Annotated in this window: 56 protein-coding genes and 2 riboswitches (1 of these 58 cut by a window edge); of the genes, 18 read left to right on the plus strand and 38 right to left on the minus strand. The window is 62.3% G+C overall.

The annotated features are described in order from the left end of the window. From nrdE to P0Y65_09610, 4 genes are all read right to left on the minus strand, one after another. A protein-coding gene (gene nrdE / locus P0Y65_09595) for a class 1b ribonucleoside-diphosphate reductase subunit alpha (GenBank protein WEK06773.1) crosses the window boundary here: on the minus strand, nt 1–1315 show its 5' portion. 791 nt of this gene lie to the left of the window's left edge; the window shows 1315 of its 2106 coding nt (coding positions 1–1315); its start codon is at nt 1313–1315; its stop codon lies beyond the left edge, outside the window. Between the two features lie 50 nt (nt 1316–1365). Next, complete coding sequence (nrdI, locus tag P0Y65_09600; protein ID WEK06472.1) at nt 1366–1770, minus strand: class Ib ribonucleoside-diphosphate reductase assembly flavoprotein NrdI; 405 nt, start codon at nt 1768–1770, stop codon at nt 1366–1368. 18 nt (nt 1771–1788) lie between these two features. Next, on the minus strand, nt 1789–2010 hold the full coding sequence (gene nrdH, locus P0Y65_09605; protein WEK06473.1) for a glutaredoxin-like protein NrdH: 222 nt from the start codon (nt 2008–2010) through the stop codon (nt 1789–1791). Nucleotides 2011–2622: 612 nt separating this feature from the next. Beyond that, nucleotides 2623–3540 (minus strand): helix-turn-helix domain-containing protein, encoded by a 918-nt coding sequence (locus tag P0Y65_09610; GenBank protein ID WEK06474.1) that lies wholly within the window; start codon nt 3538–3540, stop codon nt 2623–2625. A 105-nt stretch (nt 3541–3645) separates the two neighbouring features. Here P0Y65_09610 and P0Y65_09615 point away from each other — a divergent pair, with 105 nt between their 5' ends. The 5 genes from P0Y65_09615 (at nt 3646) to P0Y65_09635 (ending at nt 9856) form a co-directional block, all read left to right on the plus strand. Then, entirely contained in the window at nt 3646–4914 is a 1269-nt protein-coding gene (locus P0Y65_09615; GenBank protein WEK06475.1) for an extracellular solute-binding protein, read from the plus strand. 72 nt (nt 4915–4986) lie between these two features. Continuing rightward, a complete protein-coding gene (locus P0Y65_09620) occupies nt 4987–5874 on the plus strand; it encodes a sugar ABC transporter permease (GenBank protein ID WEK06476.1) in 888 nt (295 codons plus the stop codon). After that, entirely contained in the window at nt 5871–6683 is an 813-nt protein-coding gene (locus P0Y65_09625; protein WEK06477.1) for a carbohydrate ABC transporter permease, read from the plus strand. Before P0Y65_09620 ends, P0Y65_09625 begins: the two co-directional genes overlap by 4 nt. 20 nt (nt 6684–6703) lie before the next feature. Then, nucleotides 6704–7780: a sn-glycerol-3-phosphate ABC transporter ATP-binding protein UgpC gene (gene ugpC, locus P0Y65_09630; GenBank protein ID WEK06478.1), complete on the plus strand. Its 1077-nt coding sequence runs from the start codon at nt 6704–6706 to the stop codon at nt 7778–7780. 72 nt (nt 7781–7852) lie between these two features. Beyond that, nucleotides 7853–9856, plus strand: a complete 2004-nt coding sequence (locus P0Y65_09635; GenBank protein WEK06479.1) for an aldo/keto reductase — start codon at nt 7853–7855, stop codon at nt 9854–9856. A gap of 36 nt (nt 9857–9892) precedes the next feature. On the opposite strand, the gene P0Y65_09640 is transcribed toward P0Y65_09635, so the two are convergent. After that, complete coding sequence (locus P0Y65_09640; GenBank protein ID WEK06480.1) at nt 9893–10903, minus strand: P1 family peptidase; 1011 nt, start codon at nt 10901–10903, stop codon at nt 9893–9895. Between the two features lie 213 nt (nt 10904–11116). Beyond that, nucleotides 11117–11269, plus strand: a riboswitch (FMN riboswitch). A gap of 99 nt (nt 11270–11368) precedes the next feature. Here P0Y65_09640 and P0Y65_09645 point away from each other — a divergent pair. After that, on the plus strand, nt 11369–12346 hold the full coding sequence (locus P0Y65_09645; protein WEK06481.1) for a DMT family transporter: 978 nt from the start codon (nt 11369–11371) through the stop codon (nt 12344–12346). A gap of 1051 nt (nt 12347–13397) precedes the next feature. Here P0Y65_09645 and P0Y65_09650 read toward each other — a convergent pair. The 6 genes from P0Y65_09650 to P0Y65_09675 form a co-directional block, all read right to left on the minus strand. Next, the gene (locus P0Y65_09650) at nt 13398–13853 is read right to left on the minus strand and encodes a MerR family transcriptional regulator (protein ID WEK06482.1); all 456 of its coding nucleotides are present in this window, start codon (nt 13851–13853) and stop codon (nt 13398–13400) included. 24 nt (nt 13854–13877) lie between these two features. Next, nucleotides 13878–14189: an integration host factor subunit alpha gene (locus tag P0Y65_09655; GenBank protein ID WEK06483.1), complete on the minus strand. Its 312-nt coding sequence runs from the start codon at nt 14187–14189 to the stop codon at nt 13878–13880. Nucleotides 14190–14427: 238 nt separating this feature from the next. Continuing rightward, nucleotides 14428–15405 (minus strand): ketoacyl-ACP synthase III, encoded by a 978-nt coding sequence (locus tag P0Y65_09660; GenBank protein ID WEK06484.1) that lies wholly within the window; start codon nt 15403–15405, stop codon nt 14428–14430. Next, a complete protein-coding gene (gene plsX / locus P0Y65_09665; protein ID WEK06485.1) occupies nt 15402–16475 on the minus strand; it encodes a phosphate acyltransferase PlsX in 1074 nt (357 codons plus the stop codon). Before plsX ends, P0Y65_09660 begins: the two co-directional genes overlap by 4 nt. Nucleotides 16476–16653: 178 nt before the next feature. Then, nucleotides 16654–17202, minus strand: a complete 549-nt coding sequence (locus tag P0Y65_09670; GenBank protein WEK06486.1) for a DUF177 domain-containing protein — start codon at nt 17200–17202, stop codon at nt 16654–16656. Further along, nucleotides 17199–17726, minus strand: coding sequence for a ubiquinol-cytochrome C chaperone family protein (locus P0Y65_09675; GenBank protein ID WEK06487.1), 528 nt, complete (start codon nt 17724–17726; stop codon nt 17199–17201). The genes P0Y65_09670 and P0Y65_09675 overlap by 4 nt, the downstream gene beginning before the upstream one ends. A gap of 168 nt (nt 17727–17894) precedes the next feature. Between P0Y65_09675 and bamE the strand changes: the two genes are divergently transcribed. Continuing rightward, nucleotides 17895–18344 (plus strand): outer membrane protein assembly factor BamE, encoded by a 450-nt coding sequence (gene bamE / locus P0Y65_09680; protein WEK06488.1) that lies wholly within the window; start codon nt 17895–17897, stop codon nt 18342–18344. Nucleotides 18345–18404: 60 nt separating this feature from the next. On the opposite strand, the gene nusB is transcribed toward bamE, so the two are convergent. From nusB to P0Y65_09700, 4 genes are all read right to left on the minus strand, one after another. Further along, nucleotides 18405–18899 (minus strand): transcription antitermination factor NusB, encoded by a 495-nt coding sequence (gene nusB / locus P0Y65_09685; protein WEK06489.1) that lies wholly within the window; start codon nt 18897–18899, stop codon nt 18405–18407. An 89-nt stretch (nt 18900–18988) separates the two neighbouring features. Then, nucleotides 18989–20065, minus strand: a complete 1077-nt coding sequence (ribD, locus tag P0Y65_09690) for a bifunctional diaminohydroxyphosphoribosylaminopyrimidine deaminase/5-amino-6-(5-phosphoribosylamino)uracil reductase RibD (protein WEK06490.1) — start codon at nt 20063–20065, stop codon at nt 18989–18991. After that, nucleotides 20062–20538 (minus strand): transcriptional regulator NrdR, encoded by a 477-nt coding sequence (gene nrdR, locus P0Y65_09695; protein WEK06491.1) that lies wholly within the window; start codon nt 20536–20538, stop codon nt 20062–20064. Before nrdR ends, ribD begins: the two co-directional genes overlap by 4 nt. Nucleotides 20539–20547: 9 nt before the next feature. Continuing rightward, nucleotides 20548–21849 (minus strand): serine hydroxymethyltransferase, encoded by a 1302-nt coding sequence (locus P0Y65_09700; GenBank protein WEK06492.1) that lies wholly within the window; start codon nt 21847–21849, stop codon nt 20548–20550. Between the two features lie 113 nt (nt 21850–21962). Next, nucleotides 21963–22046, minus strand: a riboswitch (ZMP/ZTP riboswitch). Between the two features lie 124 nt (nt 22047–22170). On the opposite strand from P0Y65_09700, the gene P0Y65_09705 reads away from it, so the two are divergent. After that, complete coding sequence (locus P0Y65_09705; GenBank protein WEK06493.1) at nt 22171–22629, plus strand: BA14K family protein; 459 nt, start codon at nt 22171–22173, stop codon at nt 22627–22629. Nucleotides 22630–22693: 64 nt separating this feature from the next. On the opposite strand, the gene P0Y65_09710 is transcribed toward P0Y65_09705, so the two are convergent. The 4 genes from P0Y65_09710 to P0Y65_09725 form a co-directional block, all read right to left on the minus strand. Further along, nucleotides 22694–22897, minus strand: a complete 204-nt coding sequence (locus P0Y65_09710; protein ID WEK06494.1) for a serine hydroxymethyltransferase — start codon at nt 22895–22897, stop codon at nt 22694–22696. Nucleotides 22898–23071: 174 nt separating this feature from the next. Beyond that, nucleotides 23072–24310 (minus strand): L,D-transpeptidase family protein, encoded by a 1239-nt coding sequence (locus P0Y65_09715; GenBank protein WEK06495.1) that lies wholly within the window; start codon nt 24308–24310, stop codon nt 23072–23074. Between the two features lie 274 nt (nt 24311–24584). After that, on the minus strand, nt 24585–25094 hold the full coding sequence (locus P0Y65_09720) for a MarR family winged helix-turn-helix transcriptional regulator (GenBank protein WEK06496.1): 510 nt from the start codon (nt 25092–25094) through the stop codon (nt 24585–24587). 200 nt (nt 25095–25294) lie between these two features. Next, nucleotides 25295–25684, minus strand: coding sequence for a hypothetical protein (locus P0Y65_09725; GenBank protein ID WEK06497.1), 390 nt, complete (start codon nt 25682–25684; stop codon nt 25295–25297). A 94-nt stretch (nt 25685–25778) separates the two neighbouring features. On the opposite strand from P0Y65_09725, the gene hemB reads away from it, so the two are divergent. The 4 genes from hemB (at nt 25779) to P0Y65_09745 (ending at nt 29233) form a co-directional block, all read left to right on the plus strand. Continuing rightward, the gene (gene hemB, locus P0Y65_09730; protein WEK06498.1) at nt 25779–26792 is read left to right on the plus strand and encodes a porphobilinogen synthase; all 1014 of its coding nucleotides are present in this window, start codon (nt 25779–25781) and stop codon (nt 26790–26792) included. A gap of 63 nt (nt 26793–26855) precedes the next feature. Beyond that, nucleotides 26856–27365, plus strand: coding sequence for an RDD family protein (locus P0Y65_09735; protein WEK06499.1), 510 nt, complete (start codon nt 26856–26858; stop codon nt 27363–27365). A gap of 60 nt (nt 27366–27425) precedes the next feature. Next, nucleotides 27426–28163, plus strand: a complete 738-nt coding sequence (locus P0Y65_09740) for an arginyltransferase (GenBank protein ID WEK06500.1) — start codon at nt 27426–27428, stop codon at nt 28161–28163. An 80-nt stretch (nt 28164–28243) separates the two neighbouring features. Further along, on the plus strand, nt 28244–29233 hold the full coding sequence (locus P0Y65_09745; protein ID WEK06501.1) for an endonuclease/exonuclease/phosphatase family protein: 990 nt from the start codon (nt 28244–28246) through the stop codon (nt 29231–29233). Between the two features lie 136 nt (nt 29234–29369). Here the strand turns inward: P0Y65_09745 and P0Y65_09750 are convergent, their stop codons facing one another. From P0Y65_09750 to rpoZ, 10 genes are all read right to left on the minus strand, one after another. Beyond that, a complete protein-coding gene (locus tag P0Y65_09750; protein ID WEK06502.1) occupies nt 29370–29684 on the minus strand; it encodes a Dabb family protein in 315 nt (104 codons plus the stop codon). Between the two features lie 23 nt (nt 29685–29707). Then, a complete protein-coding gene (parC, locus tag P0Y65_09755; GenBank protein ID WEK06503.1) occupies nt 29708–32026 on the minus strand; it encodes a DNA topoisomerase IV subunit A in 2319 nt (772 codons plus the stop codon). A gap of 228 nt (nt 32027–32254) precedes the next feature. Further along, nucleotides 32255–32968: a DNA repair protein RecO gene (recO, locus tag P0Y65_09760; protein WEK06504.1), complete on the minus strand. Its 714-nt coding sequence runs from the start codon at nt 32966–32968 to the stop codon at nt 32255–32257. A gap of 150 nt (nt 32969–33118) precedes the next feature. Beyond that, nucleotides 33119–34042: a GTPase Era gene (gene era / locus P0Y65_09765; protein ID WEK06505.1), complete on the minus strand. Its 924-nt coding sequence runs from the start codon at nt 34040–34042 to the stop codon at nt 33119–33121. After that, entirely contained in the window at nt 34039–34758 is a 720-nt protein-coding gene (gene rnc, locus P0Y65_09770) for a ribonuclease III (protein ID WEK06506.1), read from the minus strand. Before rnc ends, era begins: the two co-directional genes overlap by 4 nt. Then, entirely contained in the window at nt 34755–35561 is an 807-nt protein-coding gene (gene lepB / locus P0Y65_09775) for a signal peptidase I (GenBank protein WEK06507.1), read from the minus strand. The genes rnc and lepB overlap by 4 nt, the downstream gene beginning before the upstream one ends. Before the next feature lie 52 nt (nt 35562–35613). Further along, a complete protein-coding gene (gene acpS, locus P0Y65_09780; protein ID WEK06508.1) occupies nt 35614–36021 on the minus strand; it encodes a holo-ACP synthase in 408 nt (135 codons plus the stop codon). Beyond that, entirely contained in the window at nt 36018–36608 is a 591-nt protein-coding gene (gene pyrE / locus P0Y65_09785) for an orotate phosphoribosyltransferase (GenBank protein WEK06509.1), read from the minus strand. The genes acpS and pyrE overlap by 4 nt, the downstream gene beginning before the upstream one ends. After that, on the minus strand, nt 36595–38883 hold the full coding sequence (locus tag P0Y65_09790; protein WEK06510.1) for a bifunctional (p)ppGpp synthetase/guanosine-3',5'-bis(diphosphate) 3'-pyrophosphohydrolase: 2289 nt from the start codon (nt 38881–38883) through the stop codon (nt 36595–36597). Before P0Y65_09790 ends, pyrE begins: the two co-directional genes overlap by 14 nt. 134 nt (nt 38884–39017) lie before the next feature. Beyond that, nucleotides 39018–39386 (minus strand): DNA-directed RNA polymerase subunit omega, encoded by a 369-nt coding sequence (gene rpoZ / locus P0Y65_09795; GenBank protein ID WEK06511.1) that lies wholly within the window; start codon nt 39384–39386, stop codon nt 39018–39020. Nucleotides 39387–39634: 248 nt separating this feature from the next. Between rpoZ and P0Y65_09800 the strand changes: the two genes are divergently transcribed. Then, nucleotides 39635–40213, plus strand: coding sequence for an NYN domain-containing protein (locus P0Y65_09800; protein ID WEK06512.1), 579 nt, complete (start codon nt 39635–39637; stop codon nt 40211–40213). 37 nt (nt 40214–40250) lie between these two features. On the opposite strand, the gene smpB is transcribed toward P0Y65_09800, so the two are convergent. Both smpB and dapA read right to left on the minus strand, forming a co-directional pair. Then, complete coding sequence (gene smpB, locus P0Y65_09805) at nt 40251–40748, minus strand: SsrA-binding protein SmpB (GenBank protein ID WEK06513.1); 498 nt, start codon at nt 40746–40748, stop codon at nt 40251–40253. Between the two features lie 62 nt (nt 40749–40810). Then, nucleotides 40811–41686 carry a 4-hydroxy-tetrahydrodipicolinate synthase gene (gene dapA / locus P0Y65_09810; protein WEK06514.1) on the minus strand — a complete coding sequence of 292 codons (876 nt, stop codon included), beginning with the start codon at nt 41684–41686 and terminating at the stop codon, nt 40811–40813. Nucleotides 41687–41948: 262 nt separating this feature from the next. Here dapA and P0Y65_09815 point away from each other — a divergent pair, with 262 nt between their 5' ends. Together P0Y65_09815 and P0Y65_09820 are read left to right on the plus strand one after the other, a co-directional pair. Then, nucleotides 41949–43979, plus strand: coding sequence for a lytic transglycosylase domain-containing protein (locus tag P0Y65_09815; protein WEK06515.1), 2031 nt, complete (start codon nt 41949–41951; stop codon nt 43977–43979). A gap of 41 nt (nt 43980–44020) precedes the next feature. After that, entirely contained in the window at nt 44021–44959 is a 939-nt protein-coding gene (locus P0Y65_09820) for an alpha/beta hydrolase (GenBank protein ID WEK06516.1), read from the plus strand. Here P0Y65_09820 and P0Y65_09825 read toward each other — a convergent pair. The 3 genes from P0Y65_09825 to P0Y65_09835 all read right to left on the minus strand — a co-directional run bounded on the left by P0Y65_09825 (nt 44956) and on the right by P0Y65_09835 (nt 49708). Further along, a complete protein-coding gene (locus tag P0Y65_09825) occupies nt 44956–45465 on the minus strand; it encodes a hypothetical protein (protein WEK06517.1) in 510 nt (169 codons plus the stop codon). The genes P0Y65_09820 and P0Y65_09825 overlap by 4 nt on opposite strands. 178 nt (nt 45466–45643) lie before the next feature. Further along, complete coding sequence (locus tag P0Y65_09830; protein ID WEK06518.1) at nt 45644–48037, minus strand: OmpA family protein; 2394 nt, start codon at nt 48035–48037, stop codon at nt 45644–45646. Between the two features lie 219 nt (nt 48038–48256). Then, complete coding sequence (locus tag P0Y65_09835) at nt 48257–49708, minus strand: hypothetical protein (protein ID WEK06519.1); 1452 nt, start codon at nt 49706–49708, stop codon at nt 48257–48259. 448 nt (nt 49709–50156) lie between these two features. Between P0Y65_09835 and P0Y65_09840 the strand changes: the two genes are divergently transcribed. Beyond that, nucleotides 50157–50900, plus strand: a complete 744-nt coding sequence (locus P0Y65_09840) for an SDR family NAD(P)-dependent oxidoreductase (protein WEK06520.1) — start codon at nt 50157–50159, stop codon at nt 50898–50900. Here P0Y65_09840 and nagA read toward each other — a convergent pair. The 3 genes from nagA to P0Y65_09855 are packed head-to-tail and all read right to left on the minus strand — an operon-like array spanning nt 50897 to nt 53861. Continuing rightward, complete coding sequence (gene nagA, locus P0Y65_09845; protein WEK06521.1) at nt 50897–52057, minus strand: N-acetylglucosamine-6-phosphate deacetylase; 1161 nt, start codon at nt 52055–52057, stop codon at nt 50897–50899. The two genes, P0Y65_09840 and nagA, sit on opposite strands and share 4 nt — an antisense overlap. After that, nucleotides 52054–53085 (minus strand): SIS domain-containing protein, encoded by a 1032-nt coding sequence (locus tag P0Y65_09850; protein ID WEK06522.1) that lies wholly within the window; start codon nt 53083–53085, stop codon nt 52054–52056. Before P0Y65_09850 ends, nagA begins: the two co-directional genes overlap by 4 nt. Further along, complete coding sequence (locus P0Y65_09855) at nt 53082–53861, minus strand: GntR family transcriptional regulator (GenBank protein WEK06523.1); 780 nt, start codon at nt 53859–53861, stop codon at nt 53082–53084. The genes P0Y65_09850 and P0Y65_09855 overlap by 4 nt, the downstream gene beginning before the upstream one ends. 250 nt (nt 53862–54111) lie before the next feature. Between P0Y65_09855 and P0Y65_09860 the strand changes: the two genes are divergently transcribed. After that, nucleotides 54112–55017 carry an N-acetylmuramic acid 6-phosphate etherase gene (locus tag P0Y65_09860; protein WEK06524.1) on the plus strand — a complete coding sequence of 302 codons (906 nt, stop codon included), beginning with the start codon at nt 54112–54114 and terminating at the stop codon, nt 55015–55017. 146 nt (nt 55018–55163) lie between these two features. Here the strand turns inward: P0Y65_09860 and P0Y65_09865 are convergent, their stop codons facing one another. Further along, nucleotides 55164–55532: a hypothetical protein gene (locus P0Y65_09865; GenBank protein ID WEK06525.1), complete on the minus strand. Its 369-nt coding sequence runs from the start codon at nt 55530–55532 to the stop codon at nt 55164–55166. A gap of 329 nt (nt 55533–55861) precedes the next feature. Here P0Y65_09865 and P0Y65_09870 point away from each other — a divergent pair, with 329 nt between their 5' ends. Then, complete coding sequence (locus P0Y65_09870) at nt 55862–56341, plus strand: SRPBCC family protein (protein WEK06526.1); 480 nt, start codon at nt 55862–55864, stop codon at nt 56339–56341. The last annotated feature ends 198 nt before the right edge of the window (nt 56342–56539 follow it).

A 56539-nucleotide genomic window follows, 5' to 3' on the forward strand; every position in this document is an offset into this window, starting at 1 on the left:
AGATATTGCTCATGTCCGCCACGGCGGTCAGCGCACGAATGGAAGTCTCGATGGTCTTGCCGAAATCTTCGGAGTCCATCGCATTGGCGATGTTCAGCGACCCGAGATTACAGGAAATGTCCTTGCCCATGTGGTCATAGGACAGGTCCTCGTTGAAGGTCGAGGCATCGCTGACCTGCAGGATTTCCGAGCACAGGTTGGACATGGTGATGCGGCCGGCGATCGGGTTGGCCTTGTTCACCGTGTCCTCGAACATGATGTAGGGATAGCCGCTCTCGAACTGGATCTCGGCGATGATCTGGAAGAATTCGCGCGCCTTGATCTTCTTCTTCTTGATGCGGCCGTCCTCGACCATCTCGCGGTACTTCTCGGTGACCGAAATCTCGGTCATCGGCACGCCATAGACCTTCTGCACGTCATAGGGCGAGAAGAGGTACATATCCTCGTTGTTCTTGGCGAGTTCGAAGGTGATGTCGGGGATCACCACGCCCAGCGACAGCGTCTTGATGCGGACCTTTTCGTCGGCATTTTCGCGCTTGGTGTCGAGGAAGCGCATGATGTCAGGGTGATGGGCATGCAGATAGACTGCGCCCGCGCCCTGACGGGCGCCGAGCTGGTTGGCGTAGGAGAAGCTGTCTTCGAGCAGCTTCATCACCGGCAGCACGCCCGAGGACTGGTTCTCGATCTGCTTGATCGGGGCGCCCATCTCGCGAACATTGGTGAGGCTCAGGGCCACACCGCCACCGCGCTTTGAGAGCTGCAGGGCCGAATTGATCGAGCGGCCGATCGATTCCATATTGTCTTCGACACGCAGCAGGAAGCAGGAAACGAGCTCGCCGCGCTGCGCCTTGCCGGCATTGAGGAAGGTGGGCGTCGCCGGCTGGAAACGGCCGGCCATGATCTCGTCGACGAGATTGCGGGCCAAGACTTCGTCGCCCCGGGCCAATGCCATCGCCACCATGCAGACGCGGTCTTCATAGCGCTCGAGATAGCGCTTACCGTCGAAGGTCTTGAGCGTATAGCTGGTGTAGTATTTGAACGCGCCGAGGAAGGTCGGGAAGCGGAATTTCTTGTCGAAGGCGTGGTCGAACAGGTCGCGCACGAAATTGAACGTGTACTGATCCAGCACAGCGCGCTCGTAATAGCCCTCGGTGGTCAGGTAATCGAGCTTTTCGCGCAGATTGTGGAAGAACACGGTGTTCTGGTTCACATGCTGCAGGAAATACTGCTTGGCCGCCTGCTTGTCCTTGTCGAACTGAATATTGCCGGCCTCGTCATAGAGGTTCAGCATGGCGTTCAGCGCGTGGAAGTCCAGGCTTTGATCCTGGCCCTGACCCTTGGCGGCAGGGCGTTCTTCGGTGCGGTCTAGTGTGAGCGTGTCCAAAACTCTTCGAGTCCCTGTCTGACATTGGCGACGTCCTCAGCCGTTCCGAGCAGTTCGAAGCGGTAGAGAAGCGGCACGGCGCATTTTTGCGAGACGATGTCGCCCGCTATGCAATAGGTCGTGCCGAAATTGGTATTACCCCCGGCGATGACGCCGCGGATCAGGTTGCGGTTGGCGGCTACATTGAGAAACTGGATGACCGGCTTGGGCACCGCACCCTTGTTTCCCAAACCACCATAGGTGGGGACGACAAGCACATAGGGCTCATCGACCAGGGGGGCAGCGGAGGCGGCGTCGACCGGCAGACGAAGGTTGGAAAACCCGAGCTTTTGTACAAAGCGGTGGGTGTTGTCCGACCTGCTGGAATAATAGACGAGCGTCACCATGCCCCTGCCCCTGGGAAATCAGGCAAGGCCGCCGATCATGTCCGGGCGGAAGCCGGCCCAGTGCTGCTCGCCGGCAACGACCACGGGGACCTGACGATAGCCCAGGCCTTCGACCATGGCGTAGGCGTCTGCATCTTCGGAGATATCGACGACCGTATATTCAATGCCCTTGCGATCGAGCGCCCGGGTGGTGGCGGTGCACTGGACGCAGGCGGGCTTGCTGTAAACGGTGATGGTCATCAATCTATCCTCAAGAGAATTTCTGAATGCGAGGCGTCAACGGACAACGCACTACCTGTAGTGGCAGCAAGTTCCCCATTGGCCACCTCGCCCGGTGGCATGTGTTCGCGGTCGGCCCCGTGGGGTCGTCCGAAAGCAATCCGGGTGAACCGGACCGCTTCTTGTATTGGACGCCTGCCCTGGCTGTGGGTCGTTTTCGGCTAAGCCGCACACCCATCGTCGCTACAGACCGCTTGCGGCCCGGCGTAACCTCGAACGCTACATATAGTATGCGACACTTATTTTACGTCAACGGCTCGTGTGCCAATCATGGCAATTTATGGGCGTTGACAAGGAAGGCTGCCGAGTCGCGGCCTCTGGACCTCGCAAATGACAGTGCCATGACGCGAGACAGCCACGATAGGCCTGGTGGCTGGGGAAAGCGGTGATAAGCCCTCAAGCTGTCGCAAAAAGCCCTGCGACCGGGCGCTGATCGGCAGGAAACCGGCCTGTTGAAAGCGTAGAGACCATCATGAGTGCGGTCGGAACCGAAGGCCGGAATGACACAAGATGTGGTGCCCGTCAGCACGATTCACAACCAGGGAATCGCTTTCGGGGCGAATCGCGCATCTCCTAGTTGATACGCAGCCTTGCCTGCGCCGGGACCGTGCGTTCCCCACCCGGCCGGGTGCGCATGTCGCGACGGAAATCGCTGGGCGACATGCCGGAGATCTTGCGGAAGGCCTTGTTGAAGGCGCTGAGCGAGCCGAAACCGCTGTCCATGGCGACCTGCAGCACATTGGCGTTTTCCTGCATCAGCAGGGCCTGGGCATAGCTGAGGCGCATCAGGTTCACATAATCGTTGAGCGTCATCCCCGTCGACTTCTTGAAGACGTTCATCGCGTATTTGGGATGGATGTCGGCCGCCTGGGCAATGTCGGACGAATCGATTTCCTCGCGGAAATTATCCGCAATGAAATCGCAGATGCGCACCACGGTGGGCGAGGAGTGGTGATCGAGGCCGACGACTGCACTGGCGACCGGCGCGCGACCCAGCAGAAGTTCATAGGCATCAAAGCGGACGCGCTCGATGCGCAGCAACAGTTCCTCGATGGCCATGCTGGCCTTCATCGGATCGCCCGATCGCGCATAATTGTTCCACCGCTCGAAGTTCAGCGGGTCGGAAGCGTCGGTCGCCCTAGTGATCAGCGTCGCCCCCTGCATGAGCCTCGACTGCACATCCTGCGGCAGGCGGAGGCGAAAGAAGTGCACCAGCGGCAGATGCCCGCCGGCATAGACAACGTCGTCCGCGGCATCGTCGAGCTGATGGGGCAAACCACCCCAGAACAGGGCCATATCGCCCTGTTCGAAGCGGATATCGTGGCCGCTCATGCGGTAGTGCACCCAGCCGCGCACGATGTAGTTGACCTCGACCTGGGCATGCCAGTGCGGTGCTCTCATGACGGGAGGGGCAGCATTGAACATGGAGAGAACCGTCGGCAAGCGCTCCACGCCATTGGCGTCGGGGACGTAGTAGGTCCGGTCGTCCATCTTACTTTCCGCCAAGTCCGCCTGCCTTTTTAGATGGACGCCATTTGTAATATGAATAGCCTAGGGAGTGCTCAGAGGAAGAGCAAATGAAAAGGGAGGACTACAATGATCCGCAATTCTGCGCGGTTGACGCGCCTTGCCGCCCTGACGGGCGTGAGCATGCTGAGTGTGACTGCCGCCTTCGCCGGCGACATTTCCGTCTGGGTCTGGGACCCCAATTTCAACGGCAATGCGATGCGCCTTGCCGCCGAGCGCTATGAGGCCATCAACCCGGAAGCCAATGTCATCATCGATGACAGCTCCACCCAGGACGACATCCGCCTCAAGCTGCAGACCCAGCTGCTGGCCGGCAATACCGAGGGCCTGCCCGATATCGTGCTGATCCAGGACGACGTGGCCCAGAAATATCTCCAGTCCTTCCCCGGCGCCTTCGAGCCGCTGTCGGACACGATCGATATGGCGGCCTTTGCCCAGTACAAGGTTGCGGCGGCGACGCTGGACGGCAAATCATATTCGGTGCCCTTCGATTCCGGCGTGACCGGCTATTTCTATCGCTCGGACTATTTCAGCGAAGCCGGCTTTACCGCCGAAGACCTCGAAAACATCACCTGGGACCGCCTGATCGAGATCGGCAAGGTCGTGCAGGAAAAGACCGGCCACAAGCTGCTCGACGTCGACTTTGCCGAAACGGGCCTCGTCAGCGCGATGATGCATTCCACCGGCCAGTGGTATTTCAACGAGGACGGCAGCCTCAACATCCTTGAAAACGCCGCCCTCAAAAAGTCGCTCGAGACCTATGCCGCGCTGTTTGCCGCCGATCTGGTGCAGCCCGTGTCCGACTGGGCCGACTATACCGGCTCCTTTACCTCGGGCCGCACCGCTTCGGTGCCCGTCGGCGTCTGGATGACCGGCACGATCAAGGCCAATCCCGACCAGTCCGGCAAGTGGGCCGTCGCCCCGATCCCGCGCATGGATTTCGAAGGCTCGATCAACGCCAGTAACTGGGGCGGCTCGAGCTGGTTCGTGCTCTCCTCTGCGCCCAACAAGGAAGAGGCTGTGGACTTCCTCAACCAGATCTGGGCCCAGGACGTCGACTTCTACCAGGAAATCCTCGTCAATCAGGGCGCCGTCGGCTCGCTGCTCGCGGCCCGCGAAGGCGAAGCCTACCAGTCGTCGGACGAGTTCTTCGGCGGCGAAGCGGTCTGGCAGCGCTTCTCGCAGTGGCTGAGTGAAGTGCCACCAATCGACTATGGCCTGTTTACCGACGAAGTGCGCTCGGCCGTCGAGGCGCAGCTTCCGACGATCGCGCAGGGTGGTAGCGTTGACGAAGCCCTCCAGGCGATCAACGCTCAAGCCCAGCAGCAGACCCAGTAAACTCCCACTGGCCGGGCGCCTCCGGGTGCCCGGTTCATTCCACCAGTTACAACCGCAAGGGAGGGCGGCGCATTGGCACAAGGAAATCTCACCCGCCGGGAAGAGATAAACGGCTGGGTCTTCGTGGCACCGGCATTGGTCCTGCTCGGACTGTTCATGATCTACCCGATCGTCTGGTCGCTCTGGATGAGCCTGCAGACCGGTCGCGGCATGAACTTCAGCTTTGGCGGTTTCGCCAATATCATGCGCCTGACACAGGATGGCGTGTTCCTTCGGGCACTCGGCAATACGATGCTGTTCCTAGCCGTCCAGGTCCCGATCATGATCATTCTGGCCCTGCTCTTTGCGGTGGCGCTCAATGATCCCAAGCTCCGCTTTCGCGGCTTCTTCCGCACGGCGATCTTTTTGCCCTGCATCACCTCGCTGATTGCCTATTCGACCATCTTCAAGTCGCTGTTTGCGACCGAGGGCGTGGTCAATCAGACGCTGCTGGCGCTGCATATCATCGGCTCGCCGATCTCGTGGCTGTCCGATCCGTTCTGGGCAAAAGTGCTGATCATCCTCGCCATCACCTGGCGCTGGACCGGCTACAACATGATCTTCTATCTGGCGGCGCTGCAGAATATCGATCGTTCGATCTACGAGGCCGCCCGGATCGACGGCGTCCCCGCCTGGGCGCGCTTCCGCTACCTGACCATTCCCATGCTGAAGCCAGTGATCCTGTTCACCACCGTCCTTTCCACAATCGGTACCTTGCAGCTGTTTGACGAGGTGCAGAACATCACGCAGGGCGGCCCATCGGACTCCACGCTGACGCTCTCGCTCTATATCTACAACCTCACCTTCAAGTTCATGCCCAGCTTTGGCTATTCGGCCACCGTGTCCTGGGTCATCGTGGTGATCGTGGCCATTCTGAGCTTCCTGCAGTTCCTCGTCGCACGCGACAGGAGGACAGCATGACCCTGGCCTATATTCGCCGCGGGCTGGTCTATGTCCTGCTTTCGATCGCGGCTTTCGTGTCGATCTTCCCCTTCATCTGGATGGCGATCGGCACGACCAACAAGTCGGCCGAAATCATCCGCGGCAAGTCGAGCCCGGGGACGGCCCTGTTCGACAATATCGCGGCCTTCTTCACCCAGATCGATGTGCTGCGCGTGTTCTGGAACTCGATCCTGATCGCGGGCATCGGCACGGTCCTGACGCTGATCATCTCGTCACTGGCCGGTTACGCCTTCGAGATCTTCCGCTCCAGGGTTCGCGAGCGCATCTTTGCCTTCCTGCTGCTCTTGCTGTCCATCCCGTTTGCGGCGCTGATGGTGCCGCTGTTCGTGATGATTTCGCAGGCCAAGCTGGTCAATACGGCTGCCGCGGTGATCCTGCCGGGCATCGCCTCGATCTTCATCATCTTCTACTTCCGCCAGGCCACCAAGGCCTTCCCGCGGGAGTTGCGTGATGCCGCCAAGATCGACGGGCTCAAGGAATGGCAGATCTTTCTTTATGTCTATCTGCCCGTCATGCGCTCGACCTATGCGGCGGCGACCATCATCACCTTCATGGCCAACTGGAACAATTTCCTCTGGCCGCTGATCGTGTTGCAGACCGAAAACAACAAGACGATCACGCTGGTCGTGTCGGCCCTGACCTCGGCCTACACGCCCGACTACGGCATGATCTTCGTTGGCACCGTGCTCGCCACCCTGCCCACCCTCATCATCTTCTTTGTGCTCCAGCGCCGCTTCGTCGAAGGCATGCTGGGCGCGGTCAAATAGTCCGAACGGGAGACATCAACATGGCCAGTCTTGAACTGCGCGACGTCCGCAAGACGTTCGGATCACTGGAAGTCATCAAGGGCGTCAGCCTCGATATCGCCGACAAGGAATTCGTTGTCTTCGTCGGTCCTTCGGGCTGCGGCAAGTCCACCCTGCTCCGCATGATTGCGGGGCTCGAACAGATCAGCAGCGGCGACCTCGTCATCGGCAGCCAGCGCATGAACGAGGTCGATCCATCGCAGCGCGGCATCGCCATGGTGTTCCAGACCTATGCGCTCTATCCGCATATGACGGTGCGCGAGAACATGGGCTTTGCGCTCAAGTTCGCCGGCAAGTCCAAGGACGAGATCGCCCGCCAGGTCGAGGAGGCCGCGCGCATTCTCGAGCTTGGGCCTCTGCTCGACCGCGTGCCCAAGCAGCTTTCGGGCGGGCAGCGCCAGCGCGTCGCGATCGGTCGCGCCATCGTGCGGCATCCGGAAGTCTTCCTGTTCGACGAGCCGCTGTCCAATCTCGATGCCGAATTGCGCGTTCACATGCGCATCGAGATCGCCCGGCTGCACAAGGAACTCTCGACCACCATCATCTATGTGACGCACGACCAGGTGGAGGCCATGACGCTGGCCGACAAGATCGTCGTGCTGCGCGAAGGTGTGGTGGAACAGGTCGGCCGGCCACTCGATCTTTATGACGATCCGGCCAATCAGTTCGTGGCTGGCTTCATCGGCTCGCCCAAGATGAACTTTCTGCCTGGGACGATTTCGGCCAAGACTGGCGGCACCACGGTCGAGCTGACCGGCCTGCCGAATGCGAAAATCACCCTGCCGATCCAGGCGGGTTCGGTTGGCGACAAAGTCATCGTCGGCGTGCGGGCGGAGCATTTTGGCGAGGCCGGCGAAGGCGGCGTCGACATCGCGCTCGATGTGGATGTGGCCGAACACCTGGGCTCGACCAGCTACCTCTATGCCCATGCGGGCGGCGAGCGCCTTGTCATCGAACGCGAGGAATCGCGCCAGCAGATCAACCAGGACAGCGTGACGGTCTCGATCGACCCCAGGCGCGCCTATCTTTTCGACTCCTCCGGCCAGCGCCTCCGCTAGGCCCGATCCAACCTGCAGGCACCCTCGTCCGGAGGGCGCCTTGCCACGACATCAATTACAAGGACGCATTTCATGTCTGAAAAAATTCGCTGGGGCATCATCGGGCCGGGCAGCATTGCCAAGGCCTTCTGGGGCGGTGTTGCCGGCTCAAAGCATGGCGTGATCACGGCCATTGCCACGCGCGATCCCAATAAGCCCAACCTGGCGACCGATTTCCCCGGCGCCAAGGTTGTGCATGGCTATGACGCCTTGCTGGCCGATCCGGAGATCGACGCCGTCTATATTGCCGTGCCACATACCGGCCACGCCGAATGGGCGATCAAGGCAGCCGAAGCGGGCAAGCATGTGCTGGTGGAAAAGCCGTTTGCCCTCTCGTCCTTCGAGATCGACGCGGTGTTCCACGCCCATCGCAAGGCCGGCACCTTCGCCGGCGAAGCCTTCATGTATCGCCTGCATCCGCAGACGGCGAAGCTGGGCGAGTTGATCCGCTCGGGCGTCATTGGCGACGTGCGGATGATCCAGTCGAGCTTCGGCTTTTCCATGGGCAAGTTCCAGCCCGAACATCGCCTGTTCGCCTCCAAGCTCGCCGGTGGCGGCATTCTTGATGTCGGCGGCTATCCGGTGTCGATGTCGCGCTTCGTGGCCGGCCAGGCCATGGGTAAGCCCTTTGCCGATCCGGTCAAGGTTTCCGGCACGGCCAAGCTCAATGCCGAAGGCACCGACGATTGGGCTGCAGCGGTCCTCACCTTCGAGAATGGCATTGTTGCCCAGGTGTCCTGCGCGGTGATGGCCAATCTCGACAATGTGCTGCGCATCCACGGCTCGGAAGGCCGCATCGAAGTGCCGGACTTCTGGTTTGCCGGTGGCAATCGCGACAAGGGCGCAGGCCGGATCGACGTCATCAAGAATGGCAAGACCGAGACGATCAGCGTCAATGAAGAGCGCCATGTCTATTCGTTCGAGGCCGACGCGGCCGCCGAAGCCATCTTTGCCAAGCGGCAGGAACTGGCCGCGCCGGGCATGAGCTGGGCCGATAGCTTGGGCAATGCCCGGGTGCTCGACGCCTGGCGCAAGGATGCGGGGATCGAGTTCTCGGTCGAAAAATCCACCACGCGGGTCAATACGCTCGACAATCGCAAGCTCGGGCCCAACACGGGCGTCATTCCCAAGCGCAGCATTCCCGGTCTTGGTAAGCAGGCGTCCGCCGTGGCGCTGGGCTTTGAGGACTTCCGCAGCTTTGCCTCGGGCGCCATCCTGCTCGATGCCTTCTGGGAGAAGGGCGGCAATATCTTCGACACCGCCTTTGTCTATGGCTCGGGCTATACCGAAAAGCTGTTCGGCGAATGGCATAAAAACCGCGGCACCCGCGAAGGCGCCGTGCTGATCGGCAAGGGGGCGCATAGCCCGCTGGTCTATCCCGACGTCATCGCCAAGCAGCTGACGCAGTCGCTTGACCGTCTCCAGACAGACTATGTCGATGTCTATTTCATGCATCGCGACAATGTCGAAGTGCCGGTGGGCGAATTCGTCGATGCCATGGATGCCGAGGTGAAGGCGGGCCGCATCCGCGGGCCGTTCGGTGGCTCGAACTGGACCAAGGAGCGGTTCGACGAGGCGGTCGCCTATGCCGAGCGCACGGGCAAGACCAAGCCACAGGCGCTCAGCAACAATTTCGCGCTCAGCGAAATGCTGGTGCCGATCTGGGATGGCTGCGTCACCGCTTCGACCGACGAGTGGAAGGCCTGGCTCAAGGCGCGGCAGGTCACCAATTTCTCCTGGTCCAGCCAGGGTCGCGGCTTCTTCACCGACCGTGCCGGTCGCGACAAGACCGACAATGAGGAACTGGTGCGCTGCTGGTACAATGACAAGAACTTTGCCCGCCGCGACCGGGCCATCGAGCTGGGCAAGCAGCTTGGCCACAGCCCGATCCACATTGCGCTGGCCTTTGTGCTGGCGCAGGATTTCCCGTCGATCCCGCTGATCGGTCCCCGTACACTCGGCGAGCTGGACGACAGCCTCAAGACCTTCGAGATCAAGCTGACACCGGATCAGGTGGCCTGGCTGGACAACGGCTAGCACTGAATGAGGAGAGGGCCCTGCGGGGCCCTTTCTTTAGTCCGCCTGCCCCCAGCGCTGCGACCAGGTGGGGACGGGATCGCCGGGTGCCGGTTCGGCCAGGTAGATGGCACGGGCCATGGCGCGGCTGAGGCAGACTGCGGCAGCATGGCCGAGGCGCAGGATATCGAGCACCGGATCGGCGATCGGCTTGTCGCGTGTCGAGAGGGCAAATACCAGGTCGCCGTCAACCTGGCTGTGGGCGGGACTGGCACCGCGGGCAATGCCATCCTGGGCGGCGACGGCCAGGCGCTTGACCTGCGCCTTGGTCAGCAGGGCGTCGGTGGCGACGATGGCAATGGTGGTATTGGCCATGGGACCAGCCGGATCGCGTTTGGAGCGCGCGGTTTCTTCAAAGCTGAGGGGTGACAGGCGCGGGCCTAGTCCGCCGAATTCGCCCCCGGTTTCGAAGGGGGCGGCCCAGAAGTTGGGAGCATCGCCCATGGTGACGCTGCCGGTTGGATTGGCGACGACCAGGGCGCCCACGACATGTCCGCTGGGCAGCAGCAGCGAGGCCGAGCCAAGCCCACCCTTGAGATTGGCGGTCAGGGCGCCCGTCCCCGCGCCGGCGGTGCCAAGGGCGAAATCTGGGCCGGCGGCGTCAAGAGCGCGCGATCCGAGTGCCGGATAGGGATTGGTTTGCCAGTCCTTGGCGCCGCCGTTGAGCAGGTCGAAGACAATGGCGGCCGGGACGATGGGAATGGTCGCATCGCCGACACGGAAGCCGCGGCCAGCGCGGCGCAGGCCATCCACCACGCCCGAGGCCGCGTCCAGCCCGAAGGCGGAGCCGCCCGACAGCACCAGAGCGTCGATGTCCTCCACCAGCTTGTCGGGGGCCAGAAGGTCGGTTTCACGCGTTCCGGGCGAACCGCCCATGATGTCGACGGAGGCCACAAACGGCCGGTCGGCAGTCAGGACGGTCACGCCAGTCTTGATATGGCGGTCTTGCGCATTGCCGACCCGGAGGCCGACGATATCGGTAATGAGGTTGCGTGGGCCAGCAAGCAAATCTATTCCCCGTGGAAGGCAGGTTCGACCTGCCGCAACATCGGTCAAGGTCCGGCGCATATCGGGCATGTGGCGGGCAATTGTCCAGCCACCACAGTTTATCTCAGCCGGGCGCTCCAAACTGTTCATTGCCTGACGACGGTTACAGGTGTGTTGCCTCTTGCTCCGTCAGAATCCCTGCCCTATCTTCATCGTTGCGGAACGATGGTTTCGCATAGTTCTCAGGGCGGGGTGCAATTCCCCACCGGCGGTATAGGCAGCGATGCCTGAGCCCGCGAGCGCCTTTGGACCAATTGGTCCCTGGGGTCAGCAGATCCGGTTTGAACCCGGGGCCGACGGTCATAGTCCGGATGAAAGAGAACGGGATCAACGCTGCTTCGTCAGCGTCTGCGCATCATTGCGCCGGCGCCTGGGCAGCGAGACGTCTCGTAACCCTGAGGAAACTGGTTACGGAAAGGACGTTTTATGAACCAGGTTTCCTCGTCTTCCCAAAATGCGGCCACCGGCGCGCTGTTCATGGTCGTGGCGGCCGTGGCCTTTGCTGGCTCCAATGTGCTGCAATCAGTGCTGCCGACACCCGTCGAATATGGTGGTTTCGGGCTCAGTTCCACCGGCATGGCCTTCTGGCAATATGTCATCGCCTCTGTCCTGGCGCTGCCGTTGATCCGGCGCATCGGGCTCAAGAATCTGCGCACGCGGCATCCCCTGATCCATGAAGTCCGCGCGCTGGTTTCGGCGATCGGCGTGCATGTCTTTGTCTATGGTTTCGCCTCGGGTGTGCCGATCTGGCAGATGGTGACGCTGCTGGCGACCGGCCCACTGTTCATCATCCTCGGCTCGACGCTGTTTCTGGGCGAACGCGCCTCGACGGCCCGCATCTTTGCCGGTCTCATCGGCTTTTTTGGCGCCATCATCATCTCCGGTGTCGGTAGCGAAGGCTTGAGCCTCCACACTCTGGTGCCGATCGCGGCGGCGGCGCTGTGGGCGGTGACCGACGTGCTGACCAAGTATCTGGCCCGGGAGGAATCGCCCGAGACGCTGACCATTTCGCTGCTGGTGCTGATGACGCCGAACCACCTGCTGGTGCTGCTGGCCGTCAATGCCTGGGCCTGGCTGCTTCCGGCTGCCACGCCCGCCGGTCTTGCCGCCGGCTTCCCCTTTGCCCTGCCGGGCGGCACGGGACTATTGCTGCTTCTGCTGCTCGGCGCCTTGACGGCCGCAGCGCAATATCTGCTCGGCCATGCCTACAAGCTGGCCGATGCGACCTACCTGCAGCCCTTTGGCGACCTCAAGGTGCCGCTGGGTGGCCTTTTGGGCTGGATCGCCCTGGGCCAGGTCCCGGCCGTCTGGTTCTGGCCGGGGTTCCTGCTGATCATCGGTGGCTCGCTGCTGATCTACTGGACCGAATCCGGCAAGCGCCGCACGCGGTTCAGCGCCGCCTGAAGGCTCTGCACCCTCGGAACCACCTGACGGTCCGGGTCGTCAATCCGGGGTGAGGTGGTTCCTTGGCGTTTCGTCCCTCGACACGTGCGGAAGTCTCGCCCGGCCTTGCAGCGTCGCGATTACACGAGTGGGAAGCGGCTTTTCACCTCGGGGGCCGCGAGGCCCCCAATATGTTTTGTATGAAGAGGCTGGAGCCGCTTCCCACGATCCGGTTTTTCCTGCGCCTGCATCGAGCGGCGCTACCAAGGCGCCGGTGGTCAGCAGTACGCCGGTGCCGGGCGACCCCGGCTGCCAGCTCATCCCCGCCCGATGCTTCGTCGGCACCGCGTGTGTGACGGCGGGAACGGGATGATTATGCAGGAGGGTTGAGGGGGCGGGGAAAAGTATCTGGCAAATGAGCCGTAAGGGACTGACAGGACACTAAACAAAGTGAGATTGGGTGTGTCAGTTTCGGCGGATTGGTCGAGAGCCACGGTCAACCTTCTCCCCTTGAGGGAGAAGGTGGCTCGGCGCAGCCGAGACGGATGAGGGGTCCAGCGCTCACCATCAGCATTAAAGCATGGGATAGCTTGCCATTCAGGCATAGCCTTCATGGCCTTCTTCGCTCAAATCGCTCCACAGGAGCGATTTGCCCTTCGGGACACTCAGAAGCCCCTCACCCTGACCTTCCGCTGAACGCGTCAGGTCTGTCCCTCTCCCTCAAGGGGAGAGGGTTGAGATCGAGTGCGCGACAAGTCTGGGCCATTCGGGCGTCGCCCTCATGGCCTTCTCAGCTCAGATCGCTCCACTGGAGCGATCTGTCGGCTATGCCGCCGCCTCGAAGTCCCTCAAGGCGAGAAGGTTGAGCGCGGTGCGTGCGGGACCGTCGTGCCACGCCCTCGTGGTTCGAGGCTCGCGAAGAGCTCGCACCTCACCATGAGGGCTGCTGGAATGGCATCGCCAGACAGGACGACTTTGCGCTCCGCGCCACCGCCATTCGGCCGCAGGCCTCATTTGCCTAGTGCCCTAGAATCGCTCCACCGGAGCGATTTTTGGGCTTTGCCGCCGGGCCCTAGTGTTCCCGGGCGCGTTCCAGGATGCGTTTGCATTCGAGGAGTTCGCGGAGGACGTCGGAGAGTTTGTCGCGGCTTTCCTTGTCGAGGGCCGGATTGGAGAGCATCACGGCTTCTTCGATCTCGGCCTCGTCGCTGGCCTCTTCGGCCGCTTCGATCATGGGGAGCAGGTCTTCGAGCGGCTTGCCTTCGCCAACGGCGATGACATAGCGGCTGCCCTGATCCTTGAGGATGCGTTGCACACCCTTGATGGTGAAACCCTGATCATAGAGCAGGTGACGGATGCCGCGCAGCAGCATCACGTCCTCGGGGCGATAGTAACGCCGGCCGCCGCCACGCTTGAGCGGCTTTATGGTCGCGAAACGAGTCTCCCAGAAGCGAAGGACATGCTGCGGCAGGTCCAACTCATCGGCGGCTTCGGATATCGTCCGGAAGGCGTCTGGAGACTTATCCACGTAGGTCTAGACTCACTGGATGGCTTATTTTCCAGTAGGAACCATAGATTTGTTGATCTTGGACTTCAACACGTTGGACGGTTTGAACACAAGAACCTGCCGCGGCAGGATCGGCACCTCTTCGCCCGTCTTGGGGTTACGGCCGATACGTTCATTCTTGGATCGGACCTGGAAGGATCCGAAGGAGGAGAGCTTTACATTGGCGCCCGTGATCAGCGCATCGCCAATCAGTTCGAGAACGCGTTCGACCAGCTCGGCCGATTCCGTTCGCGACAGACCCACCGAACCGTAGACAGCTTCCGCCAGATCAGCTCGCGTAATCGTCTTCTGCGTCATTGACACCCCCGTTGTTGCCGAAAGGTCCAAATCCCCACGCCGAGACACGCCCATGTCCCTGTTCAGAACAGCCGTAAGCGCGCCCAAAAGGGCTGTGCCATGCCGCGGGAACCGTCCCTATCACTCAGCGCCCTGCCGTCACAAATCACTCGTGCGGCTCATTATTCGGGCGCTGCGTTCCTCCGCCCGATGTGACACTAACGCTTTGAAACGGTTATGGTCAATGCGGTCTATACAGTTACCAGCGAATGAGATTGGCGCCCCAGGTGAAGCCACCGCCCATGGCTTCGAGCATCACCAGATCGCCCTGCTTGATGCGCCCATCAGCAACGGCGACGCTGAGCGCCAGTGGCACTGAAGCCGCCGATGTATTGGCATGCAGGGAAACGGTCATCACCACCTTTTCGGGTGGGAGGCCAAGCTTTTTGCCGGCACCCTCGATGATGCGCTGATTGGCCTGGTGGGGAACGAACCAATCGAGGTCGTCTACCGTATAGTCGGCCTTCTCGAGCGCAGCATAGACCACGTCGGTGATCTTGCCGACCGCGTGGCGGAAAACTTCGGGGCCCTGCATGTGGACATGGCCGGTCGTGCCGGTGGTCGAGGGACCGCCATCCACATAGAGCTTGTCCCAGTGGTGGCCATCGGAGCGGAGCGCCGAAGAGAGAATTCCGCGCTCGGCTTCGCCATCGGCGAGTTCGATGCCTTCCACCACCATGGCCCCTGCCCCGTCGCCGAACAGCACGCAGGTGGTACGGTCGGTCCAGTCGAGCAGGCGCGAGAAGGTTTCGGCGCCGATCACCAGGGCGCGTTTGGCGAGGCCATTCTTGATATAGCTGTCGGCCGTGGTCAGGGCGTAGACGAAGCCCGAGCAGACGGCCTGAATGTCGAAGGCCATGCCGTGGTGCATGCCCAGCTTCATCTGCACCAGCGTTGCGGCCGACGGGAAGGTATAGTCGGGCGTGGTGGTGGCGACGATGATCAGGTCGATATCGTCGGGTGTTACACCGGCCGCGGCCATGGCCTTCTTGCCCGCTTCGACCGCAAGGTCGGAGGTGAACTGGCCCTCGGCGGCGATATGGCGTTCCTTGATGCCAACACGCTGCTGAATCCACTCGTCGGATGTATCGACGATCTTTTCGAGGTCTGCGTTGGTCAGCACCTTTTCGGGCAGGTAGCCGCCGACACCACGGATAATGGTACGCGTTCTGGTCACGCCGGTTTCGCCTCGGGTTCTTCTACTGCGGGGACAGCCGGAGCCGCCTTGATGGGGAAGCGCGTCATGGTCTCGCCGATCTTGTCGATCAGACGGCTTCGGGCCATTTCATAGCCCAGACCGAGCGCACTTTTGTAACCGATTTCATCAGTGCCGCCATGCGATTTGATGACAATGCCATTGAGGCCCATGAAGACGCCACCATTGAGCGTGCGCGGGTCCATCTTGCGGCGCAGGGCATTGAGCGCGGAGGTGGCAAAGAGCGCGCCGATTTTGCTCATGAGATTGGATTTGAGGGCGCTGCGGAGATAGGAGCCGACCTGGCGGGCGGTGCCTTCGGCGGTCTTGAGGGCGATATTGCCGACGAAGCCTTCGGTGACGACCACGTCGACCGTGCCCTTGCCGATGTCATCGCCTTCGACAAAGCCATGATAGGTGAAACCGGAGCCGGAGGCTTCGCTGAGGATCTTGCCGGCGTCCTTGATATAGTCGAGGCCCTTGACCTCTTCAGTGCCGACATTGAGCAGGCCGACGGAAGGGTTGTTGTCGTCGAACAGGCATCGCGCCAGCGCCGAGCCGAGAATGGCGTAATCGACGAGCTGGCGTGCGTCGGCGCCGATGGTGGCGCCCATGTCGAGCACGATGATGTCGCTGCGCAGGGTCGGCCAGATGGCGGCGATGCCGGGGCGGGAAATGCCTTCCATGGGGCGCAGGCAAAAGGTCGACATGGCCATCAGCGCACCGGTATTGCCGCCGGAGACGGCGACATCGGCTTCGTTGTCCTTGACGGCCTGGATGGCCATCCACATCGACGAGGTGTTCTTGCCCTTGCGCAGGGCCTGGCTCGGCTTTTCGTCCATGGCGATGACGACTTCGGCGTGACGGACGGTGGAAACCGGCTTCAGCGCCGGAAATTCGTCGAGCAGCGGGGCAATCAGCTCCTCGCGGCCATGGAAGATAAAGCGGGTGTTCTTGCGCTCGCGCAGGGCCAGGAAGGCTCCGTGAATGACCGCACGCGGCGCGTTGTCGCCGCCCATGGCATCCACTGATATTGTTATAGTATCGGTCATTTCAGCCCGTTCTGTGCTCCGCGAGGAGACAAGCAAACATATCTTATAGGGGAGTCGGTGCAAGCCCGGCTCGAGGCCCCGGATTCTTTTCACCGTTTCGATGAAACGCTGAAAAACCTCCAGGTTTTGAGTGGTCGCGTTTTCGAAGCGCAGAATGGAACCACTCTGCCGAAACGCTCTAGCGCTCAGTATCGGTGGACTTCTTGAGCTTTTCGAGGCCAGCGAAAGGACCGGACGGTCCGTTGCCCAGATCAATGCCCAGAGAATCAAGGCTTTCATCGGGCAGGCGCGGATAGGGATCGATGGCCAGCGCCAGGGTTTCGATCATAAGCGCGCTGAGATCGACTTCGGGACCGTCGATATGATCAGGAAAATCATCGTCTTCGAGGTCGATGAAGAGTTCCGAGCCGGGGGTGGGCTTGTGGTGGCCATGCGGCTCGGGAAGGAAGACGCGATCGACGGGCTCATCGATCTTCTGGCCGACCGGCTCGAAGCTGACGACGGAGGGTTGGACGATCTCGGCCTTGAGCCGGCCCAGGGCCCGGATGCCGCCGCGCAGGGGCGAGACGACGAGCGTGGCCTCGAAACTGTCGACGGCGGTGAGCTTGAGCGCTTCGGCGAGGCGCGCGCGCGTTGGTTCGTCGAGCGTCACCTTGAGGTCACGGCCGGTAGCCGGCAGGCGGTCGATGCGCACGATGGCGTCGAAAAGGGGCGTATCAGCGCTCAAGCGGCGGCCTCGAAAGTCAGTGTACCCAGGGTAATGGCGGCTGGTGGCTGGCTGGCGAGAAAGCCATCCTGGGCCATCAGATAGGTCGAAAGCGCGCTCACCTGCGGCGTGATCTCGCCCATATAGATATTGCGTGCCAGGACCTGTTCAAGAGAGACGGCGTCGCTGCGGTCCATGGCTTCGTTCATGGCGGCGAGCAGGCCGAAGAAGATATTGCCCATTTTCTGGATGCGCTTGGGCACGCCGAGGTCGCCGACACCCATTTCGCGCAGCGAGCGGTCCATGTCCTTGAAGAAGAGATCAAACACGGCCTGGCTGAATTCCTTCTGCGAACCGGTCTCGGCGCGCAGGCGGCGAAACAGCAGCGCCATATGCAGGCTGATCATGTCGAAACGGCCGGTCACCGTGTCCGGAACACCCCAATCGGCGTAGAAAACCGGCTGCCGGGATTGCGCCACAATGGCGTTATAGACGGCGTAAACCGGTTCGGTGGCAGTATCCTTGCGGAACAGAGACAGGATCATGGGCTCGCGCTCAGCATCTGGATCGGCCTTTTGGGGTGGCAAACAGGCCCACCGTACCATTGCCAGCTTGCCAGACCGACAAGTTGGCAGCTACACATTCCGGCGGCTACAAGGGCCGCCGCCTTGTTGTCGAGCCTATAGTCGAGAGCCATCGGGAAAGTCAAATTCATGCACCTGCGCAATGCCTCCGGTAAACTCGTGCCGATCGCCGCTGTCACCATGATGGCAATGGCCCTCGCCGCCTGTACCAGCAGCACGTCGCTGATCACCTCGCGCACGCAGGGCTACCAGATTTCCGATAGCGCCCAGGCCCAGATTCGCACCGGGCAGAGCCAGGAACTGGTGCAACTGGTGCTGGGTTCACCGCAGTCGACCAATACGTTCGGTGACGAGTCGGCCTGGTATTATGTCGAGACCAAGGTGCGCCAGACGGCGTTCGGCCTGACCATGAACGACTCGCGCACCGTGCTGGTGGTGTATTTCGACAAGAACAAGAAGGTCGCCGACAAGGCCGTCTACGGGTTGCAGGACGGCAAGACCGTCGCCATCGAGTCGCGCCGCACGCCCTCCTATGGCGAAGACCGCAGCTTTGTGGATTCGATCCTCAGCAGCTTCTGATTTCTGGCGCGAGCCAAAGAAAAAGCCCCGGTTTTGCCGGGGCTTTTTTGTATCTGAGGCTTATTTGGTGCCGGCGAGGTCGGTGCCGGCTTCGCGGGCGATGGCGTCGAGCGCGGCGTTGACGAGGCCGGTGGCGTCGTCTTCGTAAAAGGCTTTGGCGACATCGACATATTCGGTGATGACGACGCGCGGGGGAATATCCTTGCGGCGCAGCAGCTCGAAGGCGGCGGCGCGCAGAATGGCGCGGAGCGTCGCATCGACGCGTTCCACCGGCCAGCCGTCGGCCAGGGCACGGTCGACGGCGGGGTCGATGGCGATCTGGTGCTTGGTGACGCCGGTGACGATCTGCTTGAAGAAATCGGCGTCGGCGGGGAGATATTGCTCGCCCTCGATCTCGCGGCCGAGGTGGTAGGTGCCGAATTGGGCCAGCGTGTCTTCCAGCGTCGCGCGACCGATATCCATCTGGTAGAGCGCCTGGACGGCGGCAAAACGGGCCGCGCCGCGCTGGTTGGCGGGGCGTTCGGCTTGGGGATCGCGTTTGGGGGCGTCGGCCATCGGTACTTTCATTCCATCATGCGGTTGGGGCACCGCGCTGCCGCATGCGGCACCGCAACCCCTTAATCGTCCGGAAGCCGAACATCAACTCAAACTGGCGGCAGGATACGCGTGTAGCGCTGCAAGGTGTCTTCGCCGAGGCGCTGGCGCTCGATCTCCACAAGGCCGGCGGCGCCCAGGAGATCGGCCAGCGGCCCATCTGGAGAGGCCAGAGTGCCGCCCTCCCCGCGCCTGGCCGTGGTGGTCAGCAGCGAGACACCATCGACCAGATCGGCTTCGAGCATCGCGGCAAGGAGGCGCTGGCCAGGCTCGACGAGCAGGTTCTGCACCTTGCGGGCACCCAAGGCCTTGAGCGTCTCGCGCAGGTCGGGGCGACCATTGTCGCCGGCGACGCGGATGGTTTCGACCGAGACGGGCGCGTCGACGGCGACGTCGGTTTGCGCAATGATTGCAGTGCGATGGCCGGAGAAGCCACCAATCAGATTCATCCGACGATCAACGCCCGTGGCGCCCGAAAGCACCACGCGGAGCGGCGTGCGGCGTTCAAGGCCCGGCAGGCGGACCGTGAGGTCGGGATCGGCCTTGGCCGTGGCTGCGCCGACGAGAATGGCGTCGGAGCGGCTGCGCAGCATGTCGAGCCAGTTGCGGCCCAGGGTGCCGGGCTGGGCGAGATCGATCCGGCCATCGGCGGAGACCACCAAGGCAATGTTCACCATAGGGCGCGAATCTGTGTGGCGCAGGACGCGGCCGGCATAGAGCGCGATGCTGGGAGCGTGCTGGGCGACGACTACCTCGACGCCCGCCGATTGCAGATGGGCGACCGAGCCCTTTGACCATGGATCGAGTGCGCCGATGACGACGCGCATGATTCCCGAACGGATGATGGCATCGGCGCAGGGTGGCGTGCGATCCCAGCCATTGCAGGGCTCGAGCGTCACATAGAGCGTGCGACCGGCGGCTTCGAAGCCGGCAGCGGCAATGGCTTGCGCCTCGGCATGTGAGCGCCCGGCCCTTGCCGTCACGGCGCGGGCGATCAGCGTCTGCTCGATTTGATCGACGATAAGGGCGGCTACCGCGGGGTTGTCGGCCGTAGTGCCCTGGAAAGGCGCAGCATAACGGGCCGCGGCATCGAGCCAGCGGCGGTCTTCGGGCGTGAGGTCGGTCACTCGTCGTCCCGCACGGAGCCTTGCCCTTCGGCCAGTTCGGTGAGGAAGCTGCGGAAGTCGTCAGCCGCGGAGAAATTCTTGTAGACCGAGGCGAAGCGCACGAAGGCTACGTCATCGAGGCCCTTGAGGCCATCCATGACATATTCGCCGATCTGGTCGGAGGTGACTTCCACATCGCCCAGGCTTTCGAGCTGGCGGACGATGCCGGAGATCATGCGCTCGATGCGGTCGGTTTCGACCGAGCGCTTGCGCAGCGCGGTGTAGACCGAACGGGCGAGCTTTTCGCGGTCGAAGGGGACCTTGCGGCCGCTCTTCTTGACCACAGTCAGCTCGCGCAGCTGCACGCGCTCGAAAGTGGTGAAGCGGCCGCCGCATCCGTTACAGACGCGGCGACGGCGAATGGCGCCGGAATCCTCGGTCGGCCGGCTGTCCTTGACCTGCGTGTCGTCGTTACCGCAATAGGGACAGCGCATGGAAAGACCTTAGTTGGCGTAGATCGGGAAACGGTCGGTGAGGGTCTTCACCTTGGCGCGGACGGCAGCTTCCACCGCGCCGTTATTGTCATCGCCGTTTTCCTTGAGTCCGTCGAGCACTTCGATGATGAGTTCACCGATGAGCTTGAATTCGGCCTCGCCGAAGCCGCGCGAGGTGCCGGCCGGGGTGCCCAGGCGAATGCCCGAGGTAATGGCCGGCTTTTCCGGATCGAAGGGTACGGCATTCTTGTTGCAGGTGATATGCGCGCGTTCGAGCGCCTGCTCGGTTGCCTTGCCGGTCAGGCCCTTGGGACGCAGGTCGACCAGCATCAGATGGTTGTCGGTGCCCTTGGAGACGATATCGACGCCGCCCTTCACCAGGGTTTCGGCCAGGACCTTGGCATTGGCCACGACCTGGGCCGCATAGGTCTTGAACTCGGGCTGCAGCGCTTCCTTGAAGGCCACGGCCTTGGCGGCGATGACATGCATCAGCGGACCACCCTGGATGCCCGGGAAAATGGCCGAATTGATCTTCTTGGCGATGTCGTCGTCATTGGTGAGGATCAGGCCGCCGCGCGGGCCGCGCAGGGTCTTATGGGTTGTGGTGGTTGCCACGTGGGCATGCGGGAATGGGCTCGGATACTGGCCGCCAGCAACGAGACCGGCAACATGGGCCATGTCAACGAAGAGGATGGCACCGACTTCATCGGCGATGGCGCGGAATTCGGCCCAGTCCATGACGCGCGAATAGGCCGAAAAACCAGCCACGATCATCTTGGGCTTGTGCTCGCGGGCGAGCTGGCGCACCTGGTCCATGTCGACGAGGCCGTCCTGCTTGCGCAGGCCATACTGGATGGCGTTGAACCACTTGCCGGACTGGTTGGGCTTGGCGCCATGGGTCAGGTGACCGCCGGCGTCGAGCGACATGCCCAGGATGGTATCGCCGGGCTGGATCAGCGCCTGATAGACACCCTGGTTGGCCTGGGAGCCCGAATTTGGCTGCACATTGGCATGGGCGACGCCGAAGAGCTGCTTGGCGCGCTCTATGGCGAGGCTTTCAGCAACGTCGACATACTGGCAGCCGCCATAGTAGCGCTTGCCGGGATAGCCTTCGGCATATTTGTTGGTCAGCACCGAACCCTGAGCTTCGAGAACGGCTTGCGAGACGATGTTCTCGGAAGCAATGAGCTCGATTTCGTCCTGCTGGCGGGTGCGCTCATTGCTGATCGCCTGGGCCAGTTCCGGGTCGGTCTGGGCAACGGAGTTGGTGAAGAAGTTCGGAAACAGCGAGGCAGTGTTGGCAGTGGTCATGGCAAGATTACCTCGCTAGCGACGAAGGATGGTGGCGTGGCCTTAACATGCCGCGACGGGCGATTCCAAGGCCGTGGGAATGGTGCTGTGAACATGGGGCTCCCCTGGTTGCGAATGGGTGCCCAGGCGAGCGGCAGGGATAAGGTTCGCGTTTCCCGATGGTGTCCCATCTCTTCTCGCCAGTCGCGCGAACCCACCCGTTATGCCGCAGAACGGGGCGGAGGAAAAGAGCCAAGCTGGGTAAATTCGACGCGCGACGAGCAACTGTAAGGCTCTGCGCGGCATTGAAGCAGCACACACGTTGTTTGCAGGAGCAATGAGATGAACATCCTTCGCGCAGGCGTCATCGGCGCCGCCCTCACCTCGGCCATGGCCGTGTCCGCCGTCGCACCCGCCCAGGCGCAGGGTGTCACCTTCAGCTATGGCCAGCGCGCCCAGGTCATCGAGACCTATTGCGACCGCTATCCGAATGACTACGACTGCCGCGGCTATTATGGCGGTCGCTGGACCGATCGGGATTACGACCGGTTCTATTCATCACGCCGTGACCGGATCGATCCCATTGCCTCGGGCCTGTTCGGCCTGGCTTTCGGCGCGATCCTTGGGGGCGCACTCGCCAATAGCAACAACAGTGGCGGTGGCGATCGGGTGATTGGCCGTGTGACCGGAGATGGCTATAGCGGCCATGTGGCGGCTTGCTATGCCCGCTATCGGTCCTATGACGAAGAGACCGATACGTTCATGGGCTATGACGGCATCCGCCGCCGCTGCAACCTCTAACCCTCTGCGTGGTCGCGCTTTCGAACCGCAAGAGTGGTAGCCACTTTTGCTGAAAGCGCTCCTGTCAGAACAGCTTGCGAGGCGCCTCGGCTGGCGTCTCGCTGAGCTTCTTGCGCAGCTTGTTCAGCGCCATCTGCTGCATCTGGTATTTGCTGGCCGTGACCGGCGTGATGACGATGACTTCGATGGCCGTGGCAACGTCGATGGCGGCGACCCGCATCTGCTGGCCCACCTGAACAAACTCGAAATAGACTTCACCGTCGGCCATCACACGCCCCCTGCCCGGTCATGTTAGCAAGATTCTGTGCCGCCCAAAAGCAAACGCCCTCCGGATGGAGGGCGTTGCGGTGTTGACGGTATATCCTGGGTGCTCGTGCCATTCGGCCAAAGGCCTCATGGCCTTGAGACCTAAATTCGCGCCACCGGGGCGAATTTTACGGTCTCAAGCCTGTTCGAACGTCACCTTGCCCTGCTCGTCGAACTTGTAGACGTCGTCGCGGAAGCTGACGGTGCCCTGGCGGTTGGCCCAAGCGGTGATGTAGGTCGTGTGCAGCGGCACGCGGGCCTTGCACTCGACGTCGAGTCGCTGCAGCGACTCGAAGGTCGTGTCGACCTTGGTCTGGTCCCAATCGCCATTGTCGCGCAGCAGCCAGTTGACCAGGGCGTTGACGCCATCGACGCGAACGCAGCCCGAGGAGTGGAAACGGGCGTTTTCGCCGAACAGCGCCTTGGTCGGCGTATCGTGCAGGTAGCAATCGTAGGGATTGTAGAAGTTGATCTTGCAATGGCCCATGGAGTTGGCGGCGCCAGGCTCCTGGCGATACATGTAGCCGACTTCACGATCGCTGATATTGGCCCAGTTGATGGTTGCGGGATCGACCTTGTTGGAGCCGTCGTAGATGAAAATATTCTGCTCGGCCAGGTAGTTGGGGTTTTCCTGCATGTATTTGGTCAGGTCCTGACGGACCAGGGACTTGGGCACATGCCAATAGGGGTTGAAGTTGATCTGGCTGACCTGGGAGGCCATGATCGGGGTGGCGCGCTCGACGCGACCCACAACCGCGGTGTGGCGCTGCTCGACCATGCCGTCATTGACCGCTTCGATGGTAGCGGCCGGGATATTCACCACGACATAGCGCGGGTTGAGATTGGCGGCCATGTTCTGGACGCGCGTGAAGTTCAGATAAAGCTGCTGCAGGCGCGTGGCGGCCGGCACGTTCATGGCGTACCAGGTTGGCTCATCGATCTGGCCATTGGTGATCAGGCCATGGCGCGCCTGGAAGGTGCGGACGCCGCGATCGGTGGCTTCGTCGAACAGGTCATTGATATTGGGCACCAGCGCCATGTCGCCCGACGAAATCAGGCGGCGCTTGAGCTGGATGACTGCCGCGCCGGACTTGCCGATATTGAGGCGGAAGGCTTCCTGGGGGATTTCTTCCCAGCCGCCATTGGCGACAAAGGGCTCGTACTGAGAAATCGCCAGCTGCAGATTGTGCTGCGTATCGTATGACAGGATCGGCTCATTGGTCGCGATCAGCGCCTCGGCCGCCGCGATATTGCTATCCTTGTCGACGTTCCGCAGCACATTGCCGCGATTCATCATGTCGAAAATGGACTCCTGCCCGCGCGCCAACGCCGGCATCGCCAGGGAAGCGCCGGCCACAGCCGTGTACTTCAGCAAGGAACGTCTATCCAACCGCATCTATCCACCCGAAAGTTCTGGCCCCATGCCGGGGATCCAGGAATTAGCATCGCGTCCCGCAGCTCACAACGCGCCTCAAACGCATGTGAACTTCAACACTTCAACAACCATGAATAAGCGGGAAATGGTTTCAAACCATCGTAACGATGCCATTTACGCTGATTTGCGGCGCAAATGTGAACGCCGGCCCAAAGGACCGGCGTTTGCTTTCGGATGTGGCGCAGCCGCAACAGATACGCCGCTATTCCGGGACTTAGAGCTTGTAGAGGATCTGGTCGACCCAGAAGCGCTCGAGACGGGCGAGAGCCTTGTTGAGGCCGTCGAATTCGTCGTCGCCCAGGCCGCCGACCTTGTCGATCGACTTGAGGTGACGGTCATAGAGCTCGTCGATGACTTCAGCCACTTCCTCGCCCTTGGGGGTCAGCTTGATGCGGACCGAGCGACGGTCGGAACGAGAGCGTTCCTGGAAGATATAGCCGGTTTCGACCAGCTTCTTCAGATTATAGGAGACGTTGGAGCCAAGGTAGTAACCGCGGCTACGCAGTTCACCGGCGGTCAGCTCGGCGTCGCCGATGTTGAACATCAGCAGGGCCTGAACCGGGTTGATGTCGTCCCAACCCATACGGTCGAACTCGTCCTTGATCAGGTCGAGGAGCCGGCGATGAAGGCGCTCTACACGGGAAACAGCTTCCAGATAAAGCGGCTTCAGGCTCTGGGGACGTTCCGGGACCATTGCCTCGGCTGCGTTGGATTTGATTGCCATTTGTGCCTCACTGTTTTGCAGTCTGTGCGATTTTTCGCATCTCATGAGGCCAAACTACGGCGTGCGGACTAAGATCGCCCTAAGCAGCGTGATTAAGAGCATCTTACTGGAATGCAATGAGAATTTGCCTTTATTCTTCGTTACACCAGTGCATAAATCTGTAACCTTACGCGGGCGTAAACTGCTGGGGTCGCCCGGTTTCAGTCGACGGCGCGGGCGCGCTCGAGGCGGATCGATAAAATGAAGATCAAAAGGATCGAGGCCAGCAGCACCAGCCGAACGGCAAAGCCGAGGGCCGACATGCGCACGTCCGGATTGCCGAAAAGATAGAGGCCGAGTTCGACCGCCGTGGCGCTGATCAGCAGCACCGCACCCCAGCTCGCCTTGATCCACAGACCCACCGCCGCGAAGAGCCGCGCGAGGCTGAAGATGCCGAGCAGGACGAAGCCGGTCATGCCCATGGTGGCGACCGGGCTGACGGCGCCGAGGCCAACGCCAAGCAGGCGCGCCGCGTCGTTGAGGCCGAGCAGCAGGCTGATGATGGCAACGATGCGGATATAGATGCCGATAGGCTGGGCGTTGAAATCCATGCCGGGTTTCTAGCTGGAGCCAAGGGCTGCGACAAGCCAGACCTTGGATGCAACCCGGCCCGCTGCTACACCACGCGGCAACAAGGAGCCCTTCATGACCGAGACCTGGCACAAGCACGACATGGAATTCCTCGGCGGTCGCCGGCTGCGCCGCACGCGCCGCACGGAATGGAGCCGGGCCATGGTGCGCGAGAGCGTGCTCACCCCGGCCGACCTGATCTGGCCGCTGTTCGTGATCGAGGGGCAGAACGAGCGCACGCAGATCCGCACCATGCCGGGCGTCGAACGGCTGAGCGTCGATCTCTGTGTCGAAGCCGCCAAAGCGGCGCGCGATGCCGGCATTCCGGCACTGGCGCTGTTTCCCAATACGCCGGACCATTTGCGCAGCAGCAATGGTGCCGAGGCCTATAATCCGGACAATCTGATGTGCCGGGCGCTAAGCGCGATCAAGAGCGCCGTGCCGGAAGTTGGTCTCATTGCCGATGTGGCGCTGGATGAATATTCGAGCGATGGCCAGGACGGGCTGGTGCGCGACGGCGAAATCCTCAATGACGAAACCATCGCGGTGATGATCAAGTCGGCGCTGGTGCAGGCAAAGGCGGGTGCCGATATCATTGCGCCGTCGGACATGATGGATGGCCGCGTGGGGGCGATCCGCGAGGCGCTGGATGGCGAGGGTTTTGATCCCGTCCAGGTCATGGCCTATGCGGCCAAATATGCGTCTTTCTATTATGGTCCGTTCCGCGAGGCGGTGGGCACCGGCAGTCGCCTCGTGGGCGACAAGCGCACCTATCAGATGGACTATGCCAATTCGGACGAGGCTTTGCGCGAGATCGAGCAGGACATTGCCGAGGGCGCCGACAGCATCATGGTCAAGCCCGGGCTGCCCTATCTCGATATCGTCCGGCGGGCGAAGGACAATTTCAACATCCCGATCTACGCCTATCAGGTGAGCGGGGAATACGCGATGATCGAGATGGCGGCCGCGGCCGGGGCGATCAACCGCGAGGGCGCGATCATCGAGAGCCTTCATGCCTTCAAGCGGGCGGGCGCCAATGGCGTGCTCACCTATTTTGCGCTGGAAGTGGCGCGCAAGCTCGGGGCGTAGGCCGAGCACATTTTTGTAACCGCAGGTCTTGCGCGCCGGGCGGGACATAACAATGTTTGAGGCATGTACCAGACCGAGACTGTCCGACCCGCCCTGCCCGATCCGGAAACCGCACCCGAGCTGTTCGAGGGGGTGCTCACGCGCCGGGTGAGCGCCTTCATCATCGACGTGGTGATCATGGGCGCGATGATCCTGGGCTTCAGCCTCGTAGGACTGGTTGCGGGCCTGCTGACCTTTGGCCTCGCCTGGCTGGCGCTGGTGTTTGTCGTGCCGGTGACGATTCTGCTCTATTACACGGCCACTCTGGGCTCGAGCCGCCGGGCGACGGTGGGCATGCAGTTCATGGACATCGTGCTGACGCCGACGCGCGGGCAGCCGCTCGATGGCTGGATGGCGATCATCCATGCCGCGATCTTTTGGCTGACGACCTGGATTTCGTGGCCGATTTCGCTGCTGTTTGCGCTGTTTACGCCGCGCCGGCAGATGATCCACGATCTCGTGGTCGGCACGCTGATGGTGCGCCGCTCGCCCATGGTGCGGCACTGGCGCGGCCAGAGTGACCGCGGCTATTGACAAGGTTGCGGCCCGTGGCCGGGGAGCGTACACTCCCCGGATCGTAGCCAAGGGTCCTGGATGACCGACCAGACGCCGGAAACCACGCAGCTCTTTCTGACTGCCGCCATGCCATGCCCCTATTTGCCGGGGCGGCAGGAGCGCAAGCTGTTCACCCATTTGTCGGGCCGACGCGCGTCGAGCCTGCACCATCTGCTGAGCGAGAATGGTTTCCGCCGCAGCCAGAACCTGATCTATCGCCCGGCCTGCGAGGGCTGCAATGCCTGCCAGTCGGTGCGCATCGTGGCCAATGAATTCCAGCCTTCCGGCCGTTTCCGCCGCGTGCTGCGCAATAATGACGACCTCTCCATCGAGGTGCGTCCGACTACGGCGACCAGCGAGCAATATGACCTGTTCAAGCGCTATCTGGAGTCGCGCCATGCCGGCGGCGGCATGAACCAGATGAGTTTCGTCGACTATGAATATATGGTCGAGGATACGCCGGTGCAGTCGGTGCTGGTGGAATACCGGTTGCGCAATCATCCAGACCAGACGCTGATCGCCGTGGCGCTGACCGATGTGATGCCCGATGGGCTGTCCATGGTCTATTCCTTCTACGACCCCGACCTGGCGCATCGGAGCCTTGGGACCTTTCTCATTCTCGATCATATCGCGCAGGTGCGGTCAGCGGCGCTGAACTATGTCTACCTCGGCTATTGGGTGAAGGAATCGCCCAAGATGGCCTACAAGGCGCTCTATCGGCCGCTCGAGGTGCAGCGCGGGACGCTCGGCTGGTGCAGGATGCCCGAGCAGGGATAGCGTCTCGGGTTGCCGCGGCCTTGGTTGCGCCATAAGTCTCGGCCAGATCGCCTCACTCTTTTTCCTCCCCGAGCCTGCCCATGTCCTTTCTTTTCAAGCTGATCCGGCTGGGCTTTGTTCTGGGCGCCCTGGGCGTGGTGACGCTGTCGGTGCTGGCATTGTTCGGCTTTGCCGTGCCGGTGTTCGATCTGTTCAACCACGCGCAGATCTTCCTGCTGCCCGGGACGCTCGTGGCGCTGCCGATCCTGGCGGTCACCCTGCGCGGCTGGTGGCGCAGTGCGGCGCTGATCTTTGGCTTTGTCGGCTTTGCCGCTTCGGCCAATGTCATGCTGCCCGAGACATTTGCCGCCATGCAGCCGCGTCCGGCGGCGCCGGCGAGCGGCACGGTGCGGATGATGACGCATAACCTTTTCGGCATGAATTACGAGATGGAAAAGGTCACCGGCGCCATTCTGGCCGAGGATCCCGACATCATCGTCTTCCAGGAGTATTTCGGCGAGCAGTCGACGGATCTGCACCCGCTGCTGGTGAGCCGCTATCCCTATTTCGTGCATTGTCGGGGCGGCAAGCGGGCGAACCTGGGCCTATATTCGCGCATTCCCTTCGAGCAGGAGATGGATGGCGCCTGCCCGGACAATGCCTATGGCACGGCGCGCACCGCCCATATCATCGCCAAGTTCGCCGAGCCGGACGGCGACCAGTTCACCGTCATCACCACCCATATGGACTGGCCGATCCCGGTTTCGCGTCAGCATGAGCAGCTGGGCGCGCTGTCAGAAGTGCTGGATACGATCGAGGGTCCGGTGATCCTGGCCGGCGACTTCAACTCGACGGCCTGGTCCTACGCGCTGCGCGATTTCGTCTCGCGCAATGGGCTGGTGCGGGAAACGCTCAACATGCTGACCTTCCCGATGAGCTGGTATTATCTGGGCGCCTGGCGCGACACCCTGCCCTTCCTGCCGCTGGACCATGTGATGACGCGCGGCGGGGTGGTGGTGCATGACATCCGCACCGGACGACCGACGGCGAGCGATCACCTGCCGGTCGTGTTTGATTTTTCTATACAATGACCGGTGCACGCCCTCGTGGTTCGAGGCTCGCAAGAGCTCGCACCTCACCATGAGGGCTACTGCGAGCTCTATATATCAACAGCCCTCATGGTGAGATGCTTTGCATTGCAAAGCCTCGAACCACGAGGGCGTGGCACTATTTTTCGACCTTGAGATCAAAGACGATCAGCCCGTCTCTCCCGCCTTCGAGGGCGGCGACCAGGCGGGCGCCAGCGGCCTTGTGGGCAGGGTCGGCAAGGTAGCGATCCCTCGCGGCTTCGTCCGCGAGGTCCATGATGAAACCGTCGTTGAACCCCTGTGCCAGGCCCTCGGGCGACACGTTGGGGCCAAAGTCGGCGGAGATCAGGCCGTCGACCTGGCCAACCAGCGCGGCGAGGCCGGCGTAAATCTCGGCCCGCTCATCCTTGCTGACGCCGGAGCGGAATTTTACGAAGACGCAGTGACGGATCATTTTTTCGGCCTCCCCGCCGAATGTTACCCCACGAACCTGTTATTCCGCGGGAAGCCGTTGGGGGGCTGACGGCCGGCGGTGGCGCGATCGCCCAGCCAGTCGGTCAGCTCTTCCATCGGCTTGCTATAGGTGCGGCCCGAAGAGTCCTGCCAGGTCAGGCCATCGGCTGCGTAGAAGGTCTTCAGGTCGGAAATGCCGCCGTCCTTGTAGCGCTGCAGGCGCACGCCCTTGCCGCGACCCATTTCGGCCAGCTGGCTGAGCGGGAAGACCAGCAGCTTGCGGTTCTGCCCGATGATGGCGACGCGATCGCCATTGAGCGGCACCAGCAGGGCTGCCTCGGCCGGCGCGGTGACGTTGAGGATCTGCTTGCCCTTGCGGGTATTGGCGATCATGTCGTCTTCGCCGACGATGAAGCCATAGCCCGTGGTCGAGGCGATGATGCGCTTGCTGCCCGGCTTGTAGACGAAGATATCGACGATATCCTGGCCTTCCTCGATATCGACCATGATGCGGACCGGCTCGCCCTGGCCGCGCCCGCCGGGCAGCTTGTCGCCGGCGAGAGTATAAACCTTGCCGCCGGTGGTCAGCATCAGCAGCTTGTCGGTGGTCTCACATTTGATCGAAAGCTTCAGGCGATCGCCGGCCTTGAAGCCCTTGTCGTCATTGACTTCCACGGCATGGCCGCGCGGGGCGCGGATCCAGCCTTTTTCGGAGAGGATGACTGTGATCGGCTCGCGCTCGATGAAGGCTTCGGTGACTTCGGTCAGATCGGCATTGGAGGCCGAGCCGAGAATGGTGCGGCGGGCGCCCAGAGCGTGGGGCGTGCCATCGGCGTTGAAGAAGGGATAGGCCTTCTTCAGCGCCTCGATTTCCTTGGAAATATTGCCCCATTGCCGCTTGTCGGAGGCGAGCAGCGCATTGAGCTGGCCCTGTTCCTCGGTCAGGTCGGCATGTTCCTTGCGGAGTTCGATTTCCTCGAGCTTGCGCAGGGAGCGCAGGCGCATGTTGAGGATGGCTTCGGCCTGAACGTCGGTGAGCTCGAAGGTCGCCATCAGGCTGGCCTTGGCATCGTCCTCCTCGCGGATGATGCGGATCACCTCGTCGAGGTTGAGATAGGCGATGATATAGCCGGCGAGGACTTCCAGCCGGTGGGCGATCTGTTCGAGCCGATGCGTCGAGCGGCGGACCAGCACTTCCTTGCGATGCTCCAGCCAGGCCTTGATAGCCTGGGCCAGGCTCATCACCTTGGGCACGGCGCCCTTGTCGAGCACGTTGAGATTGAGCGGGAAACGCGTTTCAAGATCGGTGGTCTTGAACAGCTGTTCCATCAGGATGACGGCATCGACGGTGCGGGCGCGCGGCTCGAGCACGAGGCGGATGTCGTCGGAGCTTTCGTCGCGCACGTCCTTGAGCAGCGGCAGCTTCTTGGCCAACAGCAGTTCGGCGATCTTTTCGACGAGGCGCGACTTCTGGATGCCATAAGGAATTTGGGTGACGACGATCAGATAGACGCCGCGGGCACTTTCCTCGATCTCCCACTTGGCGCGGACGCGGAAGGAGCCACGGCCGGTCTGGTAGGAATGGGCGATGGAGGAGGCCGATTCCACCATGATGCCGCCGGTCGGGAAATCGGGCCCGCGGATCAGGTCATCCATGCTGGGCACGTCGGTTTCGCGCGTCACGCCCTCGGGCAGACGGTGCAGCAATTCGGACACGGCAATGTCGGGCTGCTGGATGATTTTCAGCGCCGCATTGCAGAGCTCCACCACATTGTGCGGCGGGATGGACGTCGCCATGCCCACCGCAATGCCGGTGGAGCCATTGGCCAAAAGGTTGGGGAAGTTGGAGGGCAGGACGACGGGCTCTTCGTCTTCGCCATCGTAAGTCGGCTTGAAGTCGATGGCATTCTCGCCAATGCCTTCCAGCAGGCGCGTCGCCACGTCGGTCATGCGGGATTCTGTGTATCGCATGGCGGCGGCGCTATCGCCGTCGATATTGCCGAAGTTGCCCTGCCCGTCGACGAGCGGATAGCGCAGGGCAAAATCCTGCGCCAGGCGCACCAGCGCGTCATAGATCGAGGCGTCGCCATGGGGATGGAACTTACCGATCACGTCGCCGACGATACGGGCGGACTTCTTGTAGCCCTGGCCCGGATCGAGCTTGAGCAGGCGCATGGCGTGGATGATGCGGCGATGCACGGGCTTGAGCCCATCGCGCACGTCCGGCAGGGCGCGCTGGGTGATGGTCGACAGCGCGTAAGAGAGGTACCGCTCCTCGATGGCCTGCTTGAGATCGACGACGCGCTGGTCGTCGGCAGGCGGGAGGGTATCGCTATCAGACATAGGCCACGCATTCCGGGAGAACGAATCAGGAAAGCATTATAGGAAATTTGGGCGCAAGCGGGCGGAAAGGCGTGGTTTTGCACGGGTTATGGGGGAAATATGAGGAGTACCCCCTCCTAGCCTCCCCCTGAAAAGGGGGAGGGACAGATCGCGTTTTTGGCATGATCTAGTCAAACCCACCGGCCGGGTCCCTCCCCCTTTTCAGGGGGAGGTTAGGTGGGGGTATCCTTACTCCCCGTCCCGCTCGAATTCCTCGATCAGCACATCCCGCATTGGCGGTCGTGCGATTTGTCTCTGGCTCCAGACATGGGCATCGAGGAAATGCCCCGTCAGCCGCAGGGCATCGCCTACCGCATGGGGCGAGGCGTTGCCTCTCCCGGCAAGGAAGCTGGGGAGGGGCAGGAGGCGATCGAGGTAGGGTTGCGCGGCCTCGCGGGAGACGGCGCGGCCCGATTTTGGCGAGACGTGGGTGAGGTCCTCGGTCGCGCCGGTGGCCGCGCAGGTGGTGAGGTCGAGGCCGAAGCCGAGGTCGTCGAGCAGGGCCAGTTCGAATTTGGCGAAGGCGGCGCCATCGGGCGGATTGGCGTCGATCAGGCGGACGGCCATGCCAAGCAGGCGGTCATGCGGATCGCGTTCGGGCAGGAGGTGCAGCAGTTCGCAGACGGTCTGGCTGAGATAGAGCCGCGTGCGGTCGGCGATCAGTTCGGCGGCGCGGGCGTGGAGCAGTTCGACCGAGAAGATGCCGAGCTGGTCTTCGAGCCGGGCGCGCCAGGTGAGCTGGAGCGTGTTGCCGGGCTGAAGGGCGGCGGCGAGCTTTGGTGAGCGGCCGCCACGGACGAGGCCCGCGCAGCGGCCGTGGCCAGCGACCATGGCCTCGGCAATGACGCTGCTCTCGCCGTGGCGGCGCGTGCCGATAAGCAGGGCTTCAGCGGTCCATTCCATGTCGCTAACTCTGTGCCACACCCTGGTGGTTCGAGGCTCGTAAGAACTCGCACCTCACCATGAGGGCTACTGATAGCGCAGGACAAATTGAGACCTCATGGTGAGGTGCGAGCGGAGCGAGCCTCGAACCACGAGGTCGGGCACTCGATCTCACTTCTTCTCGTGCGGGAATTCCAGGCCCATTTCGCGGTAGCGTTCCGGGTCGTCGCTCCACTTTTCGCGGACTTTCACGAACAAGAAGAGATGGATCGGCACTTCGTACATGTCCATCAGTTCCTTGCGCGATTCCGCGCCGATGGCCTTGATGGTCTGACCGCCGGCGCCGAGCACGATCTTCTTGTGGCTCTCGCGCGAGAGATAGATCACCTGGTCGATCTTGTAGGAGCCGTCCTTCTGGATCTTGAAGCTCTCGGTCTCGACGGTGGAATTATAGGGAATCTCGTCGTGGACACGCAGGAAGAGTTTTTCGCGCGTTACTTCGGCGGCGGTAATCGCCATGGTGAGGTCGGTGAGGTGATCCTCGGGGAAGTGCCAGGGACCGGGCGGCAGGTGCTTGACGCACCAGTCGATGAAATCCTGCACGCCATAGCCCTTGAGCGCCGAAATCATGAAGGTGGCCTCGAAGCGCAGCTTCTCGTTGATCGTCTCGGACAGCTTCAGCAGTTCCTCGTTCTTGACCGTGTCGATCTTGTTGAGGATGAGGATGCGCGGGTGGTTTATGTTTTCCAGACCCTCAACGAGCTTTTCGAGTTCCGGGGTCAGGCCGCGGTCGACGTCGACGATCAGGGCGACGATATCGGCGTCCCCTGCCCCGCCCCAGGCGCTATCGACCATGGCGCGGTCGAGCCGGCGTTTCGGGGCAAAGATGCCAGGCGTGTCGATGAAGACGAGTTGCGCCTTGTCGAGCGTCACCACTCCGCGCACCTGGCTGCGGGTGGTCTGCGCCTTGTGGGTGACGATGGAGACTTTCGTGCCCACCAGCGAATTGAGCAGCGTGGACTTGCCGGCATTGGGGGCGCCGACGAGGGCAATGAAGCCGCAGGAGGTGTCGGTGAGTTCTTCAGGAGAGGTCATGCGTTTTCACTTTTGGTTTCCTGCCACACCTTCTGGGCAATCAGGAACAGTTCGGCGGCCTTGTGCTCGGCGATCTTCTTGGAAGGGCCGGTGGCGCTGAGCGGTTCGAAATCCCCGAGGGTGACAGTGATGGTGAATTCGGGAGCGTGGTCGGGTCCACGGCGGTCGGTCTGGGTATAGGTGGGTGGTTCGAGGCCGCGGGCCTGGGCCCATTCCTGCAGCGTCGTCTTGGCATCGGCCTTGTTGGCGGAACCATCAATCAGGAATTCGGCGAACATGCGCTCGACGAATTCATAGGCCTTGCCCATGCCGCCATCGGTATAGATGGCGCCGATGACCGCTTCGGTGACGTCGCCGAGAATGGCTTCCTTTTCGGCACCGCCGGTGCGGGCTTCACTGTCACCGAGCACCATTTCGGGACCAAGGCCCAGGGTGCGGGCGATGATGGCGCAGGTTTCCTTGCGCACCAGCGTGTTCAGCGTACGGCTCAACTCGCCCTCATTGGCCTTGGGATAGCGGCGATAGAGCATGTCGGCGACGACAAGGCCGAGGACGCGATCGCCGAGGAATTCGAGGCGCTGGTAGGAGCGCTCGATGCGCCTGGCGGGCGAGAGCGCGCTGGAATGGGTCAGCGCGCGATGCAGCAGGTCCGGATCGGCAAACTTGTAGCCGAGCCGGAACTGGAGTTTTTCATAATTGCGCGCGGAACGGCTCATGGAACGTGCTGGGTATCGACGCCCTGGAACATCCGGTCCCAGCGGACATTGGCCGGCCACTGCCAGAGCTGCCAGGGCGGCAGGTTGTCCTTGATCGAGAAGAAGCGCGCTTCGGCTTTGGCGATGAGGTTGACGGCGGGCACATAGCCGACCTGGCTCAGCACACGACTATCGGCGGAGCGGTCGCGGTTATCGCCCATCATGAAGTAGTGGCCAGCCGGCACGACATATTCGGAGGTGTTGTCGAGGCCGCCGGTGTCGGAGATTTCCTGGATGATGTGGTTGGTGCCTTCCGGGAAAGTCTCGCGATAGACGGTGACTTCCACGGTGCGGCCTTCGCTATCGGTATCCTGGGCTTTACCGATTTCCTCGCGCTCGATCATGGTGCCGTTGATATAGAGGCGGCCTTCGCGCATCTGGATGGTGTCGCCGGGCAGGCCGACAACGCGCTTGATATATTCGATGTTCTGCGGCACCGGGCGGAAAACGGCGATGTCGCCGCGATTGGGCTCGCGACCGAAGATGCGGTTGTTGATCGGCAGTTCGAAGTCGAGCAGGCTGAAGTCGCCATAGCGGCCCAGCGAGAAGGAATGCTTGCCATAGCCCCAGACGAATTTGTTGGCGACGAAATAGTCGCCGATCATCATGGTCTGTTGCATGGAGGCGGTGGGGATGGAAAAGGGCTGGTAGAGGAAGGAGCGCAGCACGATGGCGATCAGCAGTGCCTCGACCACCACGACGATGGTTTCCCACCATTCGCTCGCGGCAGACTTCTTGATGGACTTGTCGGCGGGCTGGCTCATGAATTTCCCCGGAAATACGGTGCCGAAGCGTTAGGCGTTTGTAAGCGCCCGGTCAATTGCCAGGGATTGGCAGCGCTTCGACGATAACGAAGGCTTGTGCGAGCCCGGCGTCGTCGGTGATGGTGAGGTGGATGTGGGCCTCGTGGCCCTTGGGCACAAGGCGGGCCAGCGCTTTTGCCGCGCCATTGGTCAGCTTCATGGTCGGCTTGCCGGAGGGCAGATTGACCACGCCCATGTCGCGCCAGTAGACGCCCCAGGAAATGCCGGTGCCGAGCGCCTTGGACATGGCCTCCTTGGCGGCGAAGCGCTTGGCATAAGAGGCGGCGCGTTCGGCGCGGCGATCGGACTTCTGCTGCTCGATCTCGGTGAAGCAGCGCTCGGTGAAGCGCGTGCCATATTTGTCCAGCGTCTCGGCGATCCGGTGGATCTGGATCAGGTCCGAGCCCAGGCCGACAATCATTTCACACCCTGGATGCCGCGGCTGCCGGGCTTGACGGCCGGAATGGCGGCCAGTTCGGGTGGCAGGGCATCGGCCGGATAGGCGGGGACCTTGAATTCGATCAGCCGCACCAGGGGCACGCCGACATCGGCCTCGCCGGCTGAGCGGTCGATCAGGCAGGCGGCAGCGACCACATTGGCGCCGATGGCGCGCAGGGATTCCACGCATTCGCGGATCGAGAGGCCGGTGGAGACAATGTCTTCCACCACGACGACCTGGTCACCCGGCTCGATCTCGAAGCCGCGGCGCAGTTCGAACTTGCCGTCGACGCGCTCGGTATAGAGGGCGGGCACATTGAGATGGCGCGAGGTTTCGTAGCCGGGGATGATGCCGCCGATAGCGGGCGAGACGACCTTGGTTACGCCCGGGAATTCGGCCTTGATGCGTTCAGCCAGCGCCTTGCAGAGCTTTTCGGTCTGGTGGGCATACTGGAACACGCGTGCCTTCTGCAGGAAGACGGGCGAGCGCAGGCCCGAGGACAGGATGAAATGGCCTTCCAGCATGGCGCCGCATTCGCGGAAAATAGCCAGCACTTCATCTTTCGTCATCAACAAATCTCCGGTCTACCTTGCCGTCCCATTCGAGCGTCGAAATCATGCCCGTCTCGCGCAGCCCGGCGCGCTGGACGGCGGAAAGGCCGGGACTGCGCTTGAGCGTTGCCAGAACATCGGTCAGTTGCGCAAGGTCGCGCACCTCGATTTCAAAGATCATCTGGTGAAAGTCGGGCGATATCATGCGCATCACCAGATTGTTGATGTTGGCCTCGCAGGCCGCGATGGCCGAGGAGATCTGCGCCAGCGAGCCGGGCTTGTTGACGCTCTCCATGGTGATCACCGTAGGATAGAGCTTGTCATCCTGGCTCTTGATGTTCCAGCGCACATCGACCCAGGCCACGTCGCTGTCATGCATGTCAATGAGGGCTTCCGAATGGATCGGATAGACCAGCATGGGTGAATCGGGCTGGAGGATGCCGACGAGGCGATCGCCCGGCACGACGCCCTCCCCCGAGACCGAGACGGGCATGTGGAAATCAAGCTGGGCCAAAGCCGTCTTGGCGCGCGGACCGGAGCGTTGGCCGCCGGGCACGCGGAAGCGGAAGAGATCGGTCGAGCGCAGGGCGAACCAGCCATCGGCGGTGTCTGCGACCGGCAGGTCGAGCTTGCGGCGGCGCTTGCGCAGGCCCTTGATACGGGCGAGTTCGACGCCGAGCGGCTCGGAGCCGATCTTGCCCTCGCCCACGGCAATCAACAATTCGCGGCGACCGGGCGACCCCAGCGCTTCAGCCAGGGCCTTGGCCTCGGCGTCGTCGAGCATGACGCCTTCGCGCTCGAGCATCATGTTGAGCACGTGCTCGCCCAGCGAGAAGGCGCGCTGGGTGGCGGCGTGGCGTACCGACCGGCGGATGGCCGCACGGGCCTTGCCGGTGGCGGCAATGCCCAGCCAGTTCATCGGCGGCACGTGGTTCTGATCGCGGATGATTTCCACTTCGTCACCCGAGCGCAGTTGCGTGACGAGCGGCAGGATGGAGCCGTTGATCTTGGCGCCGACCGTGGTGTCGCCGATGTCGGTATGCAGGGCATAGGCGAAGTCGATCGGCGTTGCGCCGCGCGGCAGGGCGATCAGGCGCCCGCGCGGGGTGAAGCAGAACACCTGGTCCTGGAACAGTTCCAGCTTGGTATATTCGAGAAAGTCCTCGGTCGAGGAATTTCCGGTGGTCAGGTGGCTGATGGTCTGGCGCAGCGAGCCATAGGCATGGCTCTCGTTTTCGATGCGGCTGAGATCGGCCGAGGCGCCATCCTTGTAGAGAGCGTGGGCGGCGATACCGAATTCGGCGACGCGATCCATGTCCTCGGTACGGATCTGCAGTTCGGCGCGCTGGCGGCCGGGGCCGACGATGGTGGTGTGGATCGACTGGTAGTCATTGTGCTTGGGGACCGAGATATAGTCCTTGAAGCGACCGGGCACGACCTTCCACTTGGTGTGGACCACGCCCACCGTGTGGTAGCATTCGTCGATCGAATTGACGATGACGCGGAAGCCGATCATGTCGGAGAGCTGTTCCAGCGCAATCGACTTGCGCTCGATCTTGGAAAAGATCGAATAAGGCGATTTCACCCGCGCCTTGACGCGGGCGGTGATGCCTTCCATCGCCAGCCGTTCGCTGAGTTCGGTCGAAATGGTCGAAATGGTCTCGCGATATTCGGCCTGCATTTCGTCGAGGCGGGCAGTGATGGCCTCGTAGTGATCGGGCTGGAGGATCTTGAAGGAGATGTCTTCCAGCTCGTTGCGCATGTCCTGCATACCCATGCGGCCGGCGAGCGGGGCATAGATATCCATGGTCTCCTGGGCGATACGCGTCCGCTTTTCGGGCGGCATGTATTGCAGGGTGCGCATGTTGTGCAGGCGGTCGGCGAGCTTGACCAGCAGCACGCGGACGTCCTGGCTGATGGCCAGTAGGAGCTTGCGCAGGTTCTCGGCCTGGGCCTCTTCGCGCGAGACGAGATTGAGCCGCTCGATCTTGGTCAGGCCATCGACGATGGCGCCGATCTCGGAGCCGAACATCTGGTCGATTTCGGCGCGGGTGGCGTCGGTATCCTCGATGGTGTCGTGCAACAGGCCAACGGCGATGGAGGCATCGTCGAGCTTGAGCTCGGTCAGGATGGCCGCGACTTCGAGCGGATGATTGAAATAGGGGTCGCCGGAGGCGCGCTTCTGCGAGCCATGCTTTTGCATGGCATAGACATAGGCCTTGTTCAAAAGCGCTTCGTCGGCGTTCGGGTTATAGGCCTGAACGCGTTCGACAAGCTCGTATTGACGCATCATGGAAGGTAGTCGCCGCTCGATTAAGAGTTGACCTTAGCGGTTTGCCGCAAAATGGAAAGGGCGCTACGCGCCTTGCCGCAAAGCAAAACACCCCCGGCTTGCGCCGAGGGTGCTGACAGGCACAAGGCCGATCTTTAATCGTCGCGACGCTCTGGTGGTGCGAGGCTTTCGATGCCGCGCAGCAGTTCTTCTTCGCTGATCGTGTCGAAGTTGATCGAGTCGTCGCCGTTGGCGCTTTCGATCAGCGGAGCGGCGTGCTCTTCGGGCTCGTCAACTTCCACATACTTCTGCAGCGAGTGGATGAGATCTTCACGCAGGTCGTCTGGCGAAATGGCGCCATCGCCGATTTCACGCAGGGCAACCACGGGATTCTTGTCGTTGTCGCGGGCGACGGTGATCTGCGCGCCAGACGAGATCATGCGCGCACGGTGCGCGGCCATGAGAACGAGATCGAAGCGGTTTTCGATCTTTTCGATGCAGTCTTCAACGGTGACGCGTGCCACGAACGTCTCCAAAACGGATGGAATGAACGCTCCCTCTACACGACCAATCCCTTCAGCACAAGGCTAGGGGTGTAACCGGATTGTCATCCCTACCCTACGTATCGGTAATGTTAGGCTCTCTTGCCCGATTTCTGGAAACGTGCGAATAGGATAGTCAATTAAGTTTCGCGGCAGAATTTAATTAAGGCCTTTTAAGCCGCTTCGGCAGCGGCAAACCTTCAGACGGGTTGAGCGTCTGGGAGACTGAGATGCCCATTGATAATAGGGAAAAGATCGTTCTGTTTATCGACGGAGCGAACCTCTACGCGACATCGAAGGCCATCGGGATCGACATCGATTACCGCCGCCTGCTCGCCGATTTCAATGCGCGGGCCTATCTGCTGCGCGCCAACTACTACACAGCGCTCGTCGAAGATCAGGAATATTCCTCGATCCGGCCGCTGATCGACTGGCTGGACTACAATGGCTTCAATGTCATCACCAAGCCGGCCAAGGAATTCACCGATGCCATGGGCCGACGCAAGGTGAAGGGCAACATGGACATCGAGCTCTGCGTCGATGCGCTCGAACTCGCCCCGCACTACGATCACATGGTGCTGTTTTCCGGCGATGGCGACTTCACCGCGCTCGTTGCGGCGCTGCAGCGCAAGGGCAAGCGGGTGACCGTGGTGTCGACGCTGACCACTTCCACGCCGATGATTTCGGACGACCTGCGGCGCCAGGCCGATTTCTTCATCGATATCGCGGACCTCGCCAAGACGGTCGGCCGTCCGCCCAGCACTCGCCCTGCCCCGGCGCCCGCGCCGGTCACCTCCGACGAGCACTAAAACAAAACCCGCGGCTCGCACCGCGGGTTTTTGATTTCTAGCCTCGCCCGCCCTCTTTCATGATGCGGGATTTGTCGCGGTTCCAGTCGCGATCGCGCTCGGTGGCGCGCTTGTCGTAATTCTTCTTGCCCTTGCCGATACCGATCAAAAGCTTGGCGCGACCCTGGTCGTTGAAGAAGAGCTTCAGCGGCACGATGGTATTGCCGGCGCGGGCCACTTCCTGGTCAAGATGGGCCAGCTGCTTTTTCGACACCAGGAGTTTGCGCGGACGCTTTTCCTCATGGTTGAAGCGGTTGGCCTGAAGATATTCGGGAATGTGCGCGTTGATCAGCCAGAGCTCGCCACGTTCGGGCGAGGCATAGGATTCGGTGATCTGCGCCTTGCCAAGGCGCAGTGACTTGACCTCGGTGCCGGACAACACGATGCCGGCTTCGAGCGTCTCGCCGATTTCGTAGTCATAGCGCGAGCGGCGGTTTTCAGCCACGAGACCGTGGCTGATCACACCGTTTTTCGCTTTGTCGTTCTTGGGAGCCATAAATTTCCTAGACGCATCTCCGGCGCGAAAAACCGGTACCCACTTTTTCGCTCGATGCTCTCTTAGATAAGACCTGCGTGGCGCATTGCAAAGTCCACGGCCTCTTCCGTCTGTCGGGAGATCGGCACCAGTGGCAGGCGCAGTTCGTTGGCGCAGCGGTTAAGGCGGCTCAGCGCATATTTCGCGGCGGTCGGATTGGGCTCGATGAACAGATTCTTGTGCAGATGCACGAGCTTGTCCTGCACTTCGAGCGCACCCTTGAAATCACCCGCCAGCGACTTGTCCTGCATTTCGGCACAGAGGCGCGGCGCCACATTGGCCGTCACCGAAATGCAGCCGTGGCCGCCATGGGCGTTGAAGGCAAGCGCAGTGATGTCCTCGCCCGAGAGGAGGATGAAGTCCTTGCCGAGCTTGTCGCGCTGCAGGCTGGCCCGGCCGAGATCAGCCGTCGCATCCTTGACGCCGACGATATTGGAATGGGCTTCATGCAGGCGGGCGATGGTATCGACGGTCAGGTCGACCACGGTACGGCCCGGCACGCTATAGAGAATGACGGGAATGCCCACGGCCCTGGCCACAGCAGAGAAGTGCTGGAACATGCCCTCCTGGTTGGGCTTGTTGTAATAGGGCACGATGGTGAGGACGGCATCGGCACCGGCCTTTTCGGCGAACCTAGCCAGTTCCACGGCCTCGGCGGTGGAATTGGAGCCAGCGCCGGCAATCACCGGGACGCGCTTGTTGGCGGTCTCGACGGCGATTTCCACCACGCGGCGGTGTTCTTCGTGGCTGACGGTGGGGCTTTCGCCGGTGGTGCCGACAGGCACCAGACCATGGCTGCCCTCGGCAATCTGCCAGTCGACAAAGCTGCCGAAGGCTTTCTCATCGACATTCCCATTGAGCATGGGAGTGATGAGCGCCGTAATCGATCCTCGCAGCATTGTCGAAATTTCCTCAGGTTGGGAGCGCCACAGTTCAGCCGTGGCTTGATGGCATAGACCGTGCGAACGGGTCCTTGAACGGGCCGCACCATAGTTTTTATCGGGCCGCATCACAACGGTTTGTTGCGGCGCAGCCGCGATGCCGATGGATCGGCAACATCCTGTTTACCCCGACGCGGGTAACCTGGAGTTAACCGCAAGGATTGGTGGCAAGCGTGATGCAAGACGGCGCACAGCCCGATTGCCGAGAGCGAGACGCGAGATGATGCAGCGCCTGCGGGCCGGCTTCATCGCAGCGCTGCTGGGCCTTGTTGGCCCTGCCCCCAGCCCTGCGATGGCCAATGAAACTGTCGACATGGTCACAACCGGTTCGGTGGCGACGGGTGTTGCCACGCCCGCGATCGACGACAAGGGTAGCGCCGGATTTCGCGCTGCGCTCAAGACCCTGGTCGATGGCGATCCGGTGGCGGCCTTTGCCGAAGCGGGACAATTGGCCAACGAGGTCGAGCGCAAGGCGATCCAGTGGGCAGCCATTCAGTTCAACAGCGGCAAGATCGACTTCGAAGCCATCCGCACCTTTGCGACCGAAGCGCCCGATTTCGCGCCGGCGAGCTTTTATCGCACCCGCATCGAGCAATCGCTGACCAGGGACGAGGCCAGTGAGGCGACCATTGCCGATGTGCTTGGCGATGCCACGCCGGGCACGATAGACGCGCAAATCCTGCTGGCGGGCGCCCTACTGGCGCAGGGCGAAACCGAGCGGGCGACGACGCTGACGCGCAGCATCTGGACGGAGAACTTCCTGACCGAAGTGCAGGAGGCCAGGGTCGAGGCGAAGCTGGGCAGCCTGCTCGATCGGGATGCGCATTGGGCGCGGGCCATGCACCTGATGATGCATGATCGGGCGCGCGGCAGCGAGCGGCTGTTGCCGCATCTGTCGGAGGCTCAGACATCGCTAATCGTGGCGCGGGCGGCCGTGTCGCGCAATGATGCCGATGCCAAGGCCCTGCTCGACAAAGTCGACCCGAGCCTGCGGGGCAATGCGGTTTACATCTTCTCGCGCGCGCAACGCGCCCGGCAGTTCGAACTCTGGGACAGCGCCGTCAGCTGGCTCGACAAGGCGCCGGCGGAGCTGATCGACGCCGATGAATGGTGGTATGAGCGGCGCATCTTGGTGCGCAAGCTGCTCGATGTCGGCTATCCCGAACTGGCCTATCGCGCAGCGGCTGGCTATACGGACGGCCCGGAAGCGCGCATGGTCGATGCGCTGTTCCATGCCGGCTGGATCGCACTAGCCTTCCTCGACGACGCGGCGGCGGCAAAGGGCCATTTCACCGAGCTGACCAAGCACACCACCCTGCCCGACAGTATCAGCCAGGCCAATTACTGGCTGGCGCGGGCCGAGGTGAAGCTGGGCGACATCGACGCCGCCCGCGCCGCACTGACGGTGGCTGCGCAATATAACACGGTCTATTATGGGCAGTTGGCGCGCACCGAGCTGGGTGAAGCCGGTGTCGGCATCCGCCCCTTGCCTGCCGTTGGCCCGGACGCAGCGGTGTTCAACGCCAATCCCGTGGTGCGGGCCGTGCGCCTCCTCGCCGGCAACGGGCAGGCGCGGCTGGCCGTGCCGCTGCTGCGCAATTTTGGCACGACGCTCAGCGAGGGCGGCGAGCTGCTGCTGGCGGCACAGCTGGCCGAGGAGATCGGCGCGCATCAGGTGGCCATTGCCATCGCCACCAGTGCCGACCAGCGGGGCACGCCGCTTGATATCTTCAGCTTCCCCCAGGACGCACGGCTGGCGGAGGCCGATCTCGCGGCGGAACGCGCGGCGGTCTATGCAGTGGTGCGACAGGAATCCATGTTCCAGCTCGATGCCGTCTCCTCGGCCGGGGCGCGCGGGCTGATGCAGCTGATGCAGCTGATGCCCGGCACCGCGCAGGAGGTGGCGCGCAAGGTGGGTGTCGACTATTCGCCGGCCCGGCTGGTGAGTGACGCGGAATACAATGCGCTGCTGGGCTCGACCTATCTCAGCACGCAGCTCGACCGCTATGGCGGCTCGCTGGTGCTGGCGGCGGCGGCCTATAATGCCGGGCCGGGCAATGCCAGCAAGTGGATCACCGCCTATGGCGATCCGCGCGCCGACAATGTCGATCCGGTGATCTGGGTGGAACTGATCCCCTTTTCGGAAACGCGGACCTATGTGAAGCGCGTGCTGGGCAATTATCTGGTCTATCGCGAGCGGCTGGGCGACAGTCCGGTGCCGCTGCAGCAGGCGCTGCGCACAATTCGATAGAGCAGGCTTGCCTGACGCCTTCTGACGGGTAGATTGCCGCCATGGCTCGCAAAAGAACTGTTCCCGCCGACCACCCCGCCTTCGCCGACCTGCCCGTCACCATGGTGACGCTGGCGGCCGGACTGCGCGCGGCGGTGCATGTCTCGGGCACGCTTTCGAGCAGGCGCCTGCCGGTCGTCTGCATCCCCGGTTATCAGCGCAACATGAGCGATTTTTCCGATTTTGCGGCCTATTTCCGGCGCGCCGGCGGGGGCGAATGGCCAGTGGTGCTCATCGACCTGCCGGGACGTGGACGGGCCGATGATCGGCAGAGGGCCGAGGACTACAGCTCGCTGGCCGATGCGCGCGATGTGGCTTCCATTATCGCCGCGCTCGGCATTGGCCGTGCCGTAATCCTGGGCCAGGGACATGGCGGACAGGTGAGCATGGCGCTGGCGGCGCAGCATCCCCTGCTGATCGCTGGCACTGTCCTGCTCGATTCCGGACCGGTGACGGATTCACGCGGCATTGTCCGGCTGCGCAACAATGTCGAGCATATCGAAAAGCTGCGCGGCGCCAGAATCGTGGGTGCCGGGTTCAAGCGCATCCTCGGTGGCACCTATCCGGGCCTGCCCGAGGCGCGGCTCGGCACATTGATGGGCCGCACGCATCTGCTCGACAGCCGCGGACGCGCGCGCCCGCTTTATGACCCGCGGCTGATTGCGGCGCTGGCCAGCATCAATTTCGATGACGTGCTCGCAGCGCAATGGCCGCTGTTCGATGCGCTGACCTGCGCGCCGCTGATGCTGCTGCGCACCCAGTTGACCGACCAGCTGCGCCGCGAAACCTTCGATGAAATGACCCGCCGACGGCCCGACGCTACGGCTCTGACCATAGCCGGTCAGGGCTCGCCGGCCCTCTTCGATCAGCGCGAGGAGATCGAAGCAGTGGCCGAATTCGTCATCCGCATCAGCACCAAGGCTTTGGGGAAGGCCGCCTAAGCCGCCGCTTTCAGTAACCTGCTGGCCTGTTCCACCCAGCCCTCTCGGGCAACGCGGCCCTTGAAGGCGAGCTGGCCATCAATCCAGTCGGCGTCCTTGATTGTCCAGCCGGCGATCTGGTCGAAGTGGTGGATGCCAAGGCCATTGAGCGAGGCCTCGATCTTGGGGCCAATGCCCTTGATGAGCTTGAGGTCATCTGCACGGCCATTGCGCGGCGTGCTCAGGGCCGGTGGCCGCGCCACCAGTCTGGCGACAAGCGGCTTTGGCTCATCGATCGGCTCGTTGGCGCGTGCTGCCAGATGGGCAGCGGGACTGAGCGGCCGGCGCAATTCAGGGGTTGGCGCTGGAGCTATGACGGGCTTGGGCGCGACGACCACAGGGGAAGTTAGGTGCGTGCCGCGCGCTGCGTAAAGCACGCGGCGCAGACCATATCCTATAACGCAGCCAATCAGATAGGCGGCGAAGATCAGGACGGCGGTTTCGATCATCAGCGCAGCGTTGAACATGTCGCTCACACCTTGGGCGCGCTGAAGCTGCGCCAGCCGACCACAAGGCCGATCAGCGCTGCGCCCAGCAGATAGGGCCAGTAGAAACCGATCAGGTAGACGACACCGTCCAGATCCATTGGCATCTCCTTATCGCGTTTTGAACTGCAAAAGCGGTGACCACTTCTGCCGAAACGCCTCACTCGCCTGCTTTGACCGTCACCACGATACGCCGGTTCATGCGCTTGCCTTCGGGGGTGGCATTGTCGGCGATGGGCTTGGTTTCGCCATAGCCCACGGCATAGAGCCGATCTGCCGCCACGCCGCGCTGCACCAGCGCATTGACCACGGCTTCTGCGCGCGCGACCGACAGCGCCATGTTCTGCATGTCGTCGCCATCGGTATCGGTGTGCCCCTCGATATGCACCGTCGCCTGCGGACAGGCGGCGAGATCGATCGCCAACTCGTCCAGGGCCGCATTGGATTCCACGGCGATGCTGGAGGCGCCCGAGCCGAAGAAAATGGCATTGCGGGCCGAAAATTGCGCGACCGGCGCCGCGCAGGCAGCGAAATCGGATGATGGCACTGGCTGCGGCGCGGTGGGCGTTTCGGCCATTTCTGGCGCCGCGACCGGCTCGGGTTGCGCCGGCGCCGCGGCGGCCTCCGGTGCAGGCTCGGGCACGACGGGCTGTGCCGGTTCGATCGCCAGGGTCTCAGGCTCCGGTTCTGTCACTGGTGTATCAACACCGTCCGGCGCGGCGACCTGCGCCACCTCCGCGGCAGGCGGGGCAGCTACTTCCGGCGCAGGCTCGGCGACCACAATCGGCGTACGCGTCACGGCAACGGCCGGGGCTTCGGGAATTGCCGAATCCGCCTCGGGTGTTGCGGGCGGACGTTCAGGCGTTGATTCCGCTATGGAAACAGGCTCGCCGAGCGCCATGGACCAGCCGGCCGCCGCCAGTTGCTGGTCGGCGAAGCGGGTTTCGATCTCGCTACGGGCAGCGGGCGAGGCCGGGGTGCCGGTGATGGTCCAGGCACCGTCATCAAGGCTGACCCGGCCATCCTGCAGAAGGGTCAGCATGCCCAGTCCAAGTTCGGCAGAGGTTGCAAAACTGCTCGGCTCACCGGACGCATAGACCATGCTGGTGGTGGCGCCGGGACCGGCAGTGGCCAGCAGCGCCGTCTCGATTTCCGCGCTCGGCACATCACCCGACATGGCGACCACGCCATTGTCCAACAGGCTGGCGGACCAGGAATAATCGGCGGCCGCGGGGGCCCGGACTTCCGACATGGCGAGGATCAGACCCTGGGGTGGGCCGTCGGCTAGTCGATCCAGAAGGGTGCGGTAGTCGGCGGTCGAAGAGGCCAGGCCGGTGAGCGACATGACATTGTCGCGCAGGGAAAAACGGCCTTCTCTCATCTGGTCTAGGGCATCAAGGCCAAAGTCGACGGCCGATTGATAACGCTCCGGCGCGCCGCGACCCAGCTTGAAGAAAGAAATATCGGCGTTCGCGTGTTCGGCCAGCGCCGTGCGCGTGGCTTCGTCGGGCGCGTAACCATCGAAGACGATTGAAGAATTGGCCTGCTTGCTGGCGCTCATCCAATAGTCGGCAATGCGCGGTGCCTCAAGAGTGACGATGCTGTTGGCACTCTGCAAATCTTCCGTCACCGCTTGGGCGATTTCCACCGAGGGCGGTGCGCCGGTGATGGTACTGGTGTCGCCATCTATCGAGACAGATCCGTACTCGAGCCTCGCAAGTTGAGTTAGCAAACGCTCGGATAGCGCTGAAAATCCTTGTGGTTCACCTGACCCGAGAGCGAGACCGGTGGAGACCGGGAGGCCGCCGACCTCGGCCGTGCGCAGCCGCTCGGCGCTGGCGTCATCGGGTACAAAGCCGGTGACGGCGATGGTCTTGCCGTCGAAGGTGGCGCTCCATTGGTAAGGTGATACCAAAGCCGGTGCGATGTTGACCTCACCCAATGTGAGACCGGCCGGTGCCCCTGCCCGCATAACGATCAGCAGGTCGCGATAGGATTTTTCCGAGGCGGCCCGGCCATTCAGGGAAAGCGAGGTGTCGCTGAGCGTGATGGCACCCTGATCGAAATATTTGAGATTATCGATGGCAAAATTGGCGCCAGCGACGAAAGCGGTCCGCTCGGGCATGCCCGAGCGCATTTCCAGCATGCTGGACGACTTCTGGCTCTTTGTCTCGAGCAGGCGTCTGGTTGTCTCGTCGGGCACGCCGCCGGTGAGGTCGATGCCCTCCTCCGCTACACGCGCTTCGAAAAGATAGGGTTTCGCCATGGGGGCAAAGGTCACGTCACTGCGGATCTGACCAACGCCGGATGTCGCGTCGAGCCGGGTGATGGCGGCCTGCAGAACGGCCCGATCGGTGGTCGTGCCGGAGAGGGTCAGGTCACGACCCTGGAAAGCAAGTTCGACCCAGTCGAAACCGGCAGCGGCCATTGCCGCACCGCTGCGCTCGTTCAGGTCCCGGTCGATATCGGCCGATGTCATCGCCAGAGTAAGGCTTGTGCCGCCGAGTACCGTTACCAGTCCCGGCACGACCCATTTGATGAGATTCCTGATCATCGAAAATCCTATCCAGTCCGCAATGGGGGAAAGGGTAGATGATTTGCGGGTGATTTGGGGAGGGAAAATGAGCGGCTAAGCGGCTGTTTTCATGAGGCTTATTGATGGCAGCACATGCATGGACGCGTCGTCATGGGTGAAAGACGCAGAATCACACGCCAAGAAGCAGAAAGGCCCGGCGGGAGCCGGGCCTTTCCGTATCCGAGAGTAATCCGAGGATTACTGGAAGGACTTGGCAGCCTTGAAGGTAACCTTGTAAGCGCCGTTCTCCTGGACCTTCGCGCCGAGCGAAGAGGAGAAGCCGCCGCCGGGGTTCCAGCCGAGTTCAGCCGAAGCGTAGAAGTCGGAGTAGGATTCGCCGCCGTTGCGGATGGTGGCAGCCGGAGCTTCGTCAGCACCGTGGCCATAGACACCGATTTCGCCGGTGACCTTGATGGTTTCGGTGACGGCAGCGATGAGCTGCAGAGCAACCTGGTAGCCGTCGGCAACGCCGTCGGTACCGTCGTTGAAGTAACGGCCGCCGAGGTTCAGCTCGATGCCTTCAGCAACGGTGGCGCCAACGGAGCCGCCGAAACCGAAGTCGGTGTCAGCGTCGACGTCTGCGTCGGTGCTGACGTTGACGGCTTCAGCCGAGAGAGCGATCTTGAACATGTCGAAGTTGGCTTCGCCGGAAATCAGAGCATTCCAGTAGTTGCCCCAGCCTTCAACCGAACCTTCGTCGTAGAAGCCACCGAACGAACCAGCAGCACGAACCTTGAAGTTGTCGAAGGTTGCAGTAGCACCGGTGTGGATGATGTAGGTGTCGCCGCCGTTCTGGGCGCCGTCGAGAATGCCGCCGAGGGCGCCGCTGATGTGAGCGGTGATGCCCGAACCAGCATAGTCGAGAACGCCGACCAGGGTACCCTGACGCTGTGCGTCGAGCAGGGTCGGGCCGTCGCCGCCGAGGTTTTCGAGACCGATCTTGGCGATCAGGCCTTCACCGATGTTGGTCCAGAGCTGGATGACTTCGCCACCACGCTCGGGAGCGATCGTGTCGACGGCTTCGTCGTTCAGGACGCCAGCGTCGGCGATTTCAGCACCGAACAGGCCGGTGAAGTTGAAGGGCTCGTCGTCGCCTTCGTTGAAGATCGAACCGCGCTTACCCGCGGTCAGGACGGTGGTGTCACCAACCTGGACGTAGGCTTCGTCGATCACGATGGCATTGCCGGTTTCGCGCTGGATGACGCCATCATCGGTGGAGAGGGCTTCGCTGCCGAGCGAACCAAAGCCGCCGTTACGGGTGCGGACGCGGTCGTCATGCTTGATCTTGATGACAGCAGAGGCAGGACCGAAGTCCGAACCCTGGGTGCCAACAAACTTCAGCCATGACTGGATGCGCGACTCGTAGTCGTTGTTCGAGATGCCAGCGAATTCGCTGTCTTCGTCGGCACTGACGGTGTCAGTTGCGGTGCCGGCGATAACTTCGGACTCGTTGTAGTTGCCCCAGTTGAACTGGTAGGTGATGCCGCCCGAGATCTGCAGGCAGTTGGTGTCGGACGAGATGGTCAGGCCCGACAGGCCGAGTTCGTCGCAAACGTCCAGCGAGGTGAGGACGCCCAGGTCAGCAGCAAAGCCAGCGGTCGACAGACCGGCAGCAGCGATAGAACCGAGGATAAGGCTCTTGAGTTTCATTAATTGACCTCCAAAGTCAGTCATTCTTTGCGCCGGTTGCCCAGCAGTTTGTCGTAACGCGACCACACTATCGTGGTGCAGTGTGTTGCCGTCGCGCTGCGACCGACAAACGATCCCATGCATGGATTCGCAAGACCCACTCTACGCATGACGAAATTTGACGCAATCTCGCAAAAGCCGTTTTGCCGGCCGAGGAATATGGTTGCAGGGCTGTTGTTGCAGATTCAGCACACAGATCGAAACCATTCGTTAACTTTTCTGAACGCGCCGTTAAATTTGCTGAGTTTTGCTGGGGTTACCGGGTGATCTACGGTATTTTAGACAAATCTTGCGCGCAAATCCGGCGCGATCGCCACGGTCATGGACGCATCCGTCCGACGGCGTAAATGTGGGCAGAATGAGGAATTTAGGCGGCGCCACTCTGTGCGCCGTCACATATGGAGGAAGCATGGACAAGCAGAACAAGGTCGCGGTCATCACCGGCGGTAGTTCCGGAATCGGCAAGGCAGCAGCATTGGGATTTGCCGGGGCAGGCTATGAGGTCGCCATCTGCGGGCGGCGCGCCGAGGCGCTGCAGGCTGTTACCGCCGAGACGGGCGGTTACTGGGGCGAATGCGATGTAACCGATCCGGGCGCCGTGGCGCATTTCTTCGCCGGCGTGAAGGAAAAATACGGCCGGATCGACGTGGTGTTCAACAATGCCGGGCGGTTTGCGCCGGCGGTCTCCTTCGGCGACCTCGATGTTGTGACCTGGCAGGAGATGGTCAATACCAATCTCAACGGCGCATTCTACGTGGCGCGCGAGGCCTTCCGGGCGATGCGGGATCAGAACCCGCAGGGCGGGCGCATCATCAACAACGGATCCATTTCGGCCACTGCGCCGCGACCGGGCGCTGCCTCCTATACAGCCACCAAGCATGCCATCACCGGGCTGACCAAGGCGATCGCGCTCGATGGGCGGGCCTTCAACATCGCTTGCGGGCAGATCGATATCGGCAATGCGGCGACGGACATGACCAGCCACATGAACAGCGGCTCGCTGCAGCCCAATGGCACGATGATGCCCGAGCCGACCATGGATGTGGCGCATGTGGTCGAGGCGCTGACCTATATGGCGGGACTGCCGCTGAATGCCAACGTGCAGTTCATGACGGTGATGGCGACCAATATGCCGTTCATCGGCCGCGGCTAGTCGGCCCAGACCTGCGTGCCACCGATCCAGGTGGCGCGCATTTCCCGTTCGTCCGACAGATGCACGAAGCTGGCCACGGCGCCGGGCTGCAGGTGGCCGTGGTCGCCGGCAATGCCCAGGGCCTCGGCGGGATAAAGCGAGGCCATGCGGAGGGCTTCGTCTAGGGTGAGGCCGATCCGGGCGTGCATGAAGCTGACCGCGTCGATCATGTCGAGATCGGCGCCGGCCAGGGTCCCGTCGGCGAGGCGCAGGGCGCCGTCAGCGCGGGTGATGGTGCGGCCATTGAGCGTCATGGATTTGAGATCGGTGCCAGTCTGGGACATGGCATCGGTGACGAGGAAGATGTGGCCGGGACCGGACTTGGCGGCGAGTGCGATGCGGATGGCGGCCGGGTGGACGTGGATGCCGTCGGCGATCAGGCCGGCGTGGACATCGCCGTGGCTGAGCACCGCGCCGACAACGCCGGGCTCGCGATTGCCGAGCTGGCTCATGGCATTGAAGAGATGGGTGGCCATGCTGGCCCCCGCGTCAAAGGCGGCGTTGGCTGCGTCGATACCAGAGTCCGAATGGCCCAGGCTCACCACGATGCCGGCCTCGGCAAGTGCCGTGATCTGCTGCGGCGTCACGGTTTCGGGCGCAACGGTGATCAGAAGGTTGGGCAGTTCGGCGCGCAGGGCGATCAGGCGCGCCAGGTCGGTGTCGTCCATCGGGCGGATCAGCGCCGGGTCATGCGTGCCCTTGCGCGACAGGGACAGGTGCGGACCTTCCAGATGGAGTCCGAGAAAACCGGGAACACCCTGCTCCACTGCAGCTTTTCCCGCCGCCATGGCGGCGATATTGACGTCCACAGTATCGGTGATCAGCGTCGGCAGCAGCGCCGTGGTGCCGAACTGGGCGTGGGCGGCGCAAATGGTACGGATGGAGTCCAGCGTCGGCACATTGTTGAACAGCACGCCGCCGCCGCCATTGACCTGCAGGTCAATGAAGCCGGGCACGAGCAGGCCGCCATCGAGCCGGACTACCTGGGCGTTGGCTGGAATGGCGTCAGCGCCGGTGATGCCGCAGACATGGCCGAATTCCACCAGCAACGCCGCATCACCATGCCAGGTATGACCGTCGAAAATGGCTGCGCCGGTGACGGCGAGGAGATCGCTCATACGGTTTCGGTCACCTTCTTGAGGGCGGGCGGCACGTCGGGATTGAGACCGCGATGGCGCGACAGGGCTTCGACGAAACCATAGAAGGAAACGATCAGCGCCAGCGGGTCGGTCAATGGATGGCCCGTGGCGGCGAAGGGCAATGCCCTGGCGGCGCCCGGACGGGTGCTGGTGAGGAAGGCCAGAGCGCCCTGCCCGGCCAGCTTGTGCGCCATGTCAGCCACCGAAGCTTCGGCAGCGTCGCGGGCGGCGAGGCCGAGCACCGGATAGCCGGGGGTCACGATGGCGACGGGGCCGTGCATGACTTCGGCGGCGCTATAGGATTCGGCCTGGATATTGCAGGTTTCCTTGAACTTCAGCGCCGCCTCATTGGCGATGGCAAAGCCGGGACCACGGCCGAGTACGTAGAGCGCGGTATGGCCATCGAGCGCGGCGACGAGATCGGACCAGTCACAGGTGACGGCCCTGGCCAGGGACTTGGGCAGGTCGTTGACGGCTGCGTTGAGCGCCTCGTCGCCGCTCCAGCGGGCAATCAGCGACAGACCGGCAACCACCGAAGTCGCAAAGGTCTTGGTGGCAGCGACGGACTTTTCGACGCCTGCATGCAAGTCGACGGTGAAGTCGGACGCCTCGTCGAGCGGCGAGCCGGCGGTATTGGTGATGGCGATGGTGGTGGCGCCGGAGCGTCGCGCCGACTGGGTCATGCCGACGATATCGGGGCTCTTGCCGGACTGGGAAATGGCGATGGTGGCGGCGCGGTCGAGCTTGAGATCCTTACCATAGATGGAGGCAATGGAGGGGCCGATGGAAGCGACCGGCAGGCCGAGCGTCAGCTCGATGGCATATTTGAGATAGGAGCAGGCGTGGTCGGACGAGCCGCGGGCAACCGTGGCCACCAGTGCCGGATTGCGGGAGCGCAGGGCCGCTGCGGCGGCATCGAGCACAGTGCCACTTTGATCAAGGAAATTGGCGACGACATGAGGAATGGCGTCGACTTCCTGGCGCATGAAGGTGGTCTGTTCGGTCATGGCTTGGCTCCCGGAGAATCGCCCAGGCGGAGCTCTGCGACGAAGTCGTAAGTGTCGCCCCGATAGATGGAGCGGGTGAATTCGATGACGCGGCCCGAAGCCAGGTATGACGTGCGCTCGATGTTGAGGCCCGCCGAGCCAGCCGGAACATGGAGGAGCGCGGCGTCTTCCTCGCCCAGATTGGCGGCGCGGATGCGCTGGATGGCGCGGATCGGGCGATTGCCCGACTTGTCGAGGTGTTTGTAGAGCGAGTCCGCAATGGCCAGCGGATCGGGCAGGACATGGGAGGACAGGCTGGCGCGTTCGATAGCGAGCGGGGTGTCGCCGGTCAGGCGCAGGCGGGAAATGCGCGCGGCCTGTTCGCCGGAGCCCAGGCCCAGGATGATGGTCTCTTCCGGCGAGGGCAGATAGATGCCGCGATCGAGCCATTCGGCGCGCACGGCCATGCCGCGGCGAGCCATATCCTCGGTGAAGGAGGTGAGCTGGGACAGTGACTGTTCCACCCGCTGGGTGATCGGCGCAACGAATGTCCCCGAACCGTGGCGCTGCACCAGCACGCCGTCCTTGACCAGCTGCAGCACGGCCTTGCGGACGGTGACGCGGGAGACGTCGACCTTGGTGGCCAGATCGCGCTCGGAGGGCAAGGCATCGCCCGGGTTGACGGCGCCGGAATGGATGGCGTCCTCTATCCAGCGGCGCAGCTGCAAGTAAAGCGGCCCGCCAGCCGGCAGGACGACAGGCCCTTCGGCAAAGAAACCGTTCGACGCTTCGGCCACCTGTCCTCCCCCTCGCCCGCTGCGATCAATCATTATAATTGGCAAATCAAATAGGTCGGTGCGCCTGTGCGCCCTTGCCGCTATTTAATACCAATAAAATACCATTCACCAAGTGGCAATCCATGATTCTACACATGCGGGACATTCGGCCCGCCGCCGTCGGGGTTTTTGCTGGGCACCTGTGAATGCCAGCCGCCTTGCTGGACAAGTGGTATGAATTTGGCATTATCGACACGAACAGGAGACGGCCATGAGCGCAACGCTGACCGAACAGGCCCATGCCAGTGCCCAGGGTTTCGACACGCTGCCGGCCGAAGACGCGCTGACGATTCTGGCGCGGGGCCAGGTCGAGGCGGCACGGGTCGTCGAAGCGGCCGTGCCGTCCATTGCCGCAGCCGCACAGCTTGCCGCGGACAGTCTGAGCGTCGGCGGCAAGTTGATCTATGCCGCCGCGGGCAGTTCGGGGCTGATGGCGCTGGCCGATGCGCTGGAAATTCCGGGCACCTATGGCATTGCGCCGGACCGTATCCGCATGGTGCTGGCCGGCGGAGCATCGATGCTGGAGCATCTGCAAGGTGGGCCGGAGGATGATGAGGCCGCGGCGCGGGCCGATCTCCTGCGTGAGGCGATCGGGCCGAAGGACTGCGTCATCGCCGTAACGGCCAGCGGCTCGACGCCCTATGCGCTGGCTGCCGTGAACACAGCGCGGGCGGCGGGCGCCAAAACCGTTGGCATCAGCAACAATCGCGGCGCGGCGCTGTTCGGCCATGTCGATGTGGCGATCTGCCTGCCGACGCCGCCCGAAGTCATCGCCGGCTCGACGCGCATGGGCGCCGGCACAGCGCAAAAGATCGCGCTCAACATGCTGTCCACCATGATGGCCATGCAACTGGGCCATGTGCATGACGGCTATATGGTCAATGTCGTCACTGACAATATCAAGCTGCTGGAGCGGGCCCGGGGCATGGTCATGGCCATTGCCGGGGTGAATGCGGATAAGGCGCGGGCGGCGCTGGATCTGGCCGGCGGCAATGCAAAGGTCGGCGTGCTGATTGCTTCGGGCGTGCCGAGCAAGGAGCAGGCCGAGGCGCTGCTGGCGCGGTATGGAGGAAGGTTGAGGGCGGCGCTTACAAGCTTACGCACAACTGAAAACTGAGGCGCTTAGCCCGCCAATGATCCAAGTGTGGACCGCAGAGATCTATTGTTGTTCTGCACGGCGCCAGCCGTATCGGCCTTCGACGACAGCCTTGAATTGGAGAGTGGTGCTGACCATGGCCAGCACCACGTTTTCGCAGCCCAGCCTTATGCTGCCGGAGCAAATACGATTCCGCAGTTCTTGACGCGGTTGACCTGTTCGATGGCCTGCATCTCACCCTTCAGTCGCGCCACGTCGGCTGCTGCTGCTCCATCGCCTTTCATGAAAAAAGCGGCGGGCCAGAACAGGACGACAGTCACGGTGGTCATTGCCGCATCTGAGCTTCGATTCTTGTCCTGCTGACCGTAGGCTGCGGCCGCCCTGGAAGAGACAGCTTCGGCCTCAGCCCGCAACTGCGAACAGGACAAATTCTCGTACAGCCCGGTTGAGACGTAAGTCGGCGCAATATCCTTTGGCGGAGTGGCGCAAGCAGCAAGCATGGACGTCGCGCAAAGCGCGATCGCAATTCTCTTCATAGTTATAGCCCCCAAGTAATGAAGCCGAATAAGCACAACTAGAAGAAACTGCGCAAGCTCAGATAGTTAAGTATCACCAAGCATCAAAAATCTTCCTGACCCGAACCTTTGTTGAGCTTTTGGCGCGCTGCACTTGCGTCCTGCATCCGCAAGGCTAAACCGCTTCGTCCGCGCGAAATCACCGTGAACAATTCACCCCTGCTTGAGGGTCCGACTGGCTAGACCTAAGGCGTCGGTCACGACAGAACTTTCTCCCCCCACCCCTGTCGAATCCCTAAACCGTCATTCGTTGGTGCTATGAACGCAACATCGAGACCGGAGATTTCGAGATGACCACCCTGCCCACCCAGGATACCGACCGCGACCTCGTGCTGACGCGGGTGCTCAATGCGCCGCGGGACAAGGTCTATCGCTGCTGGATCGAGCCGGAGCTGATGAAGCAGTGGTTTGCGCCCAAGCCGTGGAGCACGCCCAAGGTCGAGCTCGACCTGCGCGTCGGTGGCGCCAATGTGGTGACCATGGCGGACCCCGAGGGCAATGAATTTCCCAACCCCGGCCAGTATCTGGAGATCGTGCCCAATGAGCGGCTGGTGTTTACCGATGCCTATGTGGGGGACTGGGCGCCATCGGAAAAACCGTTCTTTACCGCCATCCTGACCTTCGAGGATGCTGGCGAGGGAAAGACGAAATACACCGCCGTGGCGCGCCACTGGACCCGCGAAGACGCGGAGGGCCACAAGAAGATGGGTTTTCACGAAGGCTGGGGACTCTGTGCCGCGCAGCTGGAGGAACTTGCAGCGCGACTCTGAGCCAGCGATTCCGAGCGCAATTCCGGCACAGGGGCAAAGCGGAATATATGTTCTGTTTTTGGAATATTTTGGGGCGGTCCGACTTCTTGTCGGGCCGCCTTTTGTCTGGGGGAATTGTCTAAGCCTTGTCAGGACACAAAATTCCTCACGTGGTGTTTGTGACAGGCAGACCAATCCAAGCCAGAGCGTCTGGCCAAG

The organism is Candidatus Devosia phytovorans (assembly GCA_029202405.1).
Taxonomy (GTDB): Bacteria; Pseudomonadota; Alphaproteobacteria; order Rhizobiales; family Devosiaceae; genus Devosia; species Devosia phytovorans.

Excerpts from the sequence above, each read along its gene's own strand:
- P0Y65_09850 (WEK06522.1), bottom strand. The coding sequence starts at position 53,085 with ATGACCGAACAGACCACCTTCATGCGCCAGGAAGTCGACGCCATTCCT.
- ugpC (WEK06478.1), top strand. The coding sequence starts at position 6,704 with ATGGCCAGTCTTGAACTGCGCGACGTCCGCAAGACGTTCGGATCACTG.
- nusB (WEK06489.1), bottom strand. The coding sequence starts at position 18,899 with ATGGCCGACGCCCCCAAACGCGATCCCCAAGCCGAACGCCCCGCCAAC.
- P0Y65_09705 (WEK06493.1), top strand. The coding sequence starts at position 22,171 with ATGAACATCCTTCGCGCAGGCGTCATCGGCGCCGCCCTCACCTCGGCC.
- rnc (WEK06506.1), bottom strand. The coding sequence starts at position 34,758 with ATGAGCCGTTCCGCGCGCAATTATGAAAAACTCCAGTTCCGGCTCGGC.
- nrdR (WEK06491.1), bottom strand. The coding sequence starts at position 20,538 with ATGCGCTGTCCCTATTGCGGTAACGACGACACGCAGGTCAAGGACAGC.
- P0Y65_09840 (WEK06520.1), top strand. The coding sequence starts at position 50,157 with ATGGACAAGCAGAACAAGGTCGCGGTCATCACCGGCGGTAGTTCCGGA.
- P0Y65_09625 (WEK06477.1), top strand. The coding sequence starts at position 5,871 with ATGACCCTGGCCTATATTCGCCGCGGGCTGGTCTATGTCCTGCTTTCG.
- P0Y65_09720 (WEK06496.1), bottom strand. The coding sequence starts at position 25,094 with ATGGCAATCAAATCCAACGCAGCCGAGGCAATGGTCCCGGAACGTCCC.
- P0Y65_09870 (WEK06526.1), top strand. The coding sequence starts at position 55,862 with ATGACCACCCTGCCCACCCAGGATACCGACCGCGACCTCGTGCTGACG.
- P0Y65_09825 (WEK06517.1), bottom strand. The coding sequence starts at position 45,465 with ATGTTCAACGCTGCGCTGATGATCGAAACCGCCGTCCTGATCTTCGCC.
- bamE (WEK06488.1), top strand. The coding sequence starts at position 17,895 with ATGCACCTGCGCAATGCCTCCGGTAAACTCGTGCCGATCGCCGCTGTC.
- P0Y65_09860 (WEK06524.1), top strand. The coding sequence starts at position 54,112 with ATGAGCGCAACGCTGACCGAACAGGCCCATGCCAGTGCCCAGGGTTTC.
- P0Y65_09750 (WEK06502.1), bottom strand. The coding sequence starts at position 29,684 with ATGATCCGTCACTGCGTCTTCGTAAAATTCCGCTCCGGCGTCAGCAAG.
- P0Y65_09635 (WEK06479.1), top strand. The coding sequence starts at position 7,853 with ATGTCTGAAAAAATTCGCTGGGGCATCATCGGGCCGGGCAGCATTGCC.
- dapA (WEK06514.1), bottom strand. The coding sequence starts at position 41,686 with ATGCTGCGAGGATCGATTACGGCGCTCATCACTCCCATGCTCAATGGG.
- P0Y65_09815 (WEK06515.1), top strand. The coding sequence starts at position 41,949 with ATGATGCAGCGCCTGCGGGCCGGCTTCATCGCAGCGCTGCTGGGCCTT.
- P0Y65_09865 (WEK06525.1), bottom strand. The coding sequence starts at position 55,532 with ATGAAGAGAATTGCGATCGCGCTTTGCGCGACGTCCATGCTTGCTGCT.
- P0Y65_09675 (WEK06487.1), bottom strand. The coding sequence starts at position 17,726 with ATGATCCTGTCTCTGTTCCGCAAGGATACTGCCACCGAACCGGTTTAC.
- parC (WEK06503.1), bottom strand. The coding sequence starts at position 32,026 with ATGTCTGATAGCGATACCCTCCCGCCTGCCGACGACCAGCGCGTCGTC.
- P0Y65_09830 (WEK06518.1), bottom strand. The coding sequence starts at position 48,037 with ATGATCAGGAATCTCATCAAATGGGTCGTGCCGGGACTGGTAACGGTA.
- P0Y65_09655 (WEK06483.1), bottom strand. The coding sequence starts at position 14,189 with ATGACGCAGAAGACGATTACGCGAGCTGATCTGGCGGAAGCTGTCTAC.
- P0Y65_09710 (WEK06494.1), bottom strand. The coding sequence starts at position 22,897 with ATGGCCGACGGTGAAGTCTATTTCGAGTTTGTTCAGGTGGGCCAGCAG.
- P0Y65_09820 (WEK06516.1), top strand. The coding sequence starts at position 44,021 with ATGGCTCGCAAAAGAACTGTTCCCGCCGACCACCCCGCCTTCGCCGAC.
- P0Y65_09740 (WEK06500.1), top strand. The coding sequence starts at position 27,426 with ATGACCGACCAGACGCCGGAAACCACGCAGCTCTTTCTGACTGCCGCC.
- P0Y65_09735 (WEK06499.1), top strand. The coding sequence starts at position 26,856 with ATGTACCAGACCGAGACTGTCCGACCCGCCCTGCCCGATCCGGAAACC.
- hemB (WEK06498.1), top strand. The coding sequence starts at position 25,779 with ATGACCGAGACCTGGCACAAGCACGACATGGAATTCCTCGGCGGTCGC.
- nrdH (WEK06473.1), bottom strand. The coding sequence starts at position 2,010 with ATGACCATCACCGTTTACAGCAAGCCCGCCTGCGTCCAGTGCACCGCC.
- nrdI (WEK06472.1), bottom strand. The coding sequence starts at position 1,770 with ATGGTGACGCTCGTCTATTATTCCAGCAGGTCGGACAACACCCACCGC.
- acpS (WEK06508.1), bottom strand. The coding sequence starts at position 36,021 with ATGATTGTCGGCCTGGGCTCGGACCTGATCCAGATCCACCGGATCGCC.
- recO (WEK06504.1), bottom strand. The coding sequence starts at position 32,968 with ATGGAATGGACCGCTGAAGCCCTGCTTATCGGCACGCGCCGCCACGGC.
- P0Y65_09835 (WEK06519.1), bottom strand. The coding sequence starts at position 49,708 with ATGAAACTCAAGAGCCTTATCCTCGGTTCTATCGCTGCTGCCGGTCTG.
- smpB (WEK06513.1), bottom strand. The coding sequence starts at position 40,748 with ATGGCTCCCAAGAACGACAAAGCGAAAAACGGTGTGATCAGCCACGGT.
- P0Y65_09745 (WEK06501.1), top strand. The coding sequence starts at position 28,244 with ATGTCCTTTCTTTTCAAGCTGATCCGGCTGGGCTTTGTTCTGGGCGCC.
- P0Y65_09645 (WEK06481.1), top strand. The coding sequence starts at position 11,369 with ATGAACCAGGTTTCCTCGTCTTCCCAAAATGCGGCCACCGGCGCGCTG.
- P0Y65_09800 (WEK06512.1), top strand. The coding sequence starts at position 39,635 with ATGCCCATTGATAATAGGGAAAAGATCGTTCTGTTTATCGACGGAGCG.
- P0Y65_09615 (WEK06475.1), top strand. The coding sequence starts at position 3,646 with ATGATCCGCAATTCTGCGCGGTTGACGCGCCTTGCCGCCCTGACGGGC.
- era (WEK06505.1), bottom strand. The coding sequence starts at position 34,042 with ATGACCTCTCCTGAAGAACTCACCGACACCTCCTGCGGCTTCATTGCC.
- P0Y65_09700 (WEK06492.1), bottom strand. The coding sequence starts at position 21,849 with ATGACCACTGCCAACACTGCCTCGCTGTTTCCGAACTTCTTCACCAAC.
- nagA (WEK06521.1), bottom strand. The coding sequence starts at position 52,057 with ATGAGCGATCTCCTCGCCGTCACCGGCGCAGCCATTTTCGACGGTCAT.
- P0Y65_09725 (WEK06497.1), bottom strand. The coding sequence starts at position 25,684 with ATGGATTTCAACGCCCAGCCTATCGGCATCTATATCCGCATCGTTGCC.
- plsX (WEK06485.1), bottom strand. The coding sequence starts at position 16,475 with ATGACCGATACTATAACAATATCAGTGGATGCCATGGGCGGCGACAAC.
- P0Y65_09790 (WEK06510.1), bottom strand. The coding sequence starts at position 38,883 with ATGATGCGTCAATACGAGCTTGTCGAACGCGTTCAGGCCTATAACCCG.
- pyrE (WEK06509.1), bottom strand. The coding sequence starts at position 36,608 with ATGACGAAAGATGAAGTGCTGGCTATTTTCCGCGAATGCGGCGCCATG.
- lepB (WEK06507.1), bottom strand. The coding sequence starts at position 35,561 with ATGAGCCAGCCCGCCGACAAGTCCATCAAGAAGTCTGCCGCGAGCGAA.
- P0Y65_09610 (WEK06474.1), bottom strand. The coding sequence starts at position 3,540 with ATGGACGACCGGACCTACTACGTCCCCGACGCCAATGGCGTGGAGCGC.